This is a genomic window from Burkholderia sp. GbtcB21 (assembly GCF_019091065.1).
GTDB classification, from domain to species: domain Bacteria; phylum Pseudomonadota; class Gammaproteobacteria; order Burkholderiales; family Burkholderiaceae; genus Burkholderia; species Burkholderia pyrrocinia_C.
The window spans coordinates 112,455-165,785 of the sequence record NZ_JAGXKA010000017.1; the positions used below are offsets into that span (position 1 = coordinate 112,455).

The window sequence follows — 53,331 nt, forward strand, 5'->3', positions numbered from 1 at the left end:
GGCTCACGCAGGGCGACAACAACATCTTCACGCAGATCGGCTTGATGGTGCTGGTGGGGCTGTCGGCGAAGAACGCGATCCTGATCGTCGAATTCGCGCGCGAGCTGGAACACGACGGCCGAACGCCGCTCGAGGCCGCGATCGAGGCGAGCCGGCTGCGGCTGCGCCCGATCCTGATGACGTCGATCGCGTTCATCATGGGCGTCGTGCCGCTCGTCACGTCGACGGGTGCGGGTTCGGAGATGCGCCATGCGATGGGTGTCGCGGTGTTCTTCGGGATGCTCGGCGTGACGCTGTTCGGGCTGATGCTGACGCCGGTGTTCTACGTCGTGCTGCGTACGCTCGCGGGCGGCAAGATCCACGTCGCCGGCAAGGACTCGGCCGGGTATGGCGTGCCGGCCCAGGGCGTACCGGCTTCGGATGCTTGAGGATAAGAAGATGGACAACATGCACAACACGAATGGCCTGATGCGCTTCGCGAAGGTGGCGGCCGCGAGCACCCTGCTCGCGACGCTGCTCGCCGCGTGTGCGGTGGGCCCCGACTACAAGCGCCCGGATGTGTCGACGCCCGCCGCGTTCAAGGAAGCGCCGACGCTCGCCGCGGGCGAACAGGCCGGCACGTGGAAGACGGCCGAGCCGTCGGACGGCGCGCACCGCGGCGAGTGGTGGACGGTGTTCGGCGACCCGGTGCTCGATTCGCTCGAGACGCAGGCGCTCGCCGCGAACCAGAACCTGAAGGCGGCGGCCGCGCGTGTCGAGGAAGCGCGCGCGGCGACGCGTTCGGCGCGCTCGCAATGGTTCCCGCAGGTCGGCGCCGGCTTCGGGCCGACGCGCGAAGGGCTGTCGTCGGCGTCGCAGTTGCAGCCGCAAGGCACGGGCCCGACCAACGCGACGCTGTGGCGCGCGCAGGGCACGGTGTCCTACGAGGCCGACCTGTTCGGCCGCGTCGGCCGCAACGTCGAGGCGTCGCGTGCCGACCAGGCGCAGAGCGAAGCGCTGTTCCGTTCGGTGCAGCTCGCGCTGCAGGCGGACGTCGCGCAGAACTACTTCGAACTGCGCCAGCTCGACTCGGACCAGGACCTGTACCGCCGCACGGTGGAGCTGCGCGATCAGGCGCTGAAGCTCGTGCAGCGCCGCTTCAACGAAGGCGATATCAGCGAGCTCGACGTGTCGCGCGCGAAGAACGAGCTGGCCAGCGCGCAGGCCGATGCGGTCGGTGTCGCGCGCCGGCGCGCGGCTTCCGAGCACGCGCTCGCGATCCTGCTCGGCAAGGCGCCCGCGGATTTCGCGTTCAAGGAAACGCCGATCGTGCCGGTCGGCGTGAAGATTCCGGCGGGCCTGCCGTCCGCGCTGCTCGAACGCCGTCCGGACGTGTCGGCGGCCGAGCGCGCGATGGCGGCCGCGAACGCGCGGATCGGCCTCGCGAAGTCGGCGTACTTCCCGAAGCTCGATATCACGGGCGCGTTCGGCTATGAGGCGTCGACGCTCGGCAACCTGTTCCTGTGGTCGAGCCGCACGTTCCTGCTCGGGCCGTTCGCCGGCACCGCGCTGACGCTGCCGCTGTTCGACGGCGGGCGCCGTGCGGCCGGCGTGCAGCAGGCGCGTGCGCAGTACGACGAGCAGGTCGCGAACTACCGGCAGCAGGTGCTCGTCGCGTTCCGCGAGGTCGAGGACAATCTCGCCGACCTGCGCCTGCTCGACGACCAGATCCGCGCACAGGATGCGGCCGTCAATGCGTCGCGCCGCGCGGCGACGCTGTCGCGCACGCAGTATCAGGAAGGCCAGGTCGCGTATCTCGACGTGATCGACAGCGAGCGGTCGGTGCTGCAGTCGCAGTTGCAGTCGAACCAGTTGACCGGCGCGCAGGCCGTGTCGACCGTGAACCTGATCCGTGCGTTGGGCGGCGGGTGGGGGCCCGCGCCGACGGCGGTCGGCGATGCGGCGTCCGTCAAGGCGGAAGTCGCCGCGCGTTGAGCGCGAACGGCGGGCGAATCGTCGCTCGCCGGCAGTGAAGCGAAGAACCCCGGCATGCAGGCTCTGGTCTGCATGCCGGGGTTTTTTATGGCGTCAGGCGTTTTCGCTCATCGACAGGATGATCTTGCCTACGTTCACGGCGGACTCCATCCGTCGATGAGCCGCCGCGGCATTGGCGAGAGGAAACACGCTGTCGACGACCGGTTCGAGGCCCGCGCCTCCCGCAAAGCGGTCCAGCCAATGTTCGCGAAATCGCCGAACCATCGCGTGTTTCTCGCGCGGGTCGCGCGACTTCATCACCGTGCCGATGATTTGCAGATGACGGTACAGGATCTGATCGAGCGCAACGCTCACGTCACCGCCGCCGCCGAGTATGCCGACCTGCACCAGCCGGCCGCCGTTTGCCAATGACGCGACATTCCGCGAAAAATACGGCGCGCCCACGAAGTCGATGACGACGTCGACACCGCGTTTGCCAGTCCTGCTTGCGACGACTTCCGAAAAATCCTGCGCCTTGTAGTCGATCGCATGGTCCACGCCGAGTTGAACGATCCGTTCCAGTTTCGAGGCTTCGGCGGTCGCGAATATCGTCGCGCCGGTTGCGTAGGCGAGCTGGACCGCCGCGGAACCCACCCCGCCAGCCGCTGCGTGAATCAGCACCGAATCGCCACGTTGCAAGCGGCCCAGATGCAACAACGCTTCGTGCGCAGTGACGAAAACTTCCGGTATGGCAGCCGCGTGCACGTAGTCGATCGTTGCCGGTATGGGCATCGCCATTCTCCAGTCGATGCGCGCCAGTTCCGCATAGGCCCCGCCGCCCACGACGCCCATTACACGATCACCCACCTCGTAGCCCTGCACGGCGCTTCCCGTCTCGATCACCTCGCCGGCGATTTCGAGCCCCATGAGGGTGGAGTCGCCGAAATTGGGCCGGCCGTATCCGCCTCGCCGATGTGTCAGATCCGCGCGATTCACGCCCGCGGCATGAACGCGTACCAGTAGATCGTCGGGGCGAACCTCGGGTGCCGGGACTTCGGCCAATTGGAGAACCTCGGCCTCGCCGAACTCCTTGAATGTGATGGCTTTCATTTCACACCTTCCTGTGCGGGAGCTGAATGACCGGCGAGATCGTCGGGCCGAGGTTGTGCGCCCAGCGTTGCCTGCGCCACGGCGGAAGCGGAAATCGCTGCGGGAAACCCGGCGTAGAACGCAAGGTGAGTAATTGCCGCGGAGAGCTCTTCGCGGGTGACGCCGTTCGTCAACGCGCGCCGCAGATGCGCCGGCAACTCGTCGAGATGGCCCCCCGCGATCAGGGCGGCGACGGTCACGAGGCTGCGATCGCGCGGCGCGAGCGACGGATCGCTCCAGATGCGCGGATAGAGCGTGTCGTCGACGAATGCCGAGAGCGTCGGCGTGAAGGCCCGCGCGGCCTCGCGTGGACTGTCGAAATGCGTATGAGACATGGCGATACTCCTTCAAGCCTGGCTGATGAACTTGTGCGTGAGGTAGTACTCGATGCCCTCGGTGCCGCCTTCCGAGCCGTGGCCGCTTTCCTTCATGCCGCCAAACGGCAGTTCGGTCGACACGATGCGGTACTGGTTGATGCCGATCATCCCGGCTTCGAGACCGTCCGCGACATCAATGGCCGTGCGCGCGCTGCGCGTGAACGCATAGGCGGAGAGCCCGTACGGCAACCGGTTCGCTTCGGCGAGCCCGTCGGCGAGGGCATCGAAGCGCATCAGCACCGCGATCGGGCCGAACGGTTCTTCATGCATCACGCGCGCGTCCTTCGGTACGTCGGCGAGGACCGTGGGTTCGAAGAAATATCCTTCGCCCTCGATGCGCTTTCCGCCGGCGAGGACCCTTGCGCCACGTTCCACCGCATCGGCGATGAGTTCTTCCATCTTGGCAAGCTGGCGCGGATTGGCCAGCGGCCCGACCTGCGTGCCGGCATCCATGCCATTCCCGACCTTGAGGGCTTGGGTGGCGCGCACGAAGTGCCCGACGAACGCGTCGTAGACTTCGCGCTGGATCAGGAAGCGCGTCGACGAGATGCAGACCTGGCCCGTACCGCGAAAGCGGTTCGCCGCACCGTCGACCGCGGCCTTCTCGACATCCGCGTCGTTGAATACGAGGACGGGCCCGTGGCCGCCCAGCTCCAGCGTGATGGGTTTGACGCCTTCGGCGGCACGCGCCGACAGCAGGCGGCCGATCGGTACCGAGCCCGTGAACGTCACCTTCCGGATGACCGGGGAAGCGATCAGATGCTTCGACACCTGGTCGGGCACGCCGAATACGACTTGAAGCACGCCCTTCGGCAAACCGGCGTCGTCCAGTGCACGTGCCAGCGCGAGCGCCGTTGCGGGGCTTTCCTCGCCGGGTTTGATGATGACGCTGCATCCGGCGGCGAGTGCGGCGGAGAGCTTGCGCGCCGGGGTGATCGCGGGAAAATTCCATGGCGTGAATGCGGCGACGGGCCCGATTGCCTGTTTTTTCACGAGCTGTTGCACGCCCGGGCGGTTGGATGGCACCACGCGGCCGTCGATACGGCGAGCCTCTTCGGCGAACCATTCGAAATAGTCGGCGGCACGCAGGACTTCGTCGCGGCTTTCTGCCAGTGGTTTGCCTTCCTCGAGCGTCATGACGGTAGCGATGTGCTCGGCGCGCTCGCGCATCAGTTCCGCCGCACGCTTCAGAATGCGCGCGCGTTCGGCAGGCACGGTGTTGCGCCAGACGTCAAAAGCCGGTGCGGTGGCCTGCAGGGCGCGATCCAGATCGGCTGCCGTCGCCAGCGGGACGCGCCCGATCTCGATTTGCGTGGCGGGGTTGATCACCGGCGCCGTTTCGCGTTCGCTCGCACCGATCCATTCGCCGTTGATGAAAAGATGAAGCGCGTCGTAACTGATGTCCATGGTAGTAGCCTTTATGGTTAGGATTGCGATTAAATATGTGTTCGCCACGAGCCGGACAGGGGAACCTGCGCCACGCCGTGTCTGGATGATTCGCCGTGGCGGGCCGAGCTCGGGTTTGATACTTCCGCGTTCTGATTGCCTGACTTCGGGACCCAGTCTAGGCGTGAAGCGGGCGGCAACTTAGAGGGGCCGGAAAGAATGAATCTTGTCTCGGGAGAGAAAATCCCCCTGCCAGCATGAAAGCGCATTGAAAGGATGCGCGAAAACGACAGGGGATTGCGCGCTGACTGCACGAAGCAGGCGCGGGCCCTATGATCAACAGGCTCGCGCGGGCCGAAACGCAGCGATTCGGCGATCAATTCAAAACCAAGGTGCGTAATGGACAAGGTTCACACCATGTCGGTGTTTGCGAAGGTGGTCGAGATGGGCAGTTTCACGGCTGTCGCAAACCACCTCGATACGACGGTCGGCAACATTTCCCGAGCGGTCTCGGTACTCGAGGACAATCTCAACACGCGGTTGCTGCAGCGCTCGACGCGACGGCTCGTCGTCACCGATGCGGGGCGACGTTTTTACGAGCGCAGCGTTGCGATCCTCTCGGACATCGAACGGGCAGAAGCGGAAGCGCGCGATGCGCTGCTGGAGCCGCGCGGCGTATTGCGCGTGCATGCGGTGCCGGGATTAGGCCGTCAACTCGTTTCGCAAGCCGTGCTTGCCTATCGGAACGCATACCCGGAGGTATCGGTCGATCTCATGCTGTCGCAACGGATGCCGAACCTGCTCGAAGAGCAACTCGACGTGGCGATCGTGATTGCGCGCACGCTGCCGGACTCGGCGTATGTGAGCCAGAAGATCGGCGTCAGCCATTGCATTCTGGCGGCGTCGCCCGATTATCTGGCACATCGTCCGGCTCCCGCGTGCGTGGAAGACCTCGTCGACCACACATGTGTGCTCCTGAGCACGGTCGATTACGCGCCCGACGAATGGCGTCTGCAAGGCAGGGTCGGCGAGGCGGTGTATCGTCCGGCGGGATCGCACTTCAGCGTCAACGACATGGATGCGATGTCCACGGTACTGCGCGAGGGCGCGGGGATCGGGCTGATCGCCGCCTTCTCGGCAATCGACGATTTGCGTAAGGGATCGCTCGTTCGCGTGCTGCCTGAATTCCACACCGCTCAGCGCAACGTCTATGCGGTGTATTCGTCCCGTCAGTTCGTCGACGCGAAGATCAAACGGTTCATCGATGTCCTTAAGTTGCGGGTAGGCGACCGGTTGGAGGCGTATGCGGAGGAGCTCGCCATCACGGTCGTATGACCCGCCTCACGGTCGGCATGATCGGACAAGTCGAGCGATGACCGGGAACGCGTTTCTGGCGCCGAACGCGCGCGAGGGTGGCCCATTGATTGCAACTAACGGTCAAGTCATCCGGCGTTGACGGACGGTGTGGCGACGCCATCGCCGCACCGCTTAATGCGGACTGTCTTCAGACCGCAGTGCCCGCAAGAGTTCCCCGGCGGCCTTGCCGAGCCCCGTATGTTTCGGCCGCCGCAAATACACAGGCAGCGGCAGCCCGTTGCGAATGTTCGCGAACACGAGCGGTGCGAGTTCACCGTCCGCCACATACCGGTCGATGATCGATTCCGGCAAGTTCGCCCAGCCATGACCGGCCTTCACGAGCGCGATCGCGGTCGCCATGTCGGTCACCTTCCACGTGCGGTTGCCGATAAGCGGCCGCACGTCGGTGAGCGGCCGCTCCGGATCGGCGATCACGATCTGCCGAAACCCCGACAAGCGCTCGATCGCCTCCGGATGCGCGGCTTCGGCAATCGCCGGATGGCCGGGCGCGGCGACCGCGATCAGCGTCTCGGTCCACAGCGCGTGAATCTGTTCCTGCGGATGAAGATCGAGCCCGCCGTACGCGACGCAAAGATCGACGGCCCCGCGATGCAGCGCGTCGACGATCGCGTCCTGCGGCTCCGTGACGACGCTGATCGCGAGCGCCGGATATTTCGCGGCGACGGCGGCCAGCGCGCGCGCAATCGGCGCACCGTCGATTTCGGCCGCGAGCCCGAGTCGCAGCGTGTCCTCGACACCCTCCGACAAGTGCTGCGCATGCGCACGCAGCGCATGCAGCCGTTCGGCGATCGCGCGCGCGTCGGGCAGCAGCGCGGCCATCGCGGCGGTCGGCGTCGGCTCGCGCGTGCCGCGGTCGAACAGCACGAGGTCGAGTTCGGCCTCGAGGTTCGCGATCGCCATGCTGACCGCCGACGGCGTGCGGCCGAGCGCACGCGCGGCCGCCGAGAACGAGCCTTCGTCGACGACGGTCAGCAGCATGTCGATGTGATCGCTGGTCAGCATGGTCGGCCGCCTCCTGTCAGAAAAATTGAAAGGACCTGACTTTTACGGACGAAGTGTCCGCTGTAGTCTCGCCACCTTGTTCGAAACGAAGGTGGTCGGTCATGCAAGGATGGAAGAGACGCATAGTCTACGTCGTGATGTTCGAGGTGCTCGGCATCCTCGTCGCGTCGTCGGTGCTCGGCATGCTGAGCGGCGCGAGCGCGGCGACGAGCGGCCTGCTCGGCGTGATGATCTCGACGACGGGCGTCACCGTCAATTTTCTGTACAACCTTGGGTTCGAGGCGTGGGAGCGGCGGCGCACCGAAACGACGCGCACCGTCGGGCGACGTGTCGTGCATGCGATCGGGTTTCAGGTCGCGCTCGTGACGTTTCTGATTCCGTTGATCGCGTGGTGGCTCGACGTGTCGTTATGGCAGGCGTTCCTGTACGACGCGGTGCTGATCGTGTTCTTTCCGATCTTCACGTTCACGTACAACTGGGCGTTCGACAGCGTGTTCGGGTTGCCGGATGCGGTGACGCGCAAGGTGGCATCGGCTGCGTGATGCAGAGGGATGTGAAACGATGCGGATTGCCCGCGCCGTTTCGCTTCCGCAAGAGAGGGGAAGGCCGGGCGGCGCGCATGCCGCCCGCTCGCGTTACGCGGCGACGAACTCGTGCACGTAGCGGTTGAACACGGCGGGGCTCGCTGCATTCATCCCGTGCGACGCGCCGGCGACGGTCTGCCGTTGCGCATCGCCGATCCACTGCGACAGCGTGTCGACGTTGTTGCGGAACATCTTCGGGCTGCGCTGGCCGTCGATCAGCAGCGTGCGGCATGCGATATCGCCGGCCGTGTTCTGCGAATACGCGGGCAGCGGGTCGCGCAACTGCTTCGGCAGCGTGCTCGCGTTGTCGATCGCCATCGTGCGGAAGCGCGACGTGCTCTTTTTCCATGCGCCGGGCAGGCTCACCGAATCGACGAACATCTCGAGACCCGACTCGACGTCGCCTTGCCCGATCAGGTTCACGGCCTTCGTGCGCAGCGCGATCGCGGCAGCCGGCAGCGCGGCTTCGCGCACGCCCTGCTGCTGCAGCGGGCCGCCCGGATCGGCGAGCGTCAGCGTGTCGACGAGCTGCGGATGCTGGCGCGCGACGTTGAACGCGACGCTGCCGCCACGCGAATGGCCGACCAGGTGCACGGGGCCGAGATCGAGTGCGTCGATGAATTCGGCGAGCTCGTCGACGTGGTTCTGCCAGCTGAACTCGTCCTGGATGCCCGCTTCGACGGCCGGCCAGTAGTGGCTGAGGCTCGGCGCGATGCAGCGGTAGTGGGCCGACAGCGACGCAAGCTGCGGATCCCAGTAGCGGTAGTCGCACAGCGAGCCGTGCACGAACACCATCGGCGCGCCGCTGCCCCGCTCGACATACGGCAGGCTGATGCCTGACGAAAGCGTCGCAAATTGCAGGTCGGGGTTCGCGAGCACGGACGGCTCGATTCGCATGTTCATGACTGAAAGACTCAAAGGTGCGTCAACACGACGCAACTATGCATCACGGCGACCTGCAAGGAAAACGCATAATTTTCATCGTGACGATCAATTTTATTGATGGCTCGGCTGAAAACCCTTGTCGGGGCGTGGTCATGCATCGAAGCCTTCAATCATCTGACGATTGATTTCGGCGGAGAAAGGGCGTGCGGTGGCCTGCGCGCACGCGCAAACGCACCGGAAAAGAGGGGAGGCAGGGGCTGCGCGTCAGCGCATCGTCAACGCGGGTGCAGTCTGAAGCTCGACGGGAAGGTCATTATCGGCCGCGAACTGCATCGCGAAGTCGAACGCGTCCGCGCACACGCCGCGCAATTCGTCCGACACGAACAGGCATTTGACGCCGCCGTCGACGACCGGCATCGCGAGCCGCGACAGCGCGCACGGATAGCCGGGCCGCCGTTCGCCGACGAACAGCGTGATGACGCCCGCGAGGCGTTCGGGCCAGTCGCTGGGGCGGAAGGTCTTCTGCGCGCGCGTGACGCCACGGATCAGGTGGCCGTGGGTTTGGCCAATGAGGCGGCCGTGTTCGGTGACTTCGATGCGATCCATGCTGTGGTGCGTGTCCTTGTCCGCGTCATTCGCCGCCGTCGGCCGCCGCGTCGCCGCGCGCGGGAATCCGCAGGTTGCGCAGCTTGTGATAGAGCGTCTTCTTCGGCATGCCGAGCGCGACGCTCGCATCCGCAACGTTGCCGTGGTGACGCTGCAGCATGTCCTCGATCAGCATTCGTTCGAAATACGCGAGCTGTTCCGCGAGCGTGCCGCCCACGGCTGGCGCGCCGCCCGACGACAGCAGGCTGTCGCCGGTCAGGCCGAGCACGAAGCGGTCGGCCACGTTCTGCAGCTCGCGCACGTTGCCGGGCCACGCGTGCGTCATCAGTTCGGACACCTGCGCAGCCGTGACGACCGGCGCCGGCTGCCCGAAGCGCCGCGCGGCCGCGAGCACAAAATGCTCGAACAGCAGCGGCACGTCCTCGCGCCGCTCGCGCAGCGGCGGCAGCTCGATCTGCGCGACGTTGAGGCGATACAGCAGATCCGCGCGAAAGCGCCCGTCGGCCGCGAGTTCGGCGAGATCGGCCTTCGATGCGGCAACCACGCGGCAATCGACCGGAATCAGCTCGTTCGCGCCGAGCCGCTCGACCACGCGCTCCTGCAGCACGCGCAGCATCTTGATCTGCAGCGAAATCGGCATCGTCTCGATCTCGTCGAGGAACAGCGTGCCGCCGTGCGCCCACTCGATCTTGCCGATGCGCTTCTTGATCGCGCCGGTGAACGCGCCGGCCTCGTGGCCGAACAGTTCGCTCTCGAAGATCTGCTCGGGCAGGCCGCCGCAGTTCAGCGCGACGAAATGCGCATCGCGCCGGCCGCCGAAGTCGTGCAGGCTGCGCGCGATCAGTTCCTTGCCGGTGCCGGTTTCGCCGGTGATCAGCACCGACACCGACGTATCGGCGAGGCGCAGGATTTTCTTGCGCACGTCGGCCATCGCAGGCGACTTGCCGAGCACGTACGCCTCGATGCCCTGCCAGTTGTTGAGCGCCGCGCGCAGCCCCTGCACCTCGAGCGTCAGGCGGCGCTTCTCGACCGCGCGCGCGACGCGGCCGGCGATCACGTCCGACGAGAACGGCTTCTCGATGAAGTCGTACGCGCCGACCTGCATCGCGCCGACGGCCGTCGAGATATCCGCGTGGCCGCTGATCAACACGACCGGGATCTGCGCATCGACGGCCATCACGCGGTCGAGCAGCTGCAGCCCGTCGATGCCCGGCATCCGCACGTCCGACACGATCACCACCGGCGCGCCGGGCGCGACGTGCGCGAGTGCGTCGGCGGCCGACGCGAACGCGTCGACCGGGAACCCGGCGAGCGCGACGGCCTGCTCGACGCCGATCCGGACGTTTTCATCGTCCTCGACGACCAGCACCCGAATCTCATCTTCCATGCTCTGTCCTTTGCAGCGTCGCCGCCGCGAATTCGATACTGAACTGCGCGCCGCCTTCGTCGCGGTTCGTCGCGGCGATCTTCGCGCCGAACGCCTCGACGATGCGCGACGTGATCGCGAGGCCGAGCCCGAGGCCCTGGCCGCGCGGCTTGGTCGTGACGAACGGCTCGAACAGATGCGGCAGCACGTCGGGTGCGATGCCGGCGCCGCTGTCGGCGATCGTGAAGCGCACGCGGCCGGCTTCGTCCGCCTCGGCCGCCTCGATGACGATGCGGCGCACGGGCGCATCGTGCACCGCGTCGAGCGCGTTGCCGAGCAGGTTCACGATCACCTGCTGCAACTGGCTCGATTCGGCCGACACCGCCGTGCCGGGCGCGATGTTCACGTCGAGCCGCACGCCTTCGTCGCGGATCCGCGCGTCGTAGATGAGCCGTGCATGTGCGACAGCCTCGTTCAGCGACACCGCGACGCGCTCGACGTCGGGCTTGCGCGCGAAGGTCTTCAGCTCGCCGGTGAGCACCGCCATGCTGTCGACGAGCTTGCCGATCCGTTCGAGATTGGCATCTGCCTGCGCCGGCTGGCCGCGCGCGAAGAACGTGCGCGCGTTGTCGCACAGCGTGCGGATCGCGACGAGCGGCTGGTTCAGCTCGTGCGTGAGGCCGGCGGCCATCTGCCCGAGCACCGCGAGCTTGCCCGCGTGCACGACTTCCTGCTGCGAATCGCGCAGCCGCTGCTCGGTGCGCTCGCGCTCGTCGATCTCGCGCTGCATCCGCTCGTTCGCGGCCGTCAGCGCGGCCGTGCGCTGTGCGACGGTCAGTTCGAGCCGGTCGTTCGCGCGGCGCAGCGCATCCTGTGCGCTCAGCCGCGCGACGATCGCCCGGCGGCGCTGGATCGCGTAGCCGGCCAGCAGCGCGGCGATCAGGAACGCGCCCGTGACGAACACGAACGCCGTCTGCTGCTGGCGCCGCGCGCCCGCGATGTCGAGCAGCACCATCAGCGAATCGCCGGCTTGCGGCGCGGGCCGCGACATCACCAGATAGCGCGTGCTGTGGCCGGCGCGGCGCGGATCGGGGAACGCGCCGAGCCACGCGGCCGCGCTGCGGTCGCCGATGCGGCGGTACGGCAGCGCGTCGACGGTACGGCCCGCGTATTGACGCGACGCCTGGATGTCGTGCTGCTGCTGCGCGGTGATCGGGCGCAGCGCGGTGAATTTCCATGCGGGTTCGGTCGAGATCACGACCACGCCGTTGCTGTCGACGACCATCGCGGCGACGCCCGGCGCGCGCCATGCCGATTCGAGCGAATCGACGCTGATCTTCACGGCGGCCACGCCGATCGGCACGCCGCCGTCGCGCACCGCGCTGGCGAAGTAGACGCCCGGCACGCCCGTGTTGGTGCCGATGCCGAAGAAGCGGCCGCTGCCGCGCGCGAGTGCATCCTTGAAGTACGGCCGGTACGACACGTTGGTGCCGACGAAGCTGATCGTCTCGTTCCAGTTGCTGGCGGCGATCACTTCGCCCTGCAGGTCGATCACGTCAACGGCGCCGCTGCCCGCATCGCGGTTCACGGCTTCGAGGTACGTGTTCACCTTGTGCACGAGGTCGGGCGCGTCGTGTGGCGCGGCCTTCAGCATCGCACGCACGCCGTCCTGCCGCGCGACCAGGCCGGGCAGGATCTCGAAGCGGCCGAGCTCGCTCTTCAGACTCGACGCATACAGGTCGAGCCGGTGCGCACCGGTTTCCTCGAGCGCGTCGATCGCGCGTTCCCATGCGAAATCGACGGCCGCAGCGGCCACGCCGACATACAGCACGGCGGCCGACGCCCAGCCCCACCACGGGATCCCCTTGAAGCTTTTCTGCACGTTCGCCCTCATCGAAACCCGCAACCGGCCGTCCGCAACCGGCCGTCCGCAACGACGCGCGCCGCGCGCCGGCAAGGCCGGCGGCGGCGCGTGCAAAGCAGCCGGCGCGACGAGGCGCGCTGCGGTGCGTCACCCGAAGTGCGCGACCAGGATCAGCGTGACCGTGACGACGATCGCGCCGCCGATGCGCGTCGCGATCTGCGCGAACGGCATCAACTGCATCCGGTTCGCGGCGGTCAGGATCGCGACGTCGCCGGTGCCGCCTTGCCCGCTATGGCACGCGTTCACGATTGCGGTGTCGATAGGGTACATCTTCATCAGGCGGCCGACCACGAAACCGGTGCCCATCAGCGTCGCGACGGTCGACACGATGGTCACGACGTTGACGATCGTGAACGCGGCGGTCAGCTTGTCCCACGGCGTCATCGCGACGCCGATCGCGAACAGCAGCGGATACGTGACGGCGGTCGAGAAGAACTTGTAGACGACGAACGCGCCTTCCTGCAGCGGCGGCGACACCGCGCGCGCGAGCTTTACGAGCACCGCGAGGAACAGCATCGCGACCGGTGCGGGCAGGCCGAACAGCTTGTGCGCCATCAGGCCGACGAGGTACAGCGTGATCGCCGTGATGCCGGCGCCCGCGATGTGCGTGACGTCGACGTGGCCGCGGATTTCTTCGTTTTCCGGCGTCATGTCGCCGCTTTCGCCGACCTGCAGGCGGCCGTTGCCCGTCAGGTGCGGCAGGCGCTTGCCGAGCATGTCGAGCGCGCCCGACAGGATGATCGCGGTCAGGCTGCCGAGCATCACCGGCGGCAGCACCATCGCGAACATCTCGCCTTGCGGCAGGTGCATCAGTTCCGAATAGCCGATCGACAGCGGAATCGCGCCTTCGCCGACGCCGCCGGCCATGATCGGCACGACGATGTACAGCAGCGTGTGGCGCGCGCCGAGGCCGAGCGCGGTGCCCACCGCCGTGCCGACGATCGCCGCGGCGACCGAGCCGACGGCGAGCGGGACGAAGATCTTCGCGAAGCCCTGGATCAGCACGCGGCGATCCATGCTCAGGATGCTGCCGACGATGATCGACGCGATGAACAGGTACAGGAAGTTGGTCGACTTCGTGAATTCGACGGTCAGGTTCAGCACCGGCTTCGGCAGCAGGTGGTAGTACGTGAGCGCCGACGGCACGAAGGTCGCGAAGATCGCAGCCGCGCCGATGTTGCGCAGCAGCGGCAGGCGCTTGCCGAGTTCGGCGCACGTGAAGCCGAAGAACGCGAGCACGGCGATCGCCATCGAGATTTCGCCGGGCACCTTGCCCGTCACCGCGAAGCCGACGATCAGCCCGAACAGGATCACGTAGACCGGCAGCGGGATGATGCCGATGCGGATTTCCATCAGCTTCCACCAGCCTTCCGGCCAGAAGCGTGCGCGCGTGGCGGGACCGGCTTCGGCAATCGGCTCGGGATGGGACGGGGTATGGATAGAGGTCTGCAAGACGTGTCTCCTGATGTTGGAATGCCTGCTTTGCTTCGCGGCATCGTGTGCCGACTATTACGCAACCTCCGTGCCAAGGTGTCGGCCTGTCGGCATGTTTGCAGATCATTGATTCATAAGAGATTTGTATCGTCTGCGGAAAGAATGATGCGAAGGCCGTTCCGAGATTTCGGAATTCGCGCGGCGGGCAGGCCGAGATTTCGGCCGGATGGCCGGCCAGGCACCCGGCCGCGCCCGATCTCGCGCCATATCGCCGCGCGCGATTTTCTTCGCACAATCGCTTCGTAGACCGCCCCTCCGCCGCTCTCTATCATCGGCTGATCCTTTTCCGATGCGACGACGACTGTCCGGAGAACGCCCGCGCGTTCGCCGCGGCGTCGCTCATCCGTCGATACCGTCTTTGGACAGGAGAGTGGTTTCCATGCTGCATGCCGTTTTTTCCGCCCGCTTTTCCTCCGGCCGCTTCGCGCGGCCGGCCCGCCTGCTGGCGGCCGCGCTGCTCGCCGGGTTGTTCGGCGTCGGGCTGCTGAACGGCGCGCGCGCCGACACCGCGCCGCTGAAGGTCGGCATCTCGACCAGCCCGCAGATCGAAGCGCTGAAGATCGCCGCGAAGGAGGCGAAGGCGCAGGGGCTCGACGTGAAGATCGTCGAGTTCACCGACTGGAATACGCCGAACGCGGCGCTCGCGAACAAGGACATCGACGTCAACTACTTCCAGCACATCCCGTTTCTCGAGAACGCGAACAAACAGGGCGGCTACAACTTCGTGTCGATCGCACCCGGCACGATCATGAAGATCGGCCTCTATTCGAAGAAGGTGAAAAGCTTTGCCGAGTTGAAGGACGGCGCGCGCGTCGCGATCGCGAACGATCCGGTGAACGGCGGGCGCGGACTGTTGCTGCTGCAGCGCGCGGGGCTGATCACGCTGAAGCCGGGCGCCGACTATCGCGCGACGACGCACGACATCGTGTCCAACCCGAAGCACCTGAAGATCATCCCGCTCGAAGCGTCGCAGCTCGCGCGTTCGCTCGACGACGTCGATCTCGCGCAGGGCTACCCGAGCTTCATCAAGCTCGCCGGCACGACCGACCCGAACAGCGCGCTGCTGTTCGACGGCACCGAGAACAAGATCTTCGCGATCCAGTGGGTCGTGCGGCCCGACAGCGTGAACGACCCGCGCATCCGCAAGTTCATCGCGATCTACCAGCACTCGCCGGCCGTGCGCAAGGCGCTCGACAACGCGTTCGGCTCGCTGTACGCGATCGCGTGGTGACGGAGGCTGACATGACGACGGCGAACCGGAAGAAGATCCTGCTCAACGCATTCAACATGAACTGCGTCGGGCACATCAATCACGGGTTGTGGACGCATCCGCGCGATCGCTCCGCGCACTACACCGATCTCGACTACTGGGCCGATCTCGCGAAGACGCTCGAGCGCGGCAAGTTCGACGGGATCTTTCTCGCGGACATCGTCGGCGTGTACGACGTGTTCGGCGGCGGCCCCGACGCCGCGCTGCGCGAATCGGTGCAGGTGCCCGTCAACGATCCGCTGCTGCTCGTGCCCGCGATGGCGCAGGTCACGCGCCATCTCGGCTTCGGCGTGACCGCGAACCTGACCTACGAGCCGCCTTACCTGTTCGCGCGCCGCATGTCGACGCTCGATCACCTGACGAAGGGGCGCGTCGGCTGGAACATCGTCACCGGTTATCTCGACAGCGCCGCGCGCGGGATGGGCCTCGCGCAGCAGATCGGCCACGACGACCGCTACGAGCGCGCGGACGACTACATGGACGTCGTCTACAAGCTGTGGGAACAGAGCTGGGACGACGACGCGGTGATCCGCGATGCACAGGCACGCGTGTTCGCGCAGCCGGGCAAGGTGCGGCGCGTGAAGCACGACGGGCCGTTCTATTCGGTCGACGCGATCCACCTGAGCGAGCCGTCGCTGCAGCGCACGCCGGTGCTGTACCAGGCCGGTTCGTCCGCGCGCGGCGTCGAGTTCGCGGGCCGGCACGCGGAATGCGTGTTCGTGAACGGGCAGAGCAAGGCCGCCGCGCGCGCGGCCGCACTCGACATCCGCGCGGCCGCCGCGCGGCAGGGGCGCGATCCGGCGTCGATCCGGATCTTCGCGGGCGTGAGCGTCGTGACGGCCGAAACCGAGCGGCTCGCGCGCGAGAAATTCGACGAATACCGGCGCTACGCGAGCCCCGAAGCCGGCCTCGCGCATTTCGCGAGCTCGACCGGCATCGACTTTGCGAAGTACGGCCTCGACGAACCGATCTCGTACGTGAAGACCGATTCGATCCAGTCGGCCGTCGACGCGATCTCGCGCAAGAGCACGACCGGCACGTGGACCGTGCGCCGGATGCTCGAACAGATGTCGCTCGGCGGTCGCTACGCGCCGATCGTCGGTTCGCCGTCGCAGGTTGCGGACGAGCTGCAGTCGTGGATCGACGAGACCGGCATCGACGGCTTCAACCTGACACGCACCGTGATGCCCGAGTCGTTCGAGGATTTCGTCGACTGGGTCGTGCCCGAGCTGCAGAACCGCGGCGTCTACAAGGAAGACTACGATCCCGCACCGACGCTGCGCGAGAAACTGTTCGGCGCGGGCGCGCGCCTGCCTGCGTGGCATACCGGCGCGCAGCATCGGCCGGCCGCCGCGGCCGAACCCGCGCATCCCGCGCATGCCTGAACGTGACGGAGCGAAGCGATGACGCAATTGTTCGATACGCTGGGTTTCATCGACGCATCGGCCGCGCGCGCCGGCGCTGCTTCGACGACGCATGACGTGGCGGCCGCTCAGGCTGGCGGCGTTGCCGTGTCGCTGGAGCAGGTCGGCAAGGTGTTCGCGACGCCGCGCGGCCAGGCCGCCGCGCTGCGCGACGTGACGCTCGACGTGCGGCGCGGCGAGGTGTTCGGGATCATCGGCCGCAGCGGCGCGGGGAAGTCGACGCTGCTGCGGCTCCTGAACGGCCTCGAACGGCCGAGCTCGGGCCGCGTGCGCGTGCAGGGCGTCGACGTCGGCGCGCTCGACGAGGACGGCCTCGTCGCACTGCGCCGCCGCACCGGCATGGTGTTCCAGCATTTCAACCTGCTGTCCGCGAAGACGGTATTCGAGAACGTCGCGCTGCCGCTGAAGATCGCCGGCGTGCCGAAGGCCGAGCGCGTGCGCAAGGTCGACGCGCTGCTCGAACTCGTCGGGCTGACCGCGAAACGCGACGCGTATCCGGCGAGCCTGTCGGGCGGGCAGAAGCAGCGGGTCGGCATTGCGCGCGCGCTCGTGCACGATCCTGAGGTGCTGTTGTGCGACGAGGCGACGTCGGCGCTCGACCCCGAGACGACGCAGTCGATCCTCGCGCTGCTCGCCGACATCAACCGCCGCCTCGGGCTGACGATCGTGCTGATCACGCACGAGATGGAAGTGATCCGCGCGGTGTGCGACACGGTCGCGGTGATCGAACAGGGCGAAGTCGTCGAAACGGGCCCGGTATGGCGCGTGTTCGGCGATCCGCGCCACGGCGCGACGCGCGCGCTGCTCAGCACGCTGGTGCACGACCTGCCGGCCGAACTGGCCGCGCGCGTGCAGCCGCTGCCCGAGCAGGCCGCGTTGCCGGACGGCGCGCAGGTCGTGCTCGACGTTCGTTATACGGGCGAGAGCGGCGGCGAGCCGGACGTCGGCGCGCTCGCGGCGGCGCTCGGCGGCTCCGTGCGTTTCCTGCACGGCGGGATCGAGCGGATTCAGGGGCATGCGCAGGGGCGGCTCGTGATCGCGGCTTCGCCCGGCGCGAACGATGCGGGCGCACAGTCTGCGCGCGGCGCGGTTGCCGCGTTGCTCGAGCGTGCACGCCGCCATGCGAATCACGCGGAGGTGCTCGGCTATGTTTGAACTCTGGTGGCCCGAACTGCTCGACGCGATCCGCGACACGCTGTCGATGGTCGCCGCATCGGCCGCGATCGCGGCGCTGATCGGCATCCCGCTCGCGGTGATCCTCGTGACGACCGCGCCCGGCGGCATCTACGCGCGGCGCGGCGTGAACGCGGTGCTCGGCGCGCTCGTCAACGTGTTCCGCTCGACGCCGTTCATCATCCTGCTCGTCGCGCTGCTGCCGTTCACGCGCGTGCTGATCGGCACGACGATCGGCGTATGGGCGGCCGTCGTGCCGCTGTCGATCGCCGCGATCCCGTTCTTCGCGCGGATCGCCGAGGTGAGCCTGCGCGAAGTCGATCGCGGGCTGATCGAGGCCGCGCTCGCGATGGGCGCGAAGCGCCGCCACATCGTGTGGCACGTGCTGCTGCCCGAGGCGCTGCCCGGCATGCTCGGCGGCTTCACGATCACCGTCGTCGCGCTGATCGGCTCGACCGCGATGGCGGGCGCCGTCGGCGCGGGCGGGCTCGGCGATCTCGCGATCCGCTACGGCTACCAGCGTTTCGACACCACCGTCATGGCGACCGTGATCGTGATCCTGATCGCACTCGTTTCGGCCGTGCAAATCACGGGCGACCGCCTGGTCCGACGCGTGACCCGGCGTACCTGAGCAGTGCCACAAGCACTCGCTCGCTTCATTCATGATCCTGAGAGAACAATACCTATGACCTTGCCCATCGGCGCGCCGCGCGAATGGAACGGAGAATTCGAGGAAGCGCTGTTTCTCGACGTGGCGCGACGCCATCGTCCCGGCTTCCCGACCAAGCTGGCCACGCCGCCGCGCGAGCCGTCCAACGCGGACGAACTGGCCGCCGTCGCCGACTACTACACGAAGATGGCGTCGCACGACCTGTTCATCGTGCAGGTCGTCGCGAAGGCGATCGATACGCTGTTCCGCGACGATCCGCATTTCCAGCTGATCCTGTCGCGCCAGCTCGGCGACGATGGCGCGCATGCGGTGATCGGCCGCGAGCGCGTGACCGAACTGACGGGGCGCGATCCGCTGCCGGAAGTCGACCGGCTCGTCGCCGCGCACTGGGCGCGCATCGGCGATATCGCGGTGCGCGACGTGGCGGGTTTTCTCGCGTTCGAATGGCATTACGAGCTGCACATCCTCGCGAAGCTGTGGATCCAGCGCAAGACCGGCCGCATCGGCGACGGCGCGATGCGCGAGCACGGCGAGAACCGGATCCGGCCGGACGAGGAGTGGCATCGCGTGCAGATCGTCCAGTGGTGGTTCGACAAGCTCGCCGCGCTGCCGGCGGCGGAACGCGACGCGCTGATCGATCGCGTGATCGAGGCCGACGAGGAAACGCAGGCTCGGCTCGACGGTTATCTGCACGACGAGTACGCGCATACCGCGCATGTGTTCGGCGCGGATATCGCTGAATACCGCGCGATCTACGACGACTGGCGGCGCGAGATCCTGTCGCGGTTGACCGGCAGGCGCGAACTCGGGAAACTCGTGCCGTTGTCGGACGCCGTCTCGACCCAGGAACAGGAAGCCGTCGCATGAACGATCCACGCGGCCCGGCGACGCTCGCCGCGGCAACGGATGTGTCAGCAATCGATCGGGACGCACTTGCACGCGTTATCGACGCACTGCGTGCAACCGCCGCCGCACGTGACCGCGCGGGCGGTCACGCGGCGCAGGAGAAACAGTGGCTCGCCGACGCGGGCCTGCTGACGCTCGCGGTGCCGCGCGCGTTCGGCGGGCAGGAAGCCGCGTGGCCCGCGATCTACGACGCGATCCGACAGATCGCGCGCGTCGACAGTGCGCTCGCGCATCTCGTCGGGTTCCAGTGCCTGCAGGTGGTGAGCGTCGACGTATGGGGCAGCGCCGGGCAGCGCGAACGTTATCTGCGCGGCACGGTCGAGCAGCGCTGGTGGTGGGGCAATGCGGTCAATCCGCTCGACACGCGCCTCGTTGCGACCGCGACGCCGGACTGCGGCTACCGGCTCGACGGCGTGAAGGGCTTCTGTTCGGGCACGCGCGGTTCGCAGCGGATGACGGTGTCCGCGCACGATCCGGAAACCGGCCGCACCGTGTTCGGCGTGGTGCCGACCGATCGCCCGGGGATCGCGGTCAACGACGACTGGGACCCGATCGGCCAGCGCCAGACCGACAGCGGCAGCGTGCGCTTCGACGGCGTGACGCTCGCGCCGGACGAGGTGCTGCACCGTTCCGAGACGCCGCCGACGCCGCGCGCGACGCTGCGCACGCTCGTGTCGCAGCTCGTGCTGACGAATCTGTTCGTCGGGCTTGCGGAAGGCGCGCTGACGGAAGCGCGCGACTATGTGCTGAAGCATGGCCGGCCGTGGATTCACTCGGACGCCGCGCAGGCGAGCGACGATCCGTACACGCTGCAGCGCTTCGGCGACATGCGCGTGCGGGCCGTTGCCGCAGCGGCGCTGGCCGATCGCGCGGCCGGCGCGTTGCAGCACGCGTGGGCGCGGCACGATGCGCTGACGTCGGATGAGCGAGCGGAGGTGGCGCTCGCGGTATCGGACGCGAAGATCGTCGCGCAGCGCGCGGCGCTCGACAACGGCGAGGCGCTGTTCGACGCATGCGGCGCGCGTGCGACGGCTGCGTCGCTCGGCCTCGACCGTTTCTGGCGGAACGCGCGCACACATACGCTGCACGATCCGCTCGACTATCGGCTGCGTGACGTTGGCCGGTTTGCGCTGAAGGGAGAATTGCCGCCGGCGTCACTCTATACGTAAGTGAGCGCGTGCTCCGTCATTGCTCGACGGAAGCGCGGCCTTCCGGCGGCACGGGGGCGTAGGCCAATGTTCTATCGGCTGACATGCGCAATGCCGCTGCCGCCTTCGGTGGGTGCCGAACCGGTGCATCGGCGGCACCGCGAAGCGCAGTGGCAGGCCGTCACGTTTCTGGATGCCTAGATCGGCAGGCGGACCGTCTGCTTGATGCGCTTCAGCGGAATCTCGGTTTCGACGTTGCGTACGCCTTCGATCTGCGTGAGCGTTTCCATCTGGAAGCGTTGATAGTCATCGAGATTCCGGGCGATGACGCGCAGCAGGTAGTCGTAGCTGCCGGCCATCAGATGACATTCGAGTACTTCGGGCGCTTGCTCCATTTCGCGCGCGAAGCGCTCGACCGTCGTCTTGTCCTGGCGCTCCAGCGTGACGCGCACGAACGCTGTAAACCTCAGGTCGACGGCGACGGGGTTCAGCAGCGCGACATAGGCGTCGATGACGCCCTGCTCCTCGAGCAGGTGAACGCGACGCAGGCAGGGCGTGGCCGAGAGTCCGGCCTGTTGCGCGAGTTCGGCATTCGTCTGGTTCGAATTCTGTTGCAACGCACGCAGAATGCGCCGGTCGATCGCGTCCAGCTTGGTTGACATTTTTGACTATCGTGAATGTGAATATTAGAGAATAGCTCCAAATTCAGTATTCGAAGTAGCCAAATACGCATCCAATCTCCACCGGAAGGCACCGATAATCTGACGTCCGGCCGGCCTATGCAACGCGCTGGCGTCGCACACGGCGCGCGCGATTCCCGTCCCCCGGCAATCCCCTTCAGGAGATCTCCCATGCTGCACGTATCCTGGCTGCCGTTCATCGCCACGTCCCTTCTGATCATCGTCACGCCGGGCCAGGACATGGTTCTCGTGATGTCGCGCACGCTGTCCGGCGGCATGCGCGCGGGCCTCCTGACCGCGGCGGGCGTCAGCGTCGGGCTGCTCATGCACACGATGCTCGCGACGCTGGGGCTGGGCGCACTTCTTCAGGCATCCGAATGGCTGTTCACTGCGCTGAAAGTGATCGGCGCGCTGTACCTGCTGTACCTCGGCATCACGCTGCTGCGTTCGTCGGGCGAGCTGGCGCTCGCAAGCAGCCGTGGTGCGCCGGAATCGCGGCTGCGCACGTTCGCGCAAGGCGCGCTGTCCAACGTGTCGAATCCGAAGGTCGCGCTCTTCTATCTGGCGTTCCTGCCGCAGTTCGTCTCCGCGGGCGCCGCGCATCCGATGCTGTCGCTGTTCGTGCTGGGTGCGACGTTTGCCGGCCTGACGTTTCTCGTCAAGGGGCCGGTCGCGCTGTTCGCCGGCCTGCTGTCGGCGTCGATTCGCCGCAATCCGCGCATCCTGACCCGCATGCACCGCTTCAGCGGTGTGGTCCTGTTGGCGCTGGGTGTAAAGCTGGCATTTGAGCGCCGCTGAGGGCGATCATTGCGCTGCCAACGCGTCCGCCAGCTTCCGCATCGCGTCCACCGTTTCCGGATTCGCCGGAAAGAACGCCTCGATCGCGAGTTCCGACAGCGTCACGTCGACCGGCGTGCCGAACACCGTCGTCGTACTGAAGAACGTCAGCTCGCCGCCCGCGGTGCGCAGCCGCAGCGGCACGGCAATATCCGCGAAGTCGGTGCGCGCGTGCGTGTCGTCGCGCTGGCCGGCCGGCGCCGGATACGCGGCGAGCTCGTCGCGCAGCGCATGCAGCGTGCGGTCGCCGCTCGCATCGATCTGCCGCTGCAGCCGATGCAGGATGTGCGCGCGCCATTCATGCCAGTTGACGATCTGCGACGCGAGGCCGTCCGGATGCAGGCTCAGCCGCAGCACGTTGACGGGCGGCTGCAGCAGCGACGGATCGGCCTGCGCGACCAGCGCGCCGAGCATCCGGTTCGCGGCGAGCAGCGTCCAGTGGCGGTCGACCGCTAGCGCCGGGTATGGCTCATGGCCGCGCAGCACGGCCTCGACCGCATGGCGTGCGGCATCCAGCTGCGGATCCGAGAACGGTCGCTCGCGAAACAGCGGCGCAAAGCCGGCCGCAACCAGTAGCGCATTGCGTTCGCGCAGCGGCACGTCGAGCCGCTCCGCGAGATGCAGCACCATCTCGCGGCTCGGCTGTGCGCGGCCCGATTCGACGAAGCTCAGGTGGCGCGCGGAGACTTCCGCGTCGAGCGCGAGCGCCATCTGGCTCAGGCGCCGGCGCTGGCGCCACGTGCGCAGCAGCGGGCCGATGCCGGACGCGCGGCCGGCGGACGGGGAGGGCGAATGGAGGGCGGCGGTCGGGTTCATGCAGCAGATGATAGGCAATCCCGCGCACGTTGGGCATTACCTGCGACGTAAGCATCGCGCCGTTCCCCCGGGCGCCCCCGGCGCTGCGTTACCATAGCCTCCGTGCCACCTGAGAGGCGATTCCGGACCCGCGACAACAACGCATGGGCCGGTTCCGCGCACGTTTACAACAAGGCATTCCAGGGGAATCCAACAATGAAAATGAAAAAGCTTGCCGTCCGGCTCGCCTGCGTGGCGACGCTCGCACTCGCCGCGACCAGCGGCCATGCGCAGACCGAAGCTGCGCAGGTGGAAATGAGGGCCGCCGCCGCGGCCGCCAACGAGGCCGTCGTCAAAGGGCCGGCCGACATCGACGTGAAGCACGAAGCCGTGCTGAAGCTGAAGGCCGGCGAGTCGTTCGTGCCGGCCGCCGAAGCCGGCCGCTACCTGCGTTCGATGGGCAACTCGATCGACGAATCGAAGCTGGTCGGCCTCGTGCTGCCCGACGATCCCGACGCCGACTGGATTTCGGTCGTGTCGTTCGAGCCGAGCGGCTACATCCGCGACGACGACGCGAAGGACTGGAAGCCCGACGAACTGCTGAAGAACCTGCAGACCGGCACGGAGGAAAACAACCCGGCACGCAAGGAACGCGGCCTGCCCGAAACCGAGGTGGTCGGCTGGGCAAAAGCGCCCGCGTACGACGCGGCCACGCACCGGCTCGTGTGGTCCGCGATCATCCGTGACAAGGGTGCGGCCCCGAATGCCGCGAACGACGGCGTGAACTACCGGACGCTCGTGCTCGGCCGCGACGGCTACCTGTCGCTGACGATGGCGTCGACGCTGGCCGACCTGCCGAAGTACAAGGCGTCGGCCGACGGCCTGCTGTCGAACATCAGCTTCAACGACGGCAAGCGCTATGCCGATTTCAACAAGTCGACCGACCATGTCGCCGAATACGGCCTCGCGGCGCTGATCGTCGGCGTCGGCGCGAAGAAGCTCGGCCTGCTCGCGCTGATCGGCGCGTTCGCGGTGAAGTTCTTCAAGATCGGCGCGGTCGCGCTGCTGGCCGGCGGCGCGGCGCTGAAGCGCTTCTTCGGGCGCAAGCCGAAGCCGGCCGCGGTGCCGGCCGTCGCCGATGCTTCCGACGTATCCGGCGCGGAGCGCAAGGAATGACGAAGCTGTTGCTGCTGATCTTCGGCGGCCTCAAGCTCGGCAAGGTGCTCGTTTCGGCGGGCACCATGCTGGCGTCGATCGCGGTCTACGCGCTGTTCTACGGCTGGCGGTTCGCGGCCGGTTTCGTCGCGCTGCTGCTGGTGCACGAGGCCGGCCACTACCTGGCCGCGCAGCGGCGCGGGCTCGACGTCGGGCTGCCGACGTTCATCCCGTTCGTCGGCGCATGGATCCAGCTGAAGGAGATGCCGCACGACGCGGAAACCGAAGCGTATGTCGGGCTCGCCGGGCCGTTCGTCGGCACGCTCGGCGCGCTGGCCTGCTACGCGGCTGCACGCCACTACGACAGCAACCTGCTGCTCGCGCTGTCGTACACGGGCTTCTTCCTGAACCTGTTCAACATGATTCCGCTGTCGCCGTTCGACGGCGGGCGGATCACCGCGGTGCTGTCGCCGCGCATCTGGTTCGCGGGCGTGCCGGTGCTGATCGCGCTGTTCGTGTATCGCCCGAGCCCGCTGCTGATCGTGATGGCGATCCTCGCGCTGCCGCAGCTGAAGCGCGCGTGGCGCTACGATCCCGATGCGCCGGAGAACCGTGTGTACTACGCAACGTCGATCGAGACGAAGACGACGTACGCGCTCTGCTACGTCGGCCTGCTCGCGTTCCTCGCGCTGATGACGTCCGGCGTGCACGACATGCTGCGCGTCGTGCATTCCGCGACCTGATGCAAGAACGGCGGCCGCTGTTACGCGGCCGCCGTCGTCTTCCATCCATTTCCGCCGAAATTTTCCGCCGAAGCTCACGCGTCGCGATGGCGCAGCTCGACACGCTTGATGTCCTTCACGATCACGAGATAGCTGAACACGGTGACGAGCGCGTTCAGCCCGACGAACACGAGCGCGCCGTTGAACGAGCCGCTCGCGCCGACGAGATAGCCGATCGCGATCGGCGCGACGATGCCGGCCGTGTTGCCGAACATGTTGAACAGGCTGCCCGACAGGCCGATCGCTTCCTTCGGCGCGGTATCCGCGACCACGGCCCAGCCGAGCGAGCCGATCCCCTTGCCGAAGAACGACACGGCCATCAGCACGATCACGAGCGCTTCGCTGTCGACGTAATTGCAGCCGATGATGACCATCGACAGCAGCATCCCGCCGACGATCGGGATCTTGCGCGCGAGCGTCAGCGACACGCCGCGGCGGATCAGCGCGTCCGACAGCATTCCGCCGAGCACGCCGCCGAGAAACCCGCAGATCGCGGGCAGCGACGTCATGAAACCGGCCTTCAGCAGCGACATGCCGCGCGCCTGCACGAGGTAGATCGGGAACCACGTGAGGAAGAAGTACGTGAGCACGTTCACGCAGTACTGGCCGAGATACACGCCGATCAGCATCCGGTTCGACAGAAGCTGGCGCACGTAATACCAGCCGGCGACGCGGCTGCCTTCGGACGCCGGACCGGTGCCGCGCGACTTCGATCGCACGAGGCCGCCGCCCTGCTCGATATGGTCGAGCTCCGCGCGGTTCACGGCCGGATGGTCGGCCGGATCCTTCATCACGCGCAGCCACAGGAACGCAAGCGCAATGCCAGCGAGGCCGAGCCACAGGTACACGTGGTGCCAGCCGTACGCATGCGTGAGCCACGCCATCAGCGGCGAGAACACCACGGCCGCGAAATACTGCGCGGCGTTGAAGATCGCCGACGCGGTGCCGCGCTCGGCGGTCGGAAACCAGCTCGCGACGACCTTCGCATTGGCGGGGAACGCGGGCGCTTCGGCGATGCCGACCGCGAAGCGCATCGCGAACAGCGCGGCGACGGCGAACGCGGCGCTGCCGCCGAGGCCGATCGTGCTCTGCAGCAGCGTGAACGCCGACCACAGGAAGATGCTCGCCGCATACACGCGCCGCGCGCCGAAGCGGTCGAGCAGCCAGCCGCTCGGCAGTTGCGCGAGCACGTACGCCCAGCTGAACGCCGAGAAGATGTAGCCCATCGTCACCGGATCGATGCCGAACGCCTTGCGGATCGGCGTACCGGTAATCGACAGCGTCGCGCGGTCCGCGTAGTTGAGCGTCGTGACGACGAACAGCATCGCCAGGATCCAGTAGCGCACGGCAGTCCGGCGCGCGGTGCGCGCGAGGTCGACCGGGAGATCGCGAGGGGTGGTCTGATTGGGCATGTTAATGTAGTACGTCGTCGTATGACATGGGCGGAAGTTTATGGGCAATGCCCGGATGCAGAAACCTCGGGTTTTCCCTTTGACGAGTGATGCCAGATAGTGAGAATGCCGTGATAAGGTTGACTGGAAGAGGATTTCAGGTGCGCCATGGGACGGCTGGAAGTCGGCGCGAACGATGAATTGACGTCGGCAGACATCGTATCTGTTGAGCTACAATGGACAATCTATTCCCGAACCACGGAGCACACCCCATGCAACTGACAGGAGAGATGCTGATCGGCGCCGAAGCGGTGGCCGGCTCGGCCGGACCCTTGCACGCGTTCGACCCGACGAAGGGCGCACAAATCGATGCGCCGGCGTTCGGCGTCGCGACGCAGGCCGACGTCGACCGCGCGTGCGAACTCGCGCGCGACGCGTTCGATGCGTACCGCGCGCGGCCGCTCGCGGCCCGCGCGGCGTTTCTCGACGCGATCGCGGATGAAATCGTCGCGCTCGGCGACGCACTGATCGAGCGCGCGCACGCCGAAACGGGCCTGCCCGTCGCGCGGCTGCAGGGCGAGCGCGGCCGCACCGTCGGCCAGCTCCGGCTGTTCGCGCGCGTCGTGCGCGACGGGCGCTTCCTCGCCGCGTCGATCGATCCCGCGCAGCCCGCGCGCACGCCGCTGCCACGCGCGGACCTGCGGCTGCAGAAGGTCGGGCTCGGGCCCGTCGCCGTGTTCGGCGCGAGCAATTTCCCGCTCGCGTTCTCGGTGGCCGGCGGCGATACCGCGTCGGCGCTCGCGGCCGGCTGCCCGGTGATCGTGAAGGCGCACGAAGCGCACCTCGGCACGTCCGAGCTGGTCGGCCGCGCGATCCGCGCCGCCGTTGCGAAATGCGGGATGCCGGCCGGCGTGTTCTCGCTGCTGATCGGCCCCGGCCGCGTGACCGGAGCGGCGCTCGTCAGCCATCCGGCGATCCAGGCCGTCGGGTTCACCGGTTCGCGGCAGGGCGGCATGGCGCTCGTGCAGCTCGCGAACGCGCGCCCGCAGCCGATTCCCGTCTACGCGGAAATGAGCAGCATCAACCCCGTCGTGCTGTTCCCGGCCGCGCTCGCCGCGCGCGGCGACGCGATCGCGACGGGCTTCGTCGATTCGCTGACGCTCGGCGTCGGCCAGTTCTGTACGAACCCCGGCCTCGTACTCGCGATCGACGGCCCCGACCTCGACCGCTTCGAAGCCGTCGCCGCGCAGGCGCTCGCGAAGAAGCCGGCCGGCGTGATGCTCACGCGCGGCATCGCCGATGCGTATCGCAACGGCCGCGGCAAGCTGGCCGAACTGCCGGGCGTGCGCGAAATCGGCGCGGGCGAGGCCGCGCAAACGGAATGCCAGGCGGGCGGCGCGCTGTACGAAGTCGGCGCGCAGGCGTTCCTGGCCGAGCCGGCGTTCAGCCACGAGGTGTTCGGGCCGGCGTCGCTGATCGTGCGCTGCCGCGATCTCGACGAAGTCGCGTGCGTGCTCGACGCGCTCGAAGGCCAGCTCACGGCCACGCTGCAGATGGACGCCGACGACAAGCCGCTCGCGCGCCGGCTGCTGCCGATCCTCGAACGCAAGGCCGGACGCCTGCTCGTCAACGGTTACCCGACCGGCGTCGAGGTGTGCGATGCGATGGTGCACGGCGGCCCGTTCCCCGCGACGTCGAACCCGGCCGTCACGTCGGTCGGCGCGACGGCGATCGAGCGCTTCCTGCGGCCCGTGTGCTACCAGGACTTCCCGGACGACCTGCTGCCCGAAGGGTTGCAGGAAAGCAATCCGCTCGCGATTCCGCGCCTGCGGGACGGGAAGGCGGAGTGACGGGCCTGATCGATTGAGGGCACGATACCCGGTGGTTGGTGCGCCGGGGCAGAGAAACAGAAAGGCGGAAGTGGCCGGTGGGCCGCTTCCGCCTTTTTGCATGACGGGTGTTCGTGCCGTCGATCTCGTCGGGTCAGTGGGCGGGGTGAGCGGCGAGCTGCAGGCGGTCGGCTGCGGCCAGCAGGCGCCGGTCGCGTGTCCACAGCTTGCTGCCGCTGGTCAGTCTGACTGAAGCGAGCAGGTGCGCGTCGACGTAACCGATGCCGAGTCCGTGAAGCGGCACGACGTCGATCATGCGTTGAACTTCGTCGTCGGTTGCCGAGGTGGCAGCGGGGAGGTCGCGCAGCGCGTCCAGCACGGTCTGGCGATCGCGCAGGCTGACGAGCGAAAGCTCGCCGACGACGAACGGATGGATCAATACCCGCTCGGCTTCGAGCAGCGTAGTGAGCGCTGCATCGCCGGCTCGCAGGTGATCGATCCAGACGGACGTGTCGACAAGAATCATGCTGGCTCCGACGGGCGGCGCGGCACGGGTTCGAGATCGGGTTCGGTGCCGCCGAGACGAGCCAGCCGTCGTGCGCTTTCGCGGGCAATCAGCGCGCGCAGTGCTTCTCTTACCAGCGCCGACTTTTCGGTGACGCCGGTCAACTGCTGCGCTTTGGCGAGCAGGGCGTCGTCCAGGGATAAGGTGGTGCGCATGATCGACTTCCGAAAAAATGATGCATCAATTATGTCATCAATTGATGTCGAATGTGATGCCTTGCGCTGACGGAGGGGTTGACCGGGCGTCGTGCCGGTGCGGCACGGGGGCAGGCGGGCGGCGGCACCGGGTGCGCCAGACTGTCGTCGATCTTGCCGTCTTCCGCGTCGCCGGAATTTCTCCTACAGTAGCGAAGCCCCGGACCACCTGGTCCGCGGGCGAGCCTGAGAGACCGACAAAAGACAACGAGGGAACCCTCCGATGAACATCAACAAGCGTGGCGATCACCTGTTCGCGGCCGGATTGTGGAAAGCGATCGGCGACGTCGCGAAATCCGTGCGCACCCAGATCGGCCAATACAGCGAAGGGCGCGTGCTCGCGAATGCGTTGCTGGAATTCCAGCGCGACCTGGGCGGCAGCGAATTCGACCTGACGATCAACCAGGGGCGGCTCGTCACGGGCGCCGACGCGCATTCGCTCATGTTCGGGCAGGCCGTCCGACGTTTCCGGCAGGACATGGAAGCGCTCGTGTTCGCGCTCCAGTACCGGCGCAGCATCGACGAACGCGACCAGGGCCTGCGCGCCGAAGCGTTGACGCAGGCGAACAGCCAGCTCGCGACCGCGAAGCAGTCGGCGACGATCACGGTCGGCCGGTTCTTCGACGCGGTCGTCGATCGCGACGTGCTCGGGCAGATCCTCGACGGCGAATCGAAGGCGCGTGCGCGTACGGGCGCGCAGGACCAGATCGAAGCAACGCGGGTCAAGCTGGGGAACGTGCGCTACCGGATCGTCGGGATCATCGCGCAGATGTGACGGCGACGGCCGACCCGCGAAGCATGGCGGCGTTGGACGGAGCGGCGGGGCCAGCACGCATCGCGGCGGATGCGTGCACGATTACCGATACAAACGGCCGCGGCAGGGGTCAAACCGGCCGCGACACAAAAACGTTGCGCACTGCGTAACGGCGAGCCGGCCGAGGCGCCGACAAAAGGCGCCACGCCGGCCACGCCCGCTTACTGCGGGCCCATCTTCCTGATCAGCACGTCGAGTTCCGCCGCTTCTTCGTCGGTGAGGTCGACGAGCGGCGCGCGCACGGGGCCCGCGTCGTGGCCGACGAGCTTCGCGCCCGCCTTCACGATGCTGACCGCATAACCCGCGCGGCGATTGCGGATCTTCAGGTACGGCAGGAAGAAATCGTCGATCAGGCGGCCGACCGTCGCGTGGTCGTCCTTCGCGATCGCTTCGTAGAATTCCATCGCCGTCTTCGGGATGAAGTTGAACACGGCCGACGAGTACACCGGCACGCCGAGCGCCTTGTACGCGGCCGCATAGACTTCGGCCGTCGGCAGGCCGCCGAGGTACGCGAACCGGTCGCCGAGGCGGCGGCGGATCGTGACCATGCTTTCGATTTCGCCGACGCCGTCCTTGAAGCCGATGAGGTTCGGGCAACGGTCGGCGAGGCGCTCGAGCATGTCGGCGTTCAGCTTCGAATTCGCGCGGTTGTACACCACGACGCCGATCTTCAGCGCGCGGCACACCTGCTCGACGTGGTCGGCGATCCCTTCCTGGCTCGCTTCGGTCAGGTAATGCGGCATCAGCAGCACGCCGCTCGCGCCGAGGCGTTCGGCTTCCTGCGCATATTCGATCGCGACGCGTGTCGCGCCGCCCGCGCCGGCGAGGATCGGCACCTTGCCCTTGCAGGTTTCCGTCGCGACGCGGATCACGTCCGAATATTCGCGCTGCGTGAGCGAGAAGAATTCACCGGTGCCGCCGGCCGCGAACAGCGCGCTCGCGCCATACGGCGCCAGCCATTCGAGGCGCTCGGCATAGGTGGTCGGGCGGAAGTTGCCGTCGGCGTCGAAGTCGGTCAACGGAAACGACAGCAGGCCGTGGGAAATGATTTGTTTGAGTTCTTGCGGTGAAGTCATGGTTGGGTCGTCCGTCTAGCGCGAGTGCTGGGTTCGTCGGGAACGGCATACGGGCCACATTGGCGATGTCGTTGTATGTCATCGTACAACGCGGGGAAAGGTGGCGCAAGCGGTTTGCTGGTCGGTCGATAGTAGGGTCTTTCCGGATAAGGGTTTACGCAGAATCCCCGGTTGGGGTTGAATGTCGTATGATGACTAACGATATGACCGGTTGCTTCCAGGAAATTCCGATGACTGCTTCCCCTCTCTACATCCGCGTGCATCCGGACGACAACGTCGCGATCGTCGTCAACGACGGCGGCCTGCGCGAAGGCGCGACGTTCGCCGACGGGCTGACGCTGCGCGAAGGCGTGCCGCAGGGGCACAAGGTCGCGTTGGCCGACCTCGCGGCCGGCGACCCGATCGTCCGCTACAACGTGGTGATCGGCTATGCGCTGACCGACCTGCGGCGCGGCAGCTGGGTCAATGAGCGCACGATGCGCATGCCTGAGCCGCCGGGGCTCGACGACCTGCCGCTCGCGACGCGTGCCGCGCCGCCGATGGCGCCGCTCGAAGGCTATACGTTCGAGGGCTTCCGCAATGCCGACGGCTCGGTCGGCACGCGCAACATCCTCGCGATCACGACGACCGTGCAGTGCGTGTCGGGCGTCGTCGAGCATGCGGTGAAGCGGATCAAGGCCGAGCTGCTGCCGCGCTATCCGAACGTCGACGACGTGGTCGGGCTCGAGCATACGTACGGCTGCGGCGTCGCGATCGATGCGCCCGACGCCGACATCCCGATCCGCACGCTGCGCAACATCAGCCTGAACCCGAACTTCGGCGGCGAGGTGATGACCGTGAGCCTCGGCTGCGAGAAGCTGCAGCCCGAGCGCCTGCTGCCGCCCGGCACGATTCCGGTGGCCGCCGACGGCGCGACCGATAACGGCGGTGTCGTGTGCCTGCAGGACGCCGCGCACGTCGGCTTCAACTCGATGATCGACTCGATCATGACGATGGCCGAATCGCATCTCGAGCGGCTGAACCGCCGCCGCCGCGAGACGTGCCCCGCGTCGGATCTCGTCGTCGGCGTGCAGTGCGGCGGCAGCGACGCGTTCTCGGGGCTCACCGCGAACCCGGCCGTCGGCTTCGCGGCCGACCTGCTCGTGCGCGCGGGCGCGACGATCATGTTCTCCGAGGTGACGGAAGTGCGCGACGGCGTGGCGCAGCTCACGTCGCGCGCGGCGAACGAGGATATTGCACGCGAGATCATCCGCGAGATGGACTGGTACGACCGCTACCTGCAGCGCGGCCGCGTCGACCGCAGCGCGAACACGACGCCCGGCAACAAGAAGGGCGGCCTGTCGAACATCGTCGAGAAGGCGATGGGTTCGATCGTGAAGTCGGGCAGCGCGCCGATCGCCGGCGTCGTGCGCCCGGGCGATCGCGCGCGGCAGAAGGGGCTGCTGTACGCTGCGACGCCCGCGAGCGACTTCATCTGCGGCACGCTGCAGCTCGCGGCGGGGATGAACCTGCACGTGTTCACGACCGGCCGCGGCACACCGTACGGCCTCGCGCAGGTGCCGGTGATCAAGGTCGCGACGCGCAGCGATCTCGCGCGCCGCTGGCACGACCTGATGGATCTCGACGCCGGGCAGATCGCGACCGGCGCGGCCACGATCGAGGACGTGGGCTGGGAACTGTTCCGGCTGATGCTCGACGTCGCGAGCGGCAAGCGCCGCACGTGGGCCGAGCAATGGAAGCTCGCGAATGCGCTGACGCTGTTCAATCCGGCGCCGGTGACCTGACGCGCGCGGTGGTGACGGCAGACGATGCGGGCGCCTTCTGGCGCCCGTTTTCGCTGTGGCGGCGGGCTCGCGATGCGGCGCATGCGTGTCGCACGCGGCCGGCACGAATTCCTTACCTCGCACGTAATCGACCGCCCGCGCGAGGCCGGCGACGATAGCTGCACGCGGACACGAAACGTTCGCGACATCGTCCCCTCATCGACACAAGGAGCCTCGCAATGAACACCGCCCAATCCGCCCAGTCTGCTCAAGCCGACCTGATCGACCGCTACTTCGACGCATGGAACGAACCCGACGTCGCGCGCCGCCGCGCGCTGATCGATGCAACCTACGCGAGCGATGCGACCTATCGCGATCCGCTGATGGCCGGCGACGGCCACGCGGGCATCGACACGATGATCGCGGCCGTGCAGGAGCGCTTTCCCGCATACCGCTTCCGCCGCACGACCGACGTCGACGCGTTCGGCCAGCATCTGCGGTTCTCGTGGGCGCTCGTGTCGCCCGACGGCGCGGCGATCGTGAAGGGCTCGGACTTCGGCACCGTCGACGCGTCGGGCCGTCTCGCCTCGGTCACGGGTTTCATCGACGAAATGCCCGTCGCGGCGTCGTGAAGCGAGCGATACCTGCCCGGCGGCGACAGGGATCGGGTAACTTATGCGTTCATTCCCGATCCTGGAGACAAGCCGACATGCTGAAGAATCTCGACCCGCTGCTGCACGCCGACATCCTGCACACGCTGCGCGCGATGGGCCACGGTGACGAAATCGCGATCTGCGACGCGAATTTTCCGGCGGAATCCGTCGCGGAGCACACGGTGGTCGGCCGCGCGCTGCGGATCGACGGCGCCGATTCGGCGCGCGTCGCGCGTGCGGTGCTGTCCGTGCTGCCGCTCGACACGTACGTCGACACGCCCGCATGGCGGATGGAAGTCGTCGGCGACGCGGCTGCGGTGCCGCCCGTGCAGCGCGAGGTGCAGGCCGAGATCGACCGCGCGGAAGGGCGCGCGGTGCCGCTCACGGGTGTCGAGCGTTTCGCGTTCTACGAGCGCGCGCAGCAGGCGTATGCGGTCATCGTCACCGGCGAACTGCGCGGTTACGGCTGCTTCATCTTCAAGAAAGGCGTGCTGTTGAGCGACGCGGGCTAAACGCTTTTTTCGTGCCGCCGCAAGCGGGCCGCGCGACCGCTGCCGTGTAAAGATTTGCTACAACCTTTTTCTTGGACACGGCCGAAAGACCCTCTATGCTGGCCCATTTGCCGCAGGCCCAGCAGGGCCGCGCGGCCCCCGAGCTTCACGGGCGCGCCCCGTGCGGCCGGCCGAACTGCATACGAGGAGAGAGGCATGACGCGTTCCGTCGATTCCGGCGTCATTTTTTTCGCACGCCTGGCGCTGGCGGCGTTGTTCCTGTGGGGCGGCGTGATGAAACTGCTCGGCTACGGCGATTTCGTCGGTTACCTGCATGGGTTGAACGTGCCGTATCCGCAGGTCGTCGCGCCGATCGTCGTCGCGATCGAGGGGCTCGGCGGCCTGCTGCTGATCGTCGGCTACAAGGTGAAGCCGCTGGCGCTGCTGATGGCGTTCTATACGGTCGCGACCGCGATGGTCGGGCACAATTTCTGGGACGCGACGGACGCCGCGGTCCAGCACGACATGGTGATCCATTTCTGGAAGAACATTTCGATCGCCGGCGGTTTCCTGCTGCTGTTCGTCACCGGCGCCGGCGGCGCGAGCATCGACGGCCTGCGTCGGCCGAGTTCGTCGTACGGCGGCCTGCGCTGACCTCGCGCGCGTCGTTGCGCTGAAGCAAAACAAAAGGGCCGAATCCCGCGGGATTCGGCCCTTTGCGCATGGAACGGGCGCGTGCGCCAGCGTTCAGTGCGCGTCCTTCACGTCCTTCGCATCCTTCGAGAACTGCACGGCGATCGCGCCGAGCACGCAGATCGCCGCGACGTACACCACCGGCGCGAGCGGATTCGACTTCATCATCAGCGACACGATCACCGGCGTGAGGCCGCCGAAGATTGCATACGCGACGTTGTACGAGAACGAGATGCCCGAGAAGCGCACGACGGCCGGGAAGCTCTTGACCATCACGAACGGCACCGCGCCGATCGTGCCGACCATGAAGCCCGCGATCCCGTAGTAGAGCGGCAGCGTCGACGCGTCGGCCGCGACCTGCACGAACAGCAGGTAGTAGCACGCGGCCAGCCCGATGCCGCCGATGCCGAGCACGCGCTTCGCGCCGATCCAGCCCGCGAGCGAACCCGCGGTGATGCAGCCGGCCGTCAGGCACAGCGTCGCGACGCTGTTCGCGAACAGCGTCGTCGCGGGCGTCAGGTGGAACTGCTTTTGCAGCAGCGTGGGCGTCATCAGGATCACGACGACGATCGCGGCCGACAGCATCCACGTGAGCAGCATCGACACGATCACCGCGCGGCCGTGGTCGCGCAGCACGGCCTTCAGCGGAATCTCGGCCGCGAGCGCCTTCTTCGCCTTCATCTCGGCGAACACCGGCGTTTCATGCAGCCAGCGGCGCAGGTACACGGAGAACAGCCCGAACACGCCGCCGAGCAGGAACGGGATGCGCCATGCGAAAGCACCGACTTCGGCGCTCGAGTAACGGCTGTTGATGCCGGCGGCGACCAGCGAGCCGAGCAGGATGCCGGCCGTGAGGCCCGCGGTCAGCGTGCCGCACGCATAACCGATATGGCGCGACGGCACATGCTCGGACACGAACACCCACGCGCCCGGCACTTCGCCGCCGACCGCCGCGCCCTGCAGCACGCGGAACAGCAGCAGCAACACCGGCGCGAGGATGCCGATCGAGTCGTAGGTCGGCAGCAGGCCCATCAGCAGCGTCGGCACGGACATCATCAGCACGCTCAGCGTGAACATCCGCTTGCGGCCGAACAGGTCGCCGAAGTGCGCCATAATCACGCCGCCGAGCGGGCGCGCGAGATAGCCGGCCGCGAAGATGCCGAACGTCTGCAACTGGCGCAGCCAGTCGGGAATGTCGTGCGGGAAGAACAGTTGTCCTATCGCCGGTGCGAAGAACACGAAGATGATGAAGTCGTAGAACTCGAGGGCGCCGCCGAGTGCGGCGAGGCCAAGGGTCTTGTAGTCGCTGCGCGTGAGCGCGCGTTCGGCGGCGCGAGGCACGCCGCTCAATTCGGAAGCTTGCATGGTCAGGACGATCGGTTTTCGAATGTAGTTGTCGGTGCTGCGTCTCCAGGACCCGCTATCGGCATGGACTGACAAGGCGCGGCTTGCGTCGTCGAAGCGTGCCGGGTGCCGGATAGGGCACGAAACACGCATCGCCGCACCGGGATGGGGCGCGGCGCAGACGAAGCGTCAAAGCGGGTGGGGGGATTCTACAGGAGCGCGAAATGCGCGAGCGCGGGTGCGCGCCGAAGAGGGCTTCGAACGTCCGGCCGAAGCGTGCGCGGCGCGGGCGGCCGGTGAGCCGCTTCCCGCGCCGCACGGGGCAGGGTCTAGTGCAGTGTTCGGCGCTAATCGGCACTTATGAGCCGCGCCTTCGCGCCCGTGGCGGCGTTGCAAATCCTCGCGATGCCACTGGGCATCGCTGCGGTTTGCGCCTTGCCACGAACGCGAATCCGCAGGCCCATAAGCACCGCTTAGCACCGAACACTACACTAGCGTATCAGTTGCCGGCGATCGTATCGACCGGCTTGAACGCGCCGTGCTCGACCTTGTAGATCGTGACCGGCGCATCCTTCAGGTCGCCCTTCGTGTCGTACGCGATGCCGGGGGCCGACACGCCCTTGACCGACACCTTGCCGAGATACGGCGTGTACACCTTCGGGTCGGTCGAGTTCGCGTCCTTCATCGCGGTGAGCAGCGCGATCGTGCCGTCATACGAGTACGGCGAGTACGTGATCACGTCTTCGTTGAAGCGCGCCTTGTAGCGTGCCGCGTAGCCGGCGAAGCCCGGCATCTTTTCCTTCGGCAGCCCGCCCATGTAGACGATCGCGCCTTCGGCCGCTTCGCCGCCGACCTTCAGGAACGTCGGCGAGCGCGACATCTCGCCCGTCACGAACGCCGCCTTCATCCCGAGCTGGCGCATCTTGCGGATCATCGGCGACGATTGCGCGTCGCCGCCGCCGTAGAAGACCGCGTCGGGATTGACGCCCTTCAGGTTGGTCAGGATCGCCGAGAAATCGAGCGCCTTGTCGTTCGTGAAGTCGCGCTTGACGATCGTGCCGCCCGCCGCCTCCACGGCCTTCGCGAATTCGTCGGCGATGCCCTGGCCGTAGGCCGTGCGGTCGTCGATGATCGCGATGCGCTTGAAGCGCAGCGTCTTCACCGCGTACGTGCCGACGATGCGGCCCGCCTGCGCGTCGCTCGTCAGCAGCCGGTAGGTCGTCTTGTAGCCGCGCGCCGTGTATTGCGGCGACGTCGCCATCGAGATCTGCGGCAGTCCGGCGCGATCGTACAGGTCGGACGCCGGAATGCTGGTGCCCGAGTTGAAGTGGCCGATGATCCCGCGGACGTTGTCGTCGATCAGCCGCTGCGCGACGGTCGTGCCCGTGCGCGGGTCGGCCTGGTCGTCCTGCGAGTCGAGCTGGAACGTGACGGGCTTGCCGCCGATCGTCGGACGCGTCGCGTTGAAGTCGGCGATCGCGAGCTGCACGCCCTTCTGCATGTCCGTGCCGTAGTTCGACTGCGGGCCGGTCAGCGGTGCGGCGAAACCGATCTTGACGACGTCGGCGGCGATGGCGTGCGTGCCCGACAGTGCGCAGGCGGCAGCCAGCGCGACGTGCGATACCTTCAGCTTCACTTTCACTTCCCCTTGATGGCGTGGTTGGGCCGCCGCCGGCTAGCGGGCCGGCGCCGGTAAACCGGGCGAGACGGTTCGGTCGGCCGGCCGATGCGCAGGCCGTACCTGCTCGCTGCGTGCAGCGCGGGCTGTGCCGGAATCGGCGTGCGCTGCGGGTGATGCGGCAGGGCCGTGCGCGCCGATTGCTGCAGCGGCGCGGGGTCGTCTCGTGACCGTGAAGCGAAGTCTAGATAGCGAAAATGCGCGCGTCTTGCGCGTTCGGTGCGCGGCCGGCGACGATATCGGCATATCGTCGATAACCCTGATATATGCCGAAATCGTCATGTCGAATGCGCAATCGCGCCAAGACGCTGCCCGTCCGCATTTTTAGGATGGTGGATCCGGGCGCGCAGTGCCGGTGCGCCAATGCGGCAGGTCGGCATCGGCACATGCGTGACTGCATGCGGCGGCGCAAGCGGATTCGCGGCCGGCCGCCGTACCCGCGACGCGGTAGTTGCGCGCGCAACGTCTGTCGCTTGCCGATGCCGGCCGATCGGCGGCGCGATGCGACGGCTGCCGCCAGCTTGCCCGCCCCCGCGATCGGCGCGACGCGATTGAAGGGGCGCTCCTATAATCGACGCCATCTGCCACTCGCTTCGCGGATGCCGGGATGACGACCTTGCTTGCCGTACCGCCCATGAGCCTGTCCGACACGTTGCGCTACCAGCCCGACAACGCCGATTTCGGCGCGATGCTCGCGCACTTCCGCCTGCTCGAACCGGTGTTCGATGCGCTGCCGGACGTCGCGTTCTTCGTGAAGGATGCGAGCGGCCGCTACGCGCTCGTCAACCGCACGCTGGCGATGCGCTGCGGCTACAAGGACAAGCGCGACCTGCTCGGCAAGACGACCGACGAAGTGTTTCCGCGCCGCTTCGGCCGCAGCTATTTCGAGCAGGACATGGCGACGATCAACGCCGGCCAGCAACTGATGGACCAGCTCGAGCTGCACCTGTATCCGGGGCGCCAGCCGGGCTGGTGCCTGACTTGCAAGGAGCCGCTGCGCGACGCCGCGGGCAAGGTGGTCGGCCTCGCGGGCATCTCGCGCGACCTGAAGGCGCACGAGGGGTCGCATCCGGCCTACAGCAAGCTCGCCGACGTGGTCCAGCACATCCAGGATCACTACGTGCAGCCGCTGAACCTGAAGCATCTCGCGCAGATGGCCGGGATGTCGGTCGCGCAGCTCGAACGCTACTTCCACAAGGTGTTCCACCTGACGCCGCGCCAGGTGCTGCTGAAGACGCGGCTCGATGCGGCCACCGCGCTGCTCGTCACGCACGACAAGGTGACCGACGTCGCGGCGCTATGCGGCTATACGGATCACAGCGCGTTCACGCGCCAGTTCAAGGCGACGGTCGGCGTGACGCCGACGGAATACCGGTTGATGCTGCAGGAGCGGGCGGGGTGACGCGAGACGCCGGAAGGGCCGGCGCGTCGCAGGGATCGGGGCAATGCGGGAAGCGGGGAAAACGGCGGCTCAGCGGTAGCCGAGCCCTTTCAGGACGGCCGTGCCGTCTTCGGTCAGCCGGAAGCTCGGGGCTGTATCGGGATCGAGCTTGACCATCTCGACGAGACCGGCTTCCTGCAGCGCCGGCAATTCGGCTTTGGCGTTCGCGCCGATCGGCGCATGCAGCAGCACGAGCAGCGTCGCGATTTCGTGATGACTGAGCAGGCGGCGCAGCATCGTCTTCTTTGCAGGGGGCGCGGCCTGGCGGCCCGCGGGTGCTTCTACGGCGCTCATCGCTTTCCTCCTTTTCGAGATAACCATCGGGTACTGGTTGCGGATGGTGCCGTCGAAGACTTAAGCGATTCTTAAAACGGTGGTGTGCGACGGGATGCTGCGTTGCGGTACGGGTTACCGTATGTAACGTCATACGGAGCGCGGCTCCCGGCCGGGTCGCGGTCAGCCGCGCGGGCTGGTGCTCGGCCGCTCGATTCGCCACGATGGTGCACGCGGGATGCGTGCCCTTTGAGGCGGACGCGGGCCGCGACGTGATCCGGCCCCAGACTCCCGATTCGCGTCCTTCCGTTATTTCCTGCGCTGCGCCTGCGCGGCGAGCCGCACGGCCGCGTTCGTCGCGCCGTAGCCGTCGTATCCGCCGCGCCGCTCGACGATCTCGAGCGAGAAGCGGTTGTCGACCAGTTCCGTATACGCGTGCAGGAATTCGCCGCCGTGCTCGTCGCGGTCGTACAGCAGGTGGTGCGCGCTCAGCGTGTCGATCAGTTCGTCCGGCAGCGCGTAGCGCGCGGCGAGATCGTCGTAGTAGTTCGGCGGAATGCGCAGGAACGGCACGCCGTCGGCTGCGAACGCGGCGATTGTCTTCACGATGTCGTCGGTGCGGAACGCGACGTGGTTCAGCCCGGTGCCGTGGTAACGATCGAGCGATTCGGCGACGGCCGTATGACGGTCGACCGACGCGTTCAGCGCGATCCGCACCGAGCCGTCGGCGCTGCGCACCGCGCGGCTGCGCATCAGCCCGTACGGATCGGGCACGAGCCAGCTGCGCTCGGCCTCGAAGCCGAACGCCGTCTTGAAGAACAGGATCCATGTGTCGAGCGCGTCGGCCGGCAGCGCGAGGCACACATGGTCGATGCCCGTCAGCGGGCCGACTTCGGTCGGGCCGTCGATGTCGGTCAGCACGAAGTCCGATTCATACAGCGTCGGCGCGTTCGGCGCTTCGTCGACGAAATACTCGAGGCTGCCGTCCGGCGCCTGCACGCTCGGCAGCACGCGCTCGTTCGGCCCGACGCGGCCGGAGAACGGTGCGTAGCCGAAGCCGGCCGCGCGTTCGAACGCCACTTTCGCGTCGTCGACGCGAAACGCCGACGCGCACAGCGACAGCCCGTGCTGCTGGAAGAACACATCGGCGAACGAATCGCGCTCCGCGTTCAGCACGATCGACGCGGCGCCGTGCTGGAACAGCGTCACATCCTTCGAGCGATGCCGGCCGGCGAGCCGGAAGCGCATCTTGCCGAGCCATTCGCCGACGGTCGCTGCCGCCTGCGCGTCGACCGCGAATTCGATGAACTGGAACCCGACGTGCGCGGGCGGCGCCGGCGGCGCGAAGAGCGGCTGGCTGGCGGCCGGCGCACGGCCGTCCTGTGCAAGCCGCGCGCGTGTCAGTTCTTCCAGATAGAGCAGCGAGCGATGGCCGTCGGCGGCCGTGATCGCCGTCGGCGCCGCGCGGAAGCCGTCGTTGAAGATCTCGAGCGACAGCGGCCCGGTGTAGCCCGATTCGATCACGCGCGCGGTGAAGCGCGCGAGGTCGAAGTCGCCCTGGCCGGGGAACGAGCGGAAGTGGCGGCTCCATTCGAGCACGTCCATCGCGAGTTTCGGCGCATCGGCGATCTGCACGAACGCGATCCGGTCGCCGGGAATCTCGGCGATCGCATCCGGCGAATCGTCGAGCGACAGCGTGTGGAAGCTGTCGAGCGCGAGGCCGAGATGCGGACTGTTCACGGCATTCACGAGTTTCCACGCATGGCCGTACCGGTTCACGACGCGGCCCCACGCAAGCGCTTCGTACGCGGCGACCACGCCGGCTTCCCGCGCGGCTTCGGCGAGCGCGCCGAGCTGGTCGACCAGCAGCGCGTCGTCCGCGATCGTGTCGGGCGACACGCTGCTGCACACCAGGATGCGGTCGGTGCCGAGCGCGTGCATCACGTCGAACTTGCGGCGGATGCGATCGAGATTGCGGGCGAGCTGGGCCGGGCTCACGCCCTCGAAGTCGCGAAACGGCTGGAACAGCACGATGTCGAGGCCGAGATCGGCAGCCATGCGCCGGACGTCGGCCGGCGATCCGTCGAAGTAGACGAGGTCGTTTTCGAAGATTTCGACACCGTCGAAGCCTGCGGCCTGGACGGCGGCGAGCTTCTCGGCGAGCGTGCCGGACAGTGACACGGTGGCGATCGAGCGCTGCATGGGCGAATCCTGCGGGTGAGCGGGGCATGGCGTTGGTCGAACCGGCCCTGAATGAACCAGTCGTTGAGTTCCGGGCGCGCGCCATATCCCGAATTTACTGGGTAAGTGACATGAATTATACAAACTAACTAGGTGGTACAAACTAGCGAAAACCCGAAAAGACATTGCGCTTGCGCAAGCGCACACTAGCGCCGAATCTTGACGTCAGGGGGCGAAGTCGGCTAGCGATTCGCCCCCGTTTTAGGAGCAGAATCACCATGAGCAAGCACAAGGTGCTGGTGCTGAACGGCCCGAACCTGAATCTGCTGGGGACACGCGAGCCCCATATCTACGGCGCGGAAACGCTCGCCGACGTCGAGCAGCGCTGCCGCGCGGCGGCCGACGGGCTCGGGCTGGAGATCGACTTCCGCCAGTCGAACGCCGAGCACCAGTTGATCGACTGGCTGCATGCGGCGCGTCACGACACGCACGGCATCGTGATCAACCCGGCCGCCTATACGCATACGTCTGTGGCATTGGCCGATGCGCTGTCCGCGATCGCGAAGCCGGTGATCGAAGTGCATATCTCGAACGTGCATCGCCGCGAGGCGTTCCGCCACCATTCCTATGTGTCGGCGGTCGCCGAAGCCGTGATCTGCGGCTGCGGCACCGAAGGCTACGTGTTCGCGCTGCAGCGTCTGTCGACGCTGTTTGCGCAGGGAGCCGCGCGATGAGCCGCCCGTCGTTTCTGATCGGCCTGATCGGCCAGGGCATCGGCGGTTCGCTGTCGCCCGCGATGCACGAGGAAGAAGGATTCCAGCAGGGCTTCGGCTATGTCTACCGGCGCATCGATCTCGACGTGCTCGGCGTGACCGCCGACGCGCTGCCGCAACTGCTCGATGCCGCGCAGCGGATGGGCTACAACGGCCTCAACATCACGCACCCGTGCAAGCAGCGCGTGATCGAACACCTTGATGAACTGTCGGACGATGCCCGCGCGCTCGGTGCGGTGAACACCGTGCTGTTCAAGGACGGCAAGCGGATCGGCCACAACACCGACTGGTCGGGCTTCGCGAAATCGTTCCGCCGCGGGCTGCCCGGCGCGTCGCTCGAACGCGTCGTCCAGCTCGGCGCGGGCGGCGCGGGCGCGGCCGTGGCCCATGCGGCGCTGCAGATGGGCGCGGCCGAACTGACGATTTTCGATGTCGACGGCGCGCGCGCCACCGCGCTCGCGGGCGAGCTGCAGCAGCGCTTCCCGGCCGCGCGGGTTGTGCCGGGCGGCGTTCCGTCCGGCGACGATCTCGCGGCCGCGATGCGCGCCGCGACGGGCCTGATCCACGCGACGCCGACCGGCATGACCAAGCACCCGGGCCTGCCGCTGCCGGCCGAGCTGCTCCACGTGGGCATGTGGGTGGCCGACATCGTGTATTTCCCGCTCGAAACCGAGTTGATCCGCGCCGCGCGCGCGGCCGGCTGCGCCACGCTGCCAGGTGGCGGGATGGCCGTCTACCAGGCCGTCGACGCGTTCGAGCTCTTCACCGGACGCACGCCCGACCCCGAGCGAATGTTCGATCACTTTCAGTCGCTCGTCGCGCGCTGACCCCCTTATAGAAAGAGAGACCAGGAGACGACCATGCAGCACACCACCCATACGAGTGCCGCGCCGGCGCAGGCGGCCGGCACGGTCCGGCGCACCTCGGCGCGCTACAAGATTCTCGCGCTGCTCGCAATCGGCACGATGATCAACTACCTCGACCGCACCGTGCTGGGGGTGGCTGCGCCGCAGCTCACCAAGGAGCTCGGCATCAACGCGGCCGTGATGGGCATCATGTTCTCCGCGTTCTCGTGGACGTACGTCGCGATGCAGGTGCCCGGCGGCCTGTTCCTCGACCGCTTCGGCAGCAAGATCACCTATTACTGGTCGATGACGCTGTGGTCGCTGTGCACGCTCCTGCAGGGCTTCGTGCCGGGCATCGCGACGCTGCTCGCATGCCGGCTCGGCCTTGGCGTGACGGAGGCGCCGTGCTTCCCGACCAACAGCCGCGTCGTCGCGACGTGGTTCCCGCAGAACGAGCGCGCGATGGCGACGGGCACCTATACCGTCGGCGAGTACATCGGCCTCGCGTTCTTCAGCCCCGTGCTGTTCGCGCTGATGGGCGCGTTCGGCTGGCGCTCGCTGTTCTGGGTCGTCGGTGCGGTCGGCATTGCCTTCGGCCTCGTCTGGTGGAAGTTCTACCACGAGCCGCGCAACCATCCGGGCGCGAATGCGGCGGAACTGGCCTATATCGAGGCCGGCGGCGGCCTCGTGCACGCCGCGCGCAAGGCCGGCGACAAGGACGGCAAGGCCGCGCAGACGAAGTTCAGCTGGTCGATGGCCGGCAAATTGCTGAAGAAGCGCCAGCTCGCGGGCATCTGCCTCGGCCAGTTCGCCGGCAACTCGACGCTCGTGTTCTTCCTGACCTGGTTCCCGACCTATCTCGCGACAGAGCGCCACATGGGCTGGCTGAAGATCGGCTTCTTCGCGATCATGCCGTTCATCGCCGCGTCGGTCGGCGTGATGTTCGGCGGGATCTTCTCCGACTGGCTGCTGCGCCGCGGCAAGTCCGCGAACCTCGCGCGCAAGCTGCCGATCATCGCCGGCCTGCTGCTCGCGTCGACGATCATTCTCGCGAACTACGTGCAAAGCAACGAAGCCGTGATCGCGATCATGTCGGTCGCGTTCTTCGCGCAGGGGATGGCCGCGCTCGGCTGGACGCTCGTGTCCGACATCGCGCCGGACGGCCTGCTCGGCGTGACCGGCGGCATCTTCAACTTCGCGGCGAATCTGGCCGGCATCATCACGCCGCTCGTCGTCGGCTTCATCGTTGCGTCGACCGGCTCGTTCGTCGGCGCGCTCGTGTTCATCGGCGTGATCGCGCTGGTCGGCGCGCTGTCGTACATCTTCGTCGTCGGCGACATCAAGCGGATCGAGCTGTAAGCACCAACTCCACGCACATCACGTGTGTTCGCCCGGCGGCCGGTTGGCCGCCGGGCTTTTTTGTTGGTGCGCCGGCTGATGCGCCGGCTTGTGTCCCGGCGCGCGTGTCGCGTTATGCGCGCTGCACGGCGATTCCGAGCGATTCGACCGCCTGCGCGATCGCCGCGACCGCGCGCCGGATATCGTCGGCATCGATCGCGCCGATGCAGCCGACGCGGAACGTCTCGAGCTGCGTGAGCTTGCCCGGATACAGGATGAAGCCCGCGTCGCGCACAGCGTCGTAGAAGCGGCGGAAATCGTAGGCCGGATGGTCGGGCGCGTGGAACGTGACGATCACGGGCGCCTGCACGCTCGCGTCGAGGAACGGCACGAAGCCGAGCGCGCGCATCGATTCGACCAGCGTCCGGCAGTTCTCCGCATAGCGCGCGCCGCGCGCCGGCTGGCCGCCTTCGGCGAGGTACTGGTCGAGCGCGGCGCGCAGCGCGGCGATCACGTGCGTCGGCGGCGTGAAGCGCCACTGGCCGGTTTTGCGCAGGTATGAATATTGATCGTGGAGATCGAGCGCGAGCGACCGCGAGTTGCCTTCGCTCGCATCGAGCGTGTCGCGCCGCACGATCGCGAAACCCATCCCCGGCACGCCTTCGAGGCATTTGCCGCTCGCCGAGATCAGTGCATCGATGCCGCTGTCCGCCAGCGCGATCGGCAGCGCGCCGAACGAACTCATCGCATCGACGATCAGCCGCTTGCCGTGGCGCCGGCACGCGGCCGCGATTGCGTCCAGCGGATTCAGGATGCCGGCGCTCGTCTCCAGGTGCACGAGCGCGACGTGCGTGATGCGCGGCTCGCGTGCGAACGCGGCCTCGACCGCGGCCGCGTCGACGGCCGCGTCCTCGCCGAACGGCAACGCGATCGCGTCGATGCCGAGCCGGCCGAGGATCTTCAGGATGCGCGCGCAATACGCGCCGTTGTCGGGCACGAGCACGACGCCGTCGCGCGGCACCAGCGTGCCGAGCGCGGCCTCGACCGAGAACGTGCCGCTGCCCTGCATCGGCACGCACACGTAGTCGTCGTCGCCGCGCGCGATCGCGACGAGGTCCGTGCAGACGCTGGCCGTCAGCTGGTTGAAAGCAGTGTCCCACGACCCCCAGTCATGTTGCATTGCGTGGCGGGTTGTGGCGGACGTGGTGAGCGGGCCGGGCGTGAGAAGGATCGGATCTGGCATGGTTTTTCTCCAGCAAAGGGCGAACGAAACGCCGGGCGGCATTTCCGGATGACTTGCATGATATTGGCAAAATGTGTCATTTTTTGGAAATTGTGGCACTCGTCACGGGTTTGTCATTGAACGCTGTGATCCTTCGGTTGCCGCGCGAAACCAACCGCAGCGCGGCGGCGAGGCGGGCCGCTTATCGGCCTGCCCGGAGATAACAGGCCTTGCATGGGACCGGAGGAAGCGCGGAAGCGCCGACGCCGGCCGACCGCTTTGCATGGGGCCAGAGTAAGCGCTGAAGCGCTAACTCTGGCCGACAGCGCCGGACATGCCCCGGCCGTTTGGTGTTCCGCCTACGGAGAAGTGAGATGACACTGCAGAATTCCTCGCGCGCCGCTGCCGGCGCGTTCCGCAAGCTCGCGCTGGCCGCCTGCGCCGCCGGTCTGCTGCAAGGTGCCGCGCTGCCGGCGCATGCGGCGAACGCGGTCGTGCTGTATACGGCGGACGGTCTCGAGAACCTCTATCGCGATGTGCTGCCGGCCTTCGAGAAGAAGGAAGGCGTCAAGGTCAACATCGTGACGGCGGGTAGCGGCGAGGTCGTCAACCGCGCGAACATCGAGAAGAATTCCCCGAAGGCCGACGTGATCGTCACGCTGCCGCCGTTCATTCAGCAGGCCGGCCAGATGGGCCTGCTGCAGGCGTACCAGAGCGTGAATTACAAGAACGTGCCGGCGATAGCGAAGGCCGAGGACGGCACGTGGGCGACCTTCGTGAACAACTACTTCTCGTTCGCGATCAACCCGGACGTCGTGAAGAACCAGCCGAAGACGTTCGCCGACCTGCTGTCGCCGAGCTATGCCGGCAAGGTCGCGTACTCGAACCCGGCCACGGCCGGCGACGGGATGGCCGTGCTGATCCTGACGACCTCGCTGATGGGCGAGGACAAGGCGTTCGACTACCTCGCGAAGCTGTCGCAGAGCGTGAAGTTCCACACGAAGGGCACGGGCTACCTGAACGTGCTGCTGTCGCGTAACGAGATCAGCGTCGCGAACGGCGATCTGCAGATGGACCTCGACGATGCCGAACACGGCGCGCTGTCCGTCAAGCCGATCTTCCTGGCCGCGAAGGACGGCGACCAGCCGACCACGTTCCAGCTCCCGTACGGCATCGGCCTGATCAAGAGCAGCCCGAACCAGGACGCCGGCAAGAAGCTGATCGACTACCTGATGTCGACGGAAGTGCAGTCGAAGGTGCCGGACATGTACGGCATCCCGGGCCGCACGGACGTGCCGCTGGCAGGCAAGAACGGTGAAGCGGTCAAGAAGGCGATCGCGGGCGTGAAGCTGATCCCGGTCGACTGGGCCCAGGTGATGGCGAAGAAGCCGGTGTGGATCGAGCGCTGGAAGAAGGACGTGATCGGCAGCTCGGGCAAGCAGCTCGACGTCGTCAAGCCGAAGTGATCGGCGCACGCCGCCTGTATCAGCGAGCAAGAGGATGAACCCGGTGGAAACCACCCTGACCCATCCCGGCGCATTCGGCGCCGCCGAACCGCACGCGACGCTGCGGTCCGGCGCGCCGGGCGGCGTGCAGATCCAGCACCTGAGCGTGCGCTACGGCGCACGCACGGTGCTGGAAGATCTGTCGCTGTCGATCGGCGCCGGTGAATTTCTGACCGTGCTCGGCAAGAGCGGCTGCGGCAAGACCACGCTGCTGCGCTTCATCGCCGGGTTCGTGAAGGCCGACGGCCTGACCGGCACGCTGACCGTTGCCGGACGCGACCTGACCTATGCGCCGCCGCACAAGCGCAATCTCGGTCTGCTGTTCCAGAATTACGCGCTGTTCCCGCACCTGTCGGTGTTCGAGAACGTCGCATTCGGGCTGCGCGCGCGCGGGATGGCGTCGTCGGAAGTGACGCGACGCGTCGCCGACGCGCTGAAGCTCGTGCAGCTCGGCGATGCGGGCCACCACCTGCCCGCGCAGCTTTCGGGCGGGATGCAGCAGCGCGTCGCGCTGGCCCGCGCGCTCGTGATCGAGCCGGACGTGCTGCTGCTCGACGAGCCGCTGTCGGCGCTCGACGCCAACCTGCGCGCGTCGGTGCGCAGCGAACTGAAGGCGCTGCACGAGCGCCTGCCGAACCTGACCGTCGTCTGCGTGACGCACGACCGCGACGACGCGCTCGTGCTGTCCGACCGCGCGCTGTTGCTGCGCGACGGCCGCATCGCGCAGCTCGGCACGCCGCAGCAGCTGTACGACGCGCCGCGGGACGGCTACGTCGCGCGCTATCTCGGCCCGGCGAACCTGCTGCCGCCGCACGTGATTTTCCCGCTCGGCGATCCGCGTCACGAAGTGCGCGACAAGGTCGCGTGCGTGCGCCCCGAGCGCCTGACCGTGATGCCGCTCGCGGCCGGTGGCCTGCACGGCACGGTGTCGTCCGTCGAATGGCAGGGCGCGGACCTGTCGATCGCGGTCGTGATCGACGCGGCGCCCGACGAGCCCGTGCGCGTCACGATGCAACGCGGCCGCGGCGCGGCTCCCGAGCGCGGTGCGCGCGTTTCCCTGCATTGCGAGGCAGACGATGTCGTCCTTATCGAGCCCTGAAGCGGGCCTGTCGCCGCACGTGCTCGCGTCGGCCGCCGCGCACGCTGCCGTCGCGCGGCGCCGCAAGCGCATGGGCGACCTGCACCTGGCCGCGCTCGCGGTCGTCGTGCTGGGCCCGCTCGTCGTCTATCCGCTGGTGCGGCTCGTACTGCTGAGCGTATCGGGCGATCACGGGCTGAGTTTTGCCGCATACCGGACCTTCTTCGGCAACCCCGACACGCGCAACGTGCTGTTGACGACGCTCGGCGTGCTGTTCGCGAGCGCCGGCACCGCATCGGTGTTCGGCGTGCTGCTGGCCGCGCTGCTGTTCTTCAAGCCGTTTCCGGGCGCATCGCTCGTCACGCGCTTCCTGGAACTGTACGTCGCGTTTCCGTCGTTCCTCGTCGCGTTCACGCTGATCTTCCTGTACGGCTCGCAAGGGTCGATCGGCATCGCGCTGCAGCACCTGTTCCATCTCGAGAATCCCCCGCTCGATTTCCTGTTCGGCATCGGCGGCGTGATTCTCGCGCAGACCGTGTTCTATACGCCGTTCGTCGTGCGGCCGACGCTCGCGTCGTTTGCGACGCTCGACCTGCGGCTGATCGAAGCCGCGCGCAGCCTCGGTGCGCCCGGCTGGATGCTCGCGCGCCGCGTCGTGCTGCCGATCGCATGGCCGGGCATCGCCGCCGGCACCGTGCTGTGTTTCCTGCTGACGCTGAACGAATTCGGGATTCTGCTCGTGCTCGGCAGCGCGCGGCTCGTGACGCTGCCGGTCGCGATCTACAGCAGCGCGACCGTCGATCTCGACCTGCCGACCGCGTCGGCCGGCGCGGTCGTGATGCTTGCGCTGTCGCTGGCGCTGTATACGGTTTATCGCCGGGTGAACCGGCGTGCGACGGGAGGGAACGATGTCCGCTGAATTCCGTATCGGGCAGGCCGTGCCGCGCCACCGGATCGGCTGGAGCGACGCGCTGCTCAAGCATGCGTCGCGCGCCGCGCTTGCGCTGGCCGCGTTCGCATGCTTCTGGCTGTTCGTGTTGCCCGTCATCGTCGTCGCGCTGTCGAGCGTGGCGACGCGATGGTCGGGCACGATCTTGCCGGCCGGCTACAGCCTGCGCTGGTTCGAGCGGCTCGGCTCGCCGGAATACGATGCGCTGCTGACGAGCCTCGAAATCGGCTTCGGCGTGTCGGCGATCGGCACGATCCTCGGGCTGTGGCTTGCGCTTGCGCTCGAAGGGCGCGACCGGCGCGGCCTCGGCGCGGTCGTCGACGCGCTCGTGATGGTGCCGAACGGCGTGCCGAGCGTCGTGCTCGGGCTTGCGGTGCTGATCGCGTATCACCAGAAGCCGGTCGACCTGTCGAGCTCAGCGGCGATCGTCGTGCTCGTGCAGCTCGCGCTGATTTTGCCGTTCTGCTATCGCTGCGCGGCCGCCGCGCTGCGTCCGGAGCTGACCGTGCTGCGCGAAGCTGCGGCGAGCCTCGGTGCGCCACCAGCGATGGTGCTGCGCCGCGTGCTGCTGCCGCAACTCGTGCCGGCGCTGCGCGCGAGCCTCGCGCTCGGCTTCGCGCTGTCGCTCGGCGAGCTCGGCGCCACACTGACGGTTTATCCGCCCGGCTTCGCGACCGTGCCGATCGTCGTGATCGGCCAGGTCGAGCGTGGTTATTACCTTCCGGCATCGGCGCTGTCGCTGCTGATGCTCGGCGCGTCGCTCGCGGCGCTGCTGCTGATCGCCGCGCGTGTGCCGCGCGGCACGCGGGCGGCATCATGAACGCCGCGTTCGCATTGCGCCGTCCCGATGAAGCGTCGGCGGCCGGCGTATCGCCGGATCTCGCGGGACGCTCGGTCGACGTCAACGGCCGGTGCTACCGGCTGCCGGTCGAGCCGACCGTCGTCGTCTGTGTCGACGGCTGCGAGTACGACTATCTCGAACGTGCGGTGGAAGCGGGCGTCGCGCCGTTCATTGGCCGGATGATCGCGGAAGGCACGGCGTGGCGCGCCGATTGTGTCGTGCCGACCTTCACCAACCCGAACAACCTGTCGATCGTCTGCGGCGTGCCGCCGTCGGTCCACGGGATCTGCGGCAACTATTTCTGGGACGCGACCGCCGACGGCGGGCGCGGCGCCGAAGTGATGATGAACGACCCGGCCTATCTGCGGGCCGGCACGCTGCTCGCGGCGGCGTCCGACGCCGGCGCGCGGGTGGCCGTCGTGACGGCGAAGGACAAGCTGCGCCGGTTGCTCGGCTGGCAGCTGAACGGCATCTGCTTTTCCGCCGAGAAGGCCGCGCAGGCGAATCTCGCGGAAAACGGCATCGCCGACGTGCTCGACTGGGTCGGCCTTCCGTCGCCGGATGTCTACAGCGCGGCGTTGTCCGAGTTCGTGTTCGCGGCCGGCGTGCGGCTCGCGCAGACGCGGCAGGTCGACCTGATGTACCTGTCGACCACCGACTACGTGCAGCACAAGTGCGAGCCGGGCAGCGCCGGCGCGAACGCGTTCTACGCGATGATGGACGGTTACCTCGCGCAGCTCGACGCGCTCGGCTGGGCGATCGCGCTCACGGCCGACCACGGGATGAACGCGAAGCACGATCCCACGACCGGCCGCCCGAACGTGATTTATCTGCAGGATGCGTTCGACGGCTGGTACGGCGCGCAGGCCGCGCGCGTGATCCTGCCGATCACGGATCCGTACGTCGTGCACCACGGCGCGCTGGGCTCGTTTGCAACCATCTACCTGACGCCAGGCGTCGACCGGGCCGAGGCGATGTGGCGCGTCGGCGGCCTCGACGGCGTCGAGCTCGTGCTCGACAACGCGGAAGCCGCCGCACGCTTCGAGCTGCCGGCCGACCGGATCGGCGATCTCGTCGTGATCGGCCGTCGCGACATGACGCTCGGTACGCGCGAGCGCGAACACGACCTGTCGGGCCTCACGGTGCCGCTGCGTTCGCATGGCGGCGTGTCGGAACAGGAGGTGCCGCTGCTGTTCAATCGCCGTATCGAGCGGGACGATCCCGCGCGTCGCCCGCGCAACTTCGACGTGTTCGATTTCGTGCTGAACCGGATCGCGACATGATGGCCCACCCCCGGCAAGACCATCCCGAGTTTCGCGCCGAGGCGCTGCGCTGGTGCGGCACGCGCGCGACACGCGAGCGCACCTTCGATATCGACGATCCTTATACGGGCGCGCGGGTCGGTACCGCGCCGCTCGCCAGCGTCGACGACGTGCGCGCAGCGTTCGATTACGCGATGGCCTACCGGCCGAAGCTCACGCGCTACGAGCGTTCGCAGATCCTCGAACGCGCGGCCGCGCTGCTGCGCGAGCGCACCGAGGAAGCGTCCGACCTGATCACGCTCGAATCCGGGCTGTCGAAACAGGATTCCCGCTACGAGATCGGCCGCGTTGCCGACGTGCTGAAGTTCGCGGCGGTCGAGGCGCTGCGTGACGACGCGCAAAGTTTCTCGTGCGACCTGACGCCCCACGGCAAGGCGCGGCGCGTGTTCTCGCAGCGGCAGCCGCTCGACGGCGTGATCGTCGCGATCACGCCGTTCAATCATCCGATGAACCAGGTTGCGCACAAGATCGCGCCGGCGATCGCGACCAACAACCGCGTGATCGTGAAGCCGTCGGAGAAGGTGCCGCTGTCGGCGTTCTATCTGGCCGATCTGCTGTATGAGGCCGGACTGCCGGGGCCGATGCTGCAGGTGCTGACCGGCGATCCGCGCGAGATCGCGGACGAACTCGTTACGCATCCGCATGCATCGCTGATCACCTTCACCGGCGGCGTTGCGATCGGCAAGGCGATTGTCGCGCGGGCCGGCTACCGGCGCATCGTGCTGGAGCTGGGCGGCAACGACCCGCTGATCGTTCTCGAAGACGCCGATCTCGAACGTGCGGCATCGCTGGCGGTGCTCGGTTCGTACCGGAATTCGGGCCAGCGCTGCACGGCCGTCAAGCGGATGCTGGTGCAGCGCTCGATCGCGCCCGCGTTCACCGAGCTGCTCGTCGAGAAGACGCGCGCGTGGAAGTACGGCGATCCGTTCGATCCGGCGAACGAAATGGGCACGGTGATCGACGAGGCGGCGGCGCGGCTGTTCGAGGCGCGGGTCGACGAGGCGGTTGCGCAGGGTGCGCGCCTGCTGACCGGCAACGTGCGGCGCGGCGCGCTGTATGCGCCGACCGTGCTCGACAACGTCGATCCGTTGATGACGATCGTGCGCGAGGAGACCTTCGGTCCCGTATCGCCCGTCATCACGTTCGACACGATCGACGACGCGATCCGGATCAGCAACGGAACCGCGTTCGGGCTGTCGTCGGGCGTCTGTACGGACAGCACGGCGGCTGTCGTGCGGTTCGTGAACGAGCTGAACGTCGGCACCGTGAATGTATGGGAAGTGCCCGGATACCGGATCGAGTTGTCGCCGTTCGGCGGGATCAAGGATTCGGGGCTCGGTTACAAGGAAGGTGTTCAGGAGGCGATGAAGAGCTTCACGAACCTGAAGACGTTTTCGCTGCCTTGGGAGTGAGCGAATGGCATTGACGGTGGAAGATATCCACGGGCTGTATCGCGAGCACGGCCATGTGGCCTATAGCGGAGAGCCCGTCACGCAGCTCGAGCATGCGTTGCAGAGCGGATTGCTGGCGGAAGAAGCGGGGGCTGACGAAGCGCTGGTTGCGGCGGCGTTCCTGCACGATCTCGGGCATCTGCTGAATCGCCAGGGCGAGACGCCGAGCGCGCGCGGGATCGACGATCTGCATCAGTATTACGTGCTGCCGTTTCTGCGACCGCTGTTTTCCGACGCGGTGCTGGAACCGATCCGGCTGCACGTCGATGCGAAGCGCTGTCTGTGCCGCGCGGACGCCGGCTACTTCGAGAGCCTGTCGCCGGACTCGGTGCGCAGCCTCGCGCTGCAGGGCGGCATCTTCAGCGAAGAGGAGACGGGGGCGTTCCTGCGGCGTCCGTTTGCGGAGGACGCGCTGCGCCTGCGCCGCTGGGACGATACGGCGAAGGAAGCAGGGAAGGTGACGCCGGATCTCGATCACTATATGGAGATCGTCGCACGGCAGGTGCGCGAGGCCTGACCGTTTCGTTGCTTCTATATATGGCCCCGCACGCGGCAGCGTGCGGGGTCATATATTTTTTGCGAAACCCCTTGCGCGATCGACGCGGGGTGCATAGAATCACGCCTCTTTCGCGCTAACGGAAACGCGGCGCGGGAGAGGGAAGCGAAGTCGGTGGTGTG

At 67.3% G+C, this 53,331-nt stretch carries 50 protein-coding genes (1 of these 50 cut by a window edge); 30 read left to right on the forward strand and 20 right to left on the reverse strand.

The window, feature by feature from the left end; genetic code table 11:
• Both ceoB and opcM read left to right on the forward strand, forming a co-directional pair.
• Positions 1-428 carry the 3' portion of a multidrug efflux RND transporter permease subunit CeoB gene (gene ceoB, locus KVT39_RS30335; protein WP_034181751.1) on the forward strand. 2,773 nt of this gene lie to the left of the window's left edge, so only the last 428 of its 3,201 coding nucleotides appear in the window; its start codon lies off the left edge, out of view; it ends in the stop codon at positions 426-428.
• A gap of 10 nt (positions 429-438) precedes the next feature.
• The gene (opcM, locus tag KVT39_RS30340) at positions 439-1,974 is read left to right on the forward strand and encodes a multidrug efflux transporter outer membrane subunit OpcM (RefSeq protein ID WP_034181752.1); all 1,536 of its coding nucleotides are present in this window, start codon (positions 439-441) and stop codon (positions 1,972-1,974) included.
• 93 nt (positions 1,975-2,067) lie between these two features.
• Here opcM and KVT39_RS30345 read toward each other — a convergent pair whose 3' ends face one another.
• The 3 genes from KVT39_RS30345 to KVT39_RS30355 are packed head-to-tail and all read right to left on the reverse strand — an operon-like array spanning position 2,068 to position 4,886.
• Positions 2,068-3,063 (reverse strand): NAD(P)H-quinone oxidoreductase, encoded by a 996-nt coding sequence (locus KVT39_RS30345; protein ID WP_217590864.1) that lies wholly within the window; start codon positions 3,061-3,063, stop codon positions 2,068-2,070.
• Complete coding sequence (locus KVT39_RS30350; protein ID WP_027790473.1) at positions 3,060-3,437, reverse strand: carboxymuconolactone decarboxylase family protein; 378 nt, start codon at positions 3,435-3,437, stop codon at positions 3,060-3,062. Before KVT39_RS30350 ends, KVT39_RS30345 begins: the two co-directional genes overlap by 4 nt.
• Before the next feature lie 12 nt (positions 3,438-3,449).
• Positions 3,450-4,886 (reverse strand): NAD-dependent succinate-semialdehyde dehydrogenase, encoded by a 1,437-nt coding sequence (locus KVT39_RS30355; RefSeq protein WP_059695390.1) that lies wholly within the window; start codon positions 4,884-4,886, stop codon positions 3,450-3,452.
• Between the two features lie 378 nt (positions 4,887-5,264).
• Between KVT39_RS30355 and KVT39_RS30360 the strand changes: the two genes are divergently transcribed.
• Entirely contained in the window at positions 5,265-6,200 is a 936-nt protein-coding gene (locus KVT39_RS30360; protein ID WP_034181756.1) for a LysR family transcriptional regulator, read from the forward strand.
• A gap of 153 nt (positions 6,201-6,353) precedes the next feature.
• On the opposite strand, the gene KVT39_RS30365 is transcribed toward KVT39_RS30360, so the two are convergent.
• A complete protein-coding gene (locus KVT39_RS30365; protein ID WP_217590865.1) occupies positions 6,354-7,244 on the reverse strand; it encodes a LysR family transcriptional regulator in 891 nt (296 codons plus the stop codon).
• A 101-nt stretch (positions 7,245-7,345) separates the two neighbouring features.
• Between KVT39_RS30365 and KVT39_RS30370 the strand changes: the two genes are divergently transcribed.
• Complete coding sequence (locus KVT39_RS30370) at positions 7,346-7,786, forward strand: PACE efflux transporter (RefSeq protein WP_217590866.1); 441 nt, start codon at positions 7,346-7,348, stop codon at positions 7,784-7,786.
• Between the two features lie 93 nt (positions 7,787-7,879).
• On the opposite strand, the gene KVT39_RS30375 is transcribed toward KVT39_RS30370, so the two are convergent.
• From KVT39_RS30375 to KVT39_RS30395, 5 genes are all read right to left on the reverse strand, one after another.
• Positions 7,880-8,731 carry an alpha/beta fold hydrolase gene (locus KVT39_RS30375; RefSeq protein ID WP_217590867.1) on the reverse strand — a complete coding sequence of 284 codons (852 nt, stop codon included), beginning with the start codon at positions 8,729-8,731 and terminating at the stop codon, positions 7,880-7,882.
• Between the two features lie 246 nt (positions 8,732-8,977).
• The gene (locus KVT39_RS30380) at positions 8,978-9,319 is read right to left on the reverse strand and encodes a DUF3579 domain-containing protein (RefSeq protein WP_105391037.1); all 342 of its coding nucleotides are present in this window, start codon (positions 9,317-9,319) and stop codon (positions 8,978-8,980) included.
• A gap of 25 nt (positions 9,320-9,344) precedes the next feature.
• Positions 9,345-10,706, reverse strand: coding sequence for a sigma-54 dependent transcriptional regulator (locus tag KVT39_RS30385; protein ID WP_175749538.1), 1,362 nt, complete (start codon positions 10,704-10,706; stop codon positions 9,345-9,347).
• Positions 10,696-12,579 carry an ATP-binding protein gene (locus tag KVT39_RS30390; RefSeq protein ID WP_105391108.1) on the reverse strand — a complete coding sequence of 628 codons (1,884 nt, stop codon included), beginning with the start codon at positions 12,577-12,579 and terminating at the stop codon, positions 10,696-10,698. The genes KVT39_RS30385 and KVT39_RS30390 overlap by 11 nt, the downstream gene beginning before the upstream one ends.
• Positions 12,580-12,696: 117 nt before the next feature.
• Positions 12,697-14,061 (reverse strand): 2-hydroxycarboxylate transporter family protein, encoded by a 1,365-nt coding sequence (locus KVT39_RS30395; RefSeq protein ID WP_034181762.1) that lies wholly within the window; start codon positions 14,059-14,061, stop codon positions 12,697-12,699.
• Between the two features lie 421 nt (positions 14,062-14,482).
• On the opposite strand from KVT39_RS30395, the gene KVT39_RS30400 reads away from it, so the two are divergent.
• Genes KVT39_RS30400 through KVT39_RS30425 form a run of 6 tightly spaced genes read left to right on the forward strand, consistent with a single transcriptional unit; the run spans position 14,483 to position 20,715 of the window.
• On the forward strand, positions 14,483-15,334 hold the full coding sequence (locus KVT39_RS30400; RefSeq protein WP_111018977.1) for a MetQ/NlpA family ABC transporter substrate-binding protein: 852 nt from the start codon (positions 14,483-14,485) through the stop codon (positions 15,332-15,334).
• Between the two features lie 11 nt (positions 15,335-15,345).
• Complete coding sequence (locus KVT39_RS30405) at positions 15,346-16,758, forward strand: LLM class flavin-dependent oxidoreductase (RefSeq protein WP_105391107.1); 1,413 nt, start codon at positions 15,346-15,348, stop codon at positions 16,756-16,758.
• A gap of 18 nt (positions 16,759-16,776) precedes the next feature.
• The gene (locus tag KVT39_RS30410; protein ID WP_034181764.1) at positions 16,777-17,952 is read left to right on the forward strand and encodes a methionine ABC transporter ATP-binding protein; all 1,176 of its coding nucleotides are present in this window, start codon (positions 16,777-16,779) and stop codon (positions 17,950-17,952) included.
• Positions 17,945-18,601, forward strand: coding sequence for a methionine ABC transporter permease (locus tag KVT39_RS30415; protein WP_027781522.1), 657 nt, complete (start codon positions 17,945-17,947; stop codon positions 18,599-18,601). The genes KVT39_RS30410 and KVT39_RS30415 overlap by 8 nt, the downstream gene beginning before the upstream one ends.
• A 54-nt stretch (positions 18,602-18,655) precedes the next feature.
• Positions 18,656-19,507, forward strand: coding sequence for a hypothetical protein (locus tag KVT39_RS30420; RefSeq protein ID WP_034181765.1), 852 nt, complete (start codon positions 18,656-18,658; stop codon positions 19,505-19,507).
• Positions 19,504-20,715 (forward strand): acyl-CoA dehydrogenase family protein, encoded by a 1,212-nt coding sequence (locus KVT39_RS30425; protein ID WP_217590868.1) that lies wholly within the window; start codon positions 19,504-19,506, stop codon positions 20,713-20,715. Before KVT39_RS30420 ends, KVT39_RS30425 begins: the two co-directional genes overlap by 4 nt.
• 176 nt (positions 20,716-20,891) lie before the next feature.
• On the opposite strand, the gene KVT39_RS30430 is transcribed toward KVT39_RS30425, so the two are convergent.
• Positions 20,892-21,356: an Lrp/AsnC family transcriptional regulator gene (locus KVT39_RS30430; RefSeq protein WP_217590869.1), complete on the reverse strand. Its 465-nt coding sequence runs from the start codon at positions 21,354-21,356 to the stop codon at positions 20,892-20,894.
• A gap of 189 nt (positions 21,357-21,545) precedes the next feature.
• On the opposite strand from KVT39_RS30430, the gene KVT39_RS30435 reads away from it, so the two are divergent.
• Entirely contained in the window at positions 21,546-22,172 is a 627-nt protein-coding gene (locus KVT39_RS30435; RefSeq protein ID WP_105391032.1) for a LysE family translocator, read from the forward strand.
• Positions 22,173-22,178: 6 nt separating this feature from the next.
• On the opposite strand, the gene KVT39_RS30440 is transcribed toward KVT39_RS30435, so the two are convergent.
• Positions 22,179-23,027 (reverse strand): helix-turn-helix domain-containing protein, encoded by an 849-nt coding sequence (locus KVT39_RS30440; RefSeq protein ID WP_217590870.1) that lies wholly within the window; start codon positions 23,025-23,027, stop codon positions 22,179-22,181.
• A gap of 201 nt (positions 23,028-23,228) precedes the next feature.
• On the opposite strand from KVT39_RS30440, the gene KVT39_RS30445 reads away from it, so the two are divergent.
• Together KVT39_RS30445 and KVT39_RS30450 are read left to right on the forward strand one after the other, a co-directional pair.
• Positions 23,229-24,182 (forward strand): DUF2167 domain-containing protein, encoded by a 954-nt coding sequence (locus KVT39_RS30445; protein ID WP_217590882.1) that lies wholly within the window; start codon positions 23,229-23,231, stop codon positions 24,180-24,182.
• Entirely contained in the window at positions 24,179-24,904 is a 726-nt protein-coding gene (locus KVT39_RS30450) for a site-2 protease family protein (protein WP_072444600.1), read from the forward strand. The genes KVT39_RS30445 and KVT39_RS30450 overlap by 4 nt, the downstream gene beginning before the upstream one ends.
• Positions 24,905-24,978: 74 nt before the next feature.
• Here the strand turns inward: KVT39_RS30450 and KVT39_RS30455 are convergent, their stop codons facing one another.
• A complete protein-coding gene (locus KVT39_RS30455; RefSeq protein WP_034181771.1) occupies positions 24,979-26,355 on the reverse strand; it encodes an MFS transporter in 1,377 nt (458 codons plus the stop codon).
• Between the two features lie 251 nt (positions 26,356-26,606).
• On the opposite strand from KVT39_RS30455, the gene KVT39_RS30460 reads away from it, so the two are divergent.
• On the forward strand, positions 26,607-28,184 hold the full coding sequence (locus KVT39_RS30460; RefSeq protein WP_217590871.1) for an aldehyde dehydrogenase (NADP(+)): 1,578 nt from the start codon (positions 26,607-26,609) through the stop codon (positions 28,182-28,184).
• Positions 28,185-28,317: 133 nt separating this feature from the next.
• Here the strand turns inward: KVT39_RS30460 and KVT39_RS30465 are convergent, their stop codons facing one another.
• Positions 28,318-28,689: a type II toxin-antitoxin system VapC family toxin gene (locus KVT39_RS30465; protein WP_217590872.1), complete on the reverse strand. Its 372-nt coding sequence runs from the start codon at positions 28,687-28,689 to the stop codon at positions 28,318-28,320.
• A complete protein-coding gene (locus tag KVT39_RS30470) occupies positions 28,686-28,883 on the reverse strand; it encodes a type II toxin-antitoxin system VapB family antitoxin (RefSeq protein WP_072444647.1) in 198 nt (65 codons plus the stop codon). The genes KVT39_RS30465 and KVT39_RS30470 overlap by 4 nt, the downstream gene beginning before the upstream one ends.
• Positions 28,884-29,145: 262 nt before the next feature.
• On the opposite strand from KVT39_RS30470, the gene KVT39_RS30475 reads away from it, so the two are divergent.
• Entirely contained in the window at positions 29,146-29,697 is a 552-nt protein-coding gene (locus tag KVT39_RS30475) for a hypothetical protein (RefSeq protein WP_034181774.1), read from the forward strand.
• A 200-nt stretch (positions 29,698-29,897) separates the two neighbouring features.
• On the opposite strand, the gene kdgD is transcribed toward KVT39_RS30475, so the two are convergent.
• Entirely contained in the window at positions 29,898-30,812 is a 915-nt protein-coding gene (gene kdgD / locus KVT39_RS30480; RefSeq protein WP_034181775.1) for a 5-dehydro-4-deoxyglucarate dehydratase, read from the reverse strand.
• A gap of 230 nt (positions 30,813-31,042) precedes the next feature.
• Between kdgD and garD the strand changes: the two genes are divergently transcribed.
• From garD to KVT39_RS30500, 4 genes are all read left to right on the forward strand, one after another.
• Positions 31,043-32,596, forward strand: a complete 1,554-nt coding sequence (gene garD, locus KVT39_RS30485) for a galactarate dehydratase (RefSeq protein ID WP_034181839.1) — start codon at positions 31,043-31,045, stop codon at positions 32,594-32,596.
• 218 nt (positions 32,597-32,814) lie between these two features.
• Positions 32,815-33,207, forward strand: a complete 393-nt coding sequence (locus KVT39_RS30490; RefSeq protein WP_105391026.1) for a nuclear transport factor 2 family protein — start codon at positions 32,815-32,817, stop codon at positions 33,205-33,207.
• A 77-nt stretch (positions 33,208-33,284) separates the two neighbouring features.
• Positions 33,285-33,740, forward strand: a complete 456-nt coding sequence (locus KVT39_RS30495; RefSeq protein ID WP_034181777.1) for an RbsD/FucU family protein — start codon at positions 33,285-33,287, stop codon at positions 33,738-33,740.
• A gap of 195 nt (positions 33,741-33,935) precedes the next feature.
• A complete protein-coding gene (locus tag KVT39_RS30500; RefSeq protein WP_034181778.1) occupies positions 33,936-34,373 on the forward strand; it encodes a DoxX family protein in 438 nt (145 codons plus the stop codon).
• Between the two features lie 93 nt (positions 34,374-34,466).
• On the opposite strand, the gene KVT39_RS30505 is transcribed toward KVT39_RS30500, so the two are convergent.
• Together KVT39_RS30505 and KVT39_RS30510 are read right to left on the reverse strand one after the other, a co-directional pair.
• Positions 34,467-35,777 (reverse strand): MFS transporter, encoded by a 1,311-nt coding sequence (locus KVT39_RS30505; protein WP_217590873.1) that lies wholly within the window; start codon positions 35,775-35,777, stop codon positions 34,467-34,469.
• Between the two features lie 478 nt (positions 35,778-36,255).
• Positions 36,256-37,392: a branched-chain amino acid ABC transporter substrate-binding protein gene (locus tag KVT39_RS30510; protein WP_217590874.1), complete on the reverse strand. Its 1,137-nt coding sequence runs from the start codon at positions 37,390-37,392 to the stop codon at positions 36,256-36,258.
• A 649-nt stretch (positions 37,393-38,041) separates the two neighbouring features.
• On the opposite strand from KVT39_RS30510, the gene KVT39_RS30515 reads away from it, so the two are divergent.
• Complete coding sequence (locus tag KVT39_RS30515; RefSeq protein WP_034181780.1) at positions 38,042-38,836, forward strand: AraC family transcriptional regulator; 795 nt, start codon at positions 38,042-38,044, stop codon at positions 38,834-38,836.
• Positions 38,837-38,905: 69 nt separating this feature from the next.
• On the opposite strand, the gene KVT39_RS30520 is transcribed toward KVT39_RS30515, so the two are convergent.
• Both KVT39_RS30520 and KVT39_RS30525 read right to left on the reverse strand, forming a co-directional pair.
• A complete protein-coding gene (locus KVT39_RS30520; protein ID WP_034181781.1) occupies positions 38,906-39,169 on the reverse strand; it encodes a hypothetical protein in 264 nt (87 codons plus the stop codon).
• Between the two features lie 288 nt (positions 39,170-39,457).
• Positions 39,458-41,350, reverse strand: a complete 1,893-nt coding sequence (locus tag KVT39_RS30525; protein ID WP_175749526.1) for a bifunctional sugar phosphate isomerase/epimerase/4-hydroxyphenylpyruvate dioxygenase family protein — start codon at positions 41,348-41,350, stop codon at positions 39,458-39,460.
• 257 nt (positions 41,351-41,607) lie between these two features.
• Between KVT39_RS30525 and aroQ the strand changes: the two genes are divergently transcribed.
• Genes aroQ through KVT39_RS30540 form a run of 3 tightly spaced genes read left to right on the forward strand, consistent with a single transcriptional unit; the run spans position 41,608 to position 44,306 of the window.
• Positions 41,608-42,063: a type II 3-dehydroquinate dehydratase gene (gene aroQ / locus KVT39_RS30530; protein ID WP_034181783.1), complete on the forward strand. Its 456-nt coding sequence runs from the start codon at positions 41,608-41,610 to the stop codon at positions 42,061-42,063.
• Positions 42,060-42,929, forward strand: coding sequence for a shikimate dehydrogenase (locus KVT39_RS30535; protein WP_105393616.1), 870 nt, complete (start codon positions 42,060-42,062; stop codon positions 42,927-42,929). Before aroQ ends, KVT39_RS30535 begins: the two co-directional genes overlap by 4 nt.
• A gap of 33 nt (positions 42,930-42,962) precedes the next feature.
• Positions 42,963-44,306 (forward strand): MFS transporter, encoded by a 1,344-nt coding sequence (locus tag KVT39_RS30540; RefSeq protein WP_217590875.1) that lies wholly within the window; start codon positions 42,963-42,965, stop codon positions 44,304-44,306.
• Positions 44,307-44,418: 112 nt separating this feature from the next.
• Here the strand turns inward: KVT39_RS30540 and KVT39_RS30545 are convergent, their stop codons facing one another.
• Entirely contained in the window at positions 44,419-45,528 is a 1,110-nt protein-coding gene (locus KVT39_RS30545; RefSeq protein ID WP_217590876.1) for a 2-aminoethylphosphonate--pyruvate transaminase, read from the reverse strand.
• 353 nt (positions 45,529-45,881) lie between these two features.
• On the opposite strand from KVT39_RS30545, the gene phnS reads away from it, so the two are divergent.
• From phnS to KVT39_RS30580, 7 genes are read left to right on the forward strand one after another with little or no spacing between them, the layout of a single operon-like run.
• Positions 45,882-46,973: a 2-aminoethylphosphonate ABC transporter substrate-binding protein gene (phnS, locus tag KVT39_RS30550; RefSeq protein ID WP_217590877.1), complete on the forward strand. Its 1,092-nt coding sequence runs from the start codon at positions 45,882-45,884 to the stop codon at positions 46,971-46,973.
• A gap of 34 nt (positions 46,974-47,007) precedes the next feature.
• Complete coding sequence (phnT, locus tag KVT39_RS30555) at positions 47,008-48,111, forward strand: 2-aminoethylphosphonate ABC transport system ATP-binding subunit PhnT (RefSeq protein WP_105393620.1); 1,104 nt, start codon at positions 47,008-47,010, stop codon at positions 48,109-48,111.
• Entirely contained in the window at positions 48,089-49,009 is a 921-nt protein-coding gene (gene phnU, locus KVT39_RS30560; protein WP_034181789.1) for a 2-aminoethylphosphonate ABC transporter permease subunit, read from the forward strand. Before phnT ends, phnU begins: the two co-directional genes overlap by 23 nt.
• Complete coding sequence (phnV, locus tag KVT39_RS30565) at positions 48,999-49,859, forward strand: 2-aminoethylphosphonate ABC transport system, membrane component PhnV (protein ID WP_217590878.1); 861 nt, start codon at positions 48,999-49,001, stop codon at positions 49,857-49,859. The genes phnU and phnV overlap by 11 nt, the downstream gene beginning before the upstream one ends.
• Positions 49,856-51,163: a phosphonoacetate hydrolase gene (phnA, locus tag KVT39_RS30570; protein ID WP_165948159.1), complete on the forward strand. Its 1,308-nt coding sequence runs from the start codon at positions 49,856-49,858 to the stop codon at positions 51,161-51,163. The genes phnV and phnA overlap by 4 nt, the downstream gene beginning before the upstream one ends.
• A complete protein-coding gene (phnY, locus tag KVT39_RS30575; RefSeq protein WP_217590879.1) occupies positions 51,160-52,614 on the forward strand; it encodes a phosphonoacetaldehyde dehydrogenase in 1,455 nt (484 codons plus the stop codon). The genes phnA and phnY overlap by 4 nt, the downstream gene beginning before the upstream one ends.
• Positions 52,615-52,618: 4 nt before the next feature.
• Positions 52,619-53,170: a phosphonate degradation HD-domain oxygenase gene (locus KVT39_RS30580; RefSeq protein WP_217590880.1), complete on the forward strand. Its 552-nt coding sequence runs from the start codon at positions 52,619-52,621 to the stop codon at positions 53,168-53,170.
• Positions 53,171-53,331 lie beyond the last annotated feature (161 nt).

Excerpts from the sequence above, each read along its gene's own strand:
- opcM (WP_034181752.1), top strand. The coding sequence starts at position 439 with ATGGACAACATGCACAACACGAATGGCCTGATGCGCTTCGCGAAGGTG.
- KVT39_RS30345 (WP_217590864.1), bottom strand. The coding sequence starts at position 3,063 with ATGAAAGCCATCACATTCAAGGAGTTCGGCGAGGCCGAGGTTCTCCAA.
- KVT39_RS30350 (WP_027790473.1), bottom strand. The coding sequence starts at position 3,437 with ATGTCTCATACGCATTTCGACAGTCCACGCGAGGCCGCGCGGGCCTTC.
- KVT39_RS30355 (WP_059695390.1), bottom strand. The coding sequence starts at position 4,886 with ATGGACATCAGTTACGACGCGCTTCATCTTTTCATCAACGGCGAATGG.
- KVT39_RS30360 (WP_034181756.1), top strand. The coding sequence starts at position 5,265 with ATGGACAAGGTTCACACCATGTCGGTGTTTGCGAAGGTGGTCGAGATG.
- KVT39_RS30365 (WP_217590865.1), bottom strand. The coding sequence starts at position 7,244 with ATGCTGACCAGCGATCACATCGACATGCTGCTGACCGTCGTCGACGAA.
- KVT39_RS30370 (WP_217590866.1), top strand. The coding sequence starts at position 7,346 with ATGCAAGGATGGAAGAGACGCATAGTCTACGTCGTGATGTTCGAGGTG.
- KVT39_RS30375 (WP_217590867.1), bottom strand. The coding sequence starts at position 8,731 with ATGAACATGCGAATCGAGCCGTCCGTGCTCGCGAACCCCGACCTGCAA.
- KVT39_RS30380 (WP_105391037.1), bottom strand. The coding sequence starts at position 9,319 with ATGGATCGCATCGAAGTCACCGAACACGGCCGCCTCATTGGCCAAACC.
- KVT39_RS30385 (WP_175749538.1), bottom strand. The coding sequence starts at position 10,706 with ATGGAAGATGAGATTCGGGTGCTGGTCGTCGAGGACGATGAAAACGTC.
- KVT39_RS30390 (WP_105391108.1), bottom strand. The coding sequence starts at position 12,579 with ATGAGGGCGAACGTGCAGAAAAGCTTCAAGGGGATCCCGTGGTGGGGC.
- KVT39_RS30400 (WP_111018977.1), top strand. The coding sequence starts at position 14,483 with ATGCTGCATGCCGTTTTTTCCGCCCGCTTTTCCTCCGGCCGCTTCGCG.
- KVT39_RS30405 (WP_105391107.1), top strand. The coding sequence starts at position 15,346 with ATGACGACGGCGAACCGGAAGAAGATCCTGCTCAACGCATTCAACATG.
- KVT39_RS30410 (WP_034181764.1), top strand. The coding sequence starts at position 16,777 with ATGACGCAATTGTTCGATACGCTGGGTTTCATCGACGCATCGGCCGCG.
- KVT39_RS30415 (WP_027781522.1), top strand. The coding sequence starts at position 17,945 with ATGTTTGAACTCTGGTGGCCCGAACTGCTCGACGCGATCCGCGACACG.
- KVT39_RS30420 (WP_034181765.1), top strand. The coding sequence starts at position 18,656 with ATGACCTTGCCCATCGGCGCGCCGCGCGAATGGAACGGAGAATTCGAG.
- KVT39_RS30425 (WP_217590868.1), top strand. The coding sequence starts at position 19,504 with ATGAACGATCCACGCGGCCCGGCGACGCTCGCCGCGGCAACGGATGTG.
- KVT39_RS30430 (WP_217590869.1), bottom strand. The coding sequence starts at position 21,356 with ATGTCAACCAAGCTGGACGCGATCGACCGGCGCATTCTGCGTGCGTTG.
- KVT39_RS30435 (WP_105391032.1), top strand. The coding sequence starts at position 21,546 with ATGCTGCACGTATCCTGGCTGCCGTTCATCGCCACGTCCCTTCTGATC.
- KVT39_RS30440 (WP_217590870.1), bottom strand. The coding sequence starts at position 23,027 with ATGAACCCGACCGCCGCCCTCCATTCGCCCTCCCCGTCCGCCGGCCGC.
- KVT39_RS30445 (WP_217590882.1), top strand. The coding sequence starts at position 23,229 with ATGAAAAAGCTTGCCGTCCGGCTCGCCTGCGTGGCGACGCTCGCACTC.
- KVT39_RS30450 (WP_072444600.1), top strand. The coding sequence starts at position 24,179 with ATGACGAAGCTGTTGCTGCTGATCTTCGGCGGCCTCAAGCTCGGCAAG.
- KVT39_RS30455 (WP_034181771.1), bottom strand. The coding sequence starts at position 26,355 with ATGCCCAATCAGACCACCCCTCGCGATCTCCCGGTCGACCTCGCGCGC.
- KVT39_RS30460 (WP_217590871.1), top strand. The coding sequence starts at position 26,607 with ATGCAACTGACAGGAGAGATGCTGATCGGCGCCGAAGCGGTGGCCGGC.
- KVT39_RS30465 (WP_217590872.1), bottom strand. The coding sequence starts at position 28,689 with ATGATTCTTGTCGACACGTCCGTCTGGATCGATCACCTGCGAGCCGGC.
- KVT39_RS30470 (WP_072444647.1), bottom strand. The coding sequence starts at position 28,883 with ATGCGCACCACCTTATCCCTGGACGACGCCCTGCTCGCCAAAGCGCAG.
- KVT39_RS30475 (WP_034181774.1), top strand. The coding sequence starts at position 29,146 with ATGAACATCAACAAGCGTGGCGATCACCTGTTCGCGGCCGGATTGTGG.
- kdgD (WP_034181775.1), bottom strand. The coding sequence starts at position 30,812 with ATGACTTCACCGCAAGAACTCAAACAAATCATTTCCCACGGCCTGCTG.
- garD (WP_034181839.1), top strand. The coding sequence starts at position 31,043 with ATGACTGCTTCCCCTCTCTACATCCGCGTGCATCCGGACGACAACGTC.
- KVT39_RS30490 (WP_105391026.1), top strand. The coding sequence starts at position 32,815 with ATGAACACCGCCCAATCCGCCCAGTCTGCTCAAGCCGACCTGATCGAC.
- KVT39_RS30495 (WP_034181777.1), top strand. The coding sequence starts at position 33,285 with ATGCTGAAGAATCTCGACCCGCTGCTGCACGCCGACATCCTGCACACG.
- KVT39_RS30500 (WP_034181778.1), top strand. The coding sequence starts at position 33,936 with ATGACGCGTTCCGTCGATTCCGGCGTCATTTTTTTCGCACGCCTGGCG.
- KVT39_RS30505 (WP_217590873.1), bottom strand. The coding sequence starts at position 35,777 with ATGCAAGCTTCCGAATTGAGCGGCGTGCCTCGCGCCGCCGAACGCGCG.
- KVT39_RS30515 (WP_034181780.1), top strand. The coding sequence starts at position 38,042 with ATGACGACCTTGCTTGCCGTACCGCCCATGAGCCTGTCCGACACGTTG.
- KVT39_RS30520 (WP_034181781.1), bottom strand. The coding sequence starts at position 39,169 with ATGAGCGCCGTAGAAGCACCCGCGGGCCGCCAGGCCGCGCCCCCTGCA.
- KVT39_RS30525 (WP_175749526.1), bottom strand. The coding sequence starts at position 41,350 with ATGCAGCGCTCGATCGCCACCGTGTCACTGTCCGGCACGCTCGCCGAG.
- aroQ (WP_034181783.1), top strand. The coding sequence starts at position 41,608 with ATGAGCAAGCACAAGGTGCTGGTGCTGAACGGCCCGAACCTGAATCTG.
- KVT39_RS30535 (WP_105393616.1), top strand. The coding sequence starts at position 42,060 with ATGAGCCGCCCGTCGTTTCTGATCGGCCTGATCGGCCAGGGCATCGGC.
- KVT39_RS30540 (WP_217590875.1), top strand. The coding sequence starts at position 42,963 with ATGCAGCACACCACCCATACGAGTGCCGCGCCGGCGCAGGCGGCCGGC.
- KVT39_RS30545 (WP_217590876.1), bottom strand. The coding sequence starts at position 45,528 with ATGCCAGATCCGATCCTTCTCACGCCCGGCCCGCTCACCACGTCCGCC.
- phnS (WP_217590877.1), top strand. The coding sequence starts at position 45,882 with ATGACACTGCAGAATTCCTCGCGCGCCGCTGCCGGCGCGTTCCGCAAG.
- phnT (WP_105393620.1), top strand. The coding sequence starts at position 47,008 with ATGAACCCGGTGGAAACCACCCTGACCCATCCCGGCGCATTCGGCGCC.
- phnU (WP_034181789.1), top strand. The coding sequence starts at position 48,089 with ATGTCGTCCTTATCGAGCCCTGAAGCGGGCCTGTCGCCGCACGTGCTC.
- phnV (WP_217590878.1), top strand. The coding sequence starts at position 48,999 with ATGTCCGCTGAATTCCGTATCGGGCAGGCCGTGCCGCGCCACCGGATC.
- phnA (WP_165948159.1), top strand. The coding sequence starts at position 49,856 with ATGAACGCCGCGTTCGCATTGCGCCGTCCCGATGAAGCGTCGGCGGCC.
- phnY (WP_217590879.1), top strand. The coding sequence starts at position 51,160 with ATGATGGCCCACCCCCGGCAAGACCATCCCGAGTTTCGCGCCGAGGCG.
- KVT39_RS30580 (WP_217590880.1), top strand. The coding sequence starts at position 52,619 with ATGGCATTGACGGTGGAAGATATCCACGGGCTGTATCGCGAGCACGGC.